56 protein-coding genes, 1 tRNA gene and 2 pseudogenes (1 of these 59 cut by a window edge) are annotated in these 55,634 nt (G+C 57.1%); 35 read left to right on the top strand and 24 right to left on the bottom strand.

The window, feature by feature from the left end; genetic code table 11:
- Positions 1–142: 142 nt before the first annotated feature.
- On the bottom strand, positions 143–1,687 hold the full coding sequence (gene norR, locus BFQ00_RS25085) for a nitric oxide reductase transcriptional regulator NorR (RefSeq protein WP_065935060.1): 1,545 nt from the start codon (positions 1,685–1,687) through the stop codon (positions 143–145).
- A 147-nt stretch (positions 1,688–1,834) separates the two neighbouring features.
- Here norR and hmpA point away from each other — a divergent pair, with 147 nt between their 5' ends.
- The 8 genes from hmpA (at position 1,835) to queC (ending at position 10,229) form a co-directional block, all read left to right on the top strand.
- Positions 1,835–3,016, top strand: a complete 1,182-nt coding sequence (gene hmpA / locus BFQ00_RS25090) for an NO-inducible flavohemoprotein (protein ID WP_065935061.1) — start codon at positions 1,835–1,837, stop codon at positions 3,014–3,016.
- A gap of 221 nt (positions 3,017–3,237) precedes the next feature.
- A complete protein-coding gene (locus tag BFQ00_RS25095) occupies positions 3,238–3,744 on the top strand; it encodes a disulfide bond formation protein B (protein WP_065935062.1) in 507 nt (168 codons plus the stop codon).
- 792 nt (positions 3,745–4,536) lie between these two features.
- Positions 4,537–5,478 carry a ubiquinol oxidase subunit II gene (gene cyoA, locus BFQ00_RS25100; RefSeq protein ID WP_065885078.1) on the top strand — a complete coding sequence of 314 codons (942 nt, stop codon included), beginning with the start codon at positions 4,537–4,539 and terminating at the stop codon, positions 5,476–5,478.
- A gap of 3 nt (positions 5,479–5,481) precedes the next feature.
- Entirely contained in the window at positions 5,482–7,500 is a 2,019-nt protein-coding gene (cyoB, locus tag BFQ00_RS25105) for a cytochrome o ubiquinol oxidase subunit I (RefSeq protein WP_065885079.1), read from the top strand.
- A 3-nt stretch (positions 7,501–7,503) separates the two neighbouring features.
- Positions 7,504–8,130: a cytochrome o ubiquinol oxidase subunit III gene (locus BFQ00_RS25110; RefSeq protein WP_065935063.1), complete on the top strand. Its 627-nt coding sequence runs from the start codon at positions 7,504–7,506 to the stop codon at positions 8,128–8,130.
- Positions 8,130–8,465 carry a cytochrome o ubiquinol oxidase subunit IV gene (gene cyoD, locus BFQ00_RS25115; RefSeq protein ID WP_003194051.1) on the top strand — a complete coding sequence of 112 codons (336 nt, stop codon included), beginning with the start codon at positions 8,130–8,132 and terminating at the stop codon, positions 8,463–8,465. The genes BFQ00_RS25110 and cyoD overlap by 1 nt, the downstream gene beginning before the upstream one ends.
- Before the next feature lie 11 nt (positions 8,466–8,476).
- Positions 8,477–9,364, top strand: a complete 888-nt coding sequence (cyoE, locus tag BFQ00_RS25120; protein WP_003176002.1) for a heme o synthase — start codon at positions 8,477–8,479, stop codon at positions 9,362–9,364.
- Positions 9,365–9,530: 166 nt separating this feature from the next.
- Positions 9,531–10,229 (top strand): 7-cyano-7-deazaguanine synthase QueC, encoded by a 699-nt coding sequence (gene queC / locus BFQ00_RS25125; RefSeq protein WP_065935064.1) that lies wholly within the window; start codon positions 9,531–9,533, stop codon positions 10,227–10,229.
- A gap of 143 nt (positions 10,230–10,372) precedes the next feature.
- On the opposite strand, the gene BFQ00_RS25130 is transcribed toward queC, so the two are convergent.
- Together BFQ00_RS25130 and BFQ00_RS25135 are read right to left on the bottom strand one after the other, a co-directional pair.
- On the bottom strand, positions 10,373–11,245 hold the full coding sequence (locus tag BFQ00_RS25130; protein WP_065935065.1) for a queuosine precursor transporter: 873 nt from the start codon (positions 11,243–11,245) through the stop codon (positions 10,373–10,375).
- Positions 11,232–11,834 (bottom strand): helix-turn-helix transcriptional regulator, encoded by a 603-nt coding sequence (locus BFQ00_RS25135; protein ID WP_065935066.1) that lies wholly within the window; start codon positions 11,832–11,834, stop codon positions 11,232–11,234. The genes BFQ00_RS25130 and BFQ00_RS25135 overlap by 14 nt, the downstream gene beginning before the upstream one ends.
- A gap of 213 nt (positions 11,835–12,047) precedes the next feature.
- Between BFQ00_RS25135 and BFQ00_RS25140 the strand changes: the two genes are divergently transcribed.
- Positions 12,048–13,142 carry a pyoverdine biosynthesis transaminase PtaA gene (locus BFQ00_RS25140; RefSeq protein WP_065935067.1) on the top strand — a complete coding sequence of 365 codons (1,095 nt, stop codon included), beginning with the start codon at positions 12,048–12,050 and terminating at the stop codon, positions 13,140–13,142.
- 69 nt (positions 13,143–13,211) lie between these two features.
- On the opposite strand, the gene BFQ00_RS25145 is transcribed toward BFQ00_RS25140, so the two are convergent.
- The 6 genes from BFQ00_RS25145 to BFQ00_RS25170 form a co-directional block, all read right to left on the bottom strand.
- Complete coding sequence (locus BFQ00_RS25145; protein ID WP_065898248.1) at positions 13,212–13,928, bottom strand: hypothetical protein; 717 nt, start codon at positions 13,926–13,928, stop codon at positions 13,212–13,214.
- 116 nt (positions 13,929–14,044) lie between these two features.
- Positions 14,045–15,058 carry a diguanylate cyclase domain-containing protein gene (locus BFQ00_RS25150; RefSeq protein ID WP_065935068.1) on the bottom strand — a complete coding sequence of 338 codons (1,014 nt, stop codon included), beginning with the start codon at positions 15,056–15,058 and terminating at the stop codon, positions 14,045–14,047.
- Positions 15,059–15,176: 118 nt separating this feature from the next.
- Positions 15,177–17,078 (bottom strand): alkaline phosphatase D family protein, encoded by a 1,902-nt coding sequence (locus BFQ00_RS25155; protein WP_065935069.1) that lies wholly within the window; start codon positions 17,076–17,078, stop codon positions 15,177–15,179.
- A 425-nt stretch (positions 17,079–17,503) separates the two neighbouring features.
- Positions 17,504–19,732 carry an ATP-binding protein gene (locus BFQ00_RS25160; protein ID WP_065935070.1) on the bottom strand — a complete coding sequence of 743 codons (2,229 nt, stop codon included), beginning with the start codon at positions 19,730–19,732 and terminating at the stop codon, positions 17,504–17,506.
- Positions 19,729–20,343 carry a biliverdin-producing heme oxygenase gene (locus BFQ00_RS25165; protein ID WP_065935071.1) on the bottom strand — a complete coding sequence of 205 codons (615 nt, stop codon included), beginning with the start codon at positions 20,341–20,343 and terminating at the stop codon, positions 19,729–19,731. Before BFQ00_RS25165 ends, BFQ00_RS25160 begins: the two co-directional genes overlap by 4 nt.
- A 196-nt stretch (positions 20,344–20,539) precedes the next feature.
- On the bottom strand, positions 20,540–20,920 hold the full coding sequence (locus BFQ00_RS25170; RefSeq protein WP_065885090.1) for a response regulator: 381 nt from the start codon (positions 20,918–20,920) through the stop codon (positions 20,540–20,542).
- A 174-nt stretch (positions 20,921–21,094) separates the two neighbouring features.
- Here BFQ00_RS25170 and BFQ00_RS25175 point away from each other — a divergent pair, with 174 nt between their 5' ends.
- Positions 21,095–21,469, top strand: coding sequence for a c-type cytochrome (locus BFQ00_RS25175; RefSeq protein WP_065935072.1), 375 nt, complete (start codon positions 21,095–21,097; stop codon positions 21,467–21,469).
- A gap of 26 nt (positions 21,470–21,495) precedes the next feature.
- Here the strand turns inward: BFQ00_RS25175 and BFQ00_RS25180 are convergent, their stop codons facing one another.
- The 3 genes and pseudogenes from BFQ00_RS25180 to BFQ00_RS25190 all read right to left on the bottom strand — a co-directional run.
- Entirely contained in the window at positions 21,496–21,855 is a 360-nt protein-coding gene (locus tag BFQ00_RS25180; RefSeq protein WP_347400886.1) for a hypothetical protein, read from the bottom strand.
- Between the two features lie 145 nt (positions 21,856–22,000).
- The gene (locus tag BFQ00_RS25185; protein ID WP_065885092.1) at positions 22,001–22,288 is read right to left on the bottom strand and encodes a colicin E3-like toxin immunity protein; all 288 of its coding nucleotides are present in this window, start codon (positions 22,286–22,288) and stop codon (positions 22,001–22,003) included.
- Positions 22,289–22,371: 83 nt separating this feature from the next.
- Positions 22,372–23,229, bottom strand: a pseudogene (locus BFQ00_RS25190) (S-type pyocin domain-containing protein); the annotation flags it as partial.
- 186 nt (positions 23,230–23,415) lie between these two features.
- On the opposite strand from BFQ00_RS25190, the gene BFQ00_RS25195 reads away from it, so the two are divergent.
- On the top strand, positions 23,416–23,886 hold the full coding sequence (locus tag BFQ00_RS25195; RefSeq protein ID WP_065892392.1) for a helix-turn-helix domain-containing protein: 471 nt from the start codon (positions 23,416–23,418) through the stop codon (positions 23,884–23,886).
- Positions 23,883–24,458, top strand: coding sequence for a PIN domain-containing protein (locus BFQ00_RS25200; protein WP_065935074.1), 576 nt, complete (start codon positions 23,883–23,885; stop codon positions 24,456–24,458). The genes BFQ00_RS25195 and BFQ00_RS25200 overlap by 4 nt, the downstream gene beginning before the upstream one ends.
- A 123-nt stretch (positions 24,459–24,581) precedes the next feature.
- On the opposite strand, the gene BFQ00_RS25205 is transcribed toward BFQ00_RS25200, so the two are convergent.
- Entirely contained in the window at positions 24,582–24,953 is a 372-nt protein-coding gene (locus tag BFQ00_RS25205; RefSeq protein ID WP_065892390.1) for a PH domain-containing protein, read from the bottom strand.
- Positions 24,954–25,078: 125 nt separating this feature from the next.
- On the opposite strand from BFQ00_RS25205, the gene BFQ00_RS25210 reads away from it, so the two are divergent.
- Positions 25,079–25,714, top strand: a complete 636-nt coding sequence (locus BFQ00_RS25210) for a LysE family translocator (RefSeq protein ID WP_065935075.1) — start codon at positions 25,079–25,081, stop codon at positions 25,712–25,714.
- A 7-nt stretch (positions 25,715–25,721) separates the two neighbouring features.
- Here BFQ00_RS25210 and BFQ00_RS25215 read toward each other — a convergent pair whose 3' ends face one another.
- Positions 25,722–26,051: a hypothetical protein gene (locus BFQ00_RS25215; protein ID WP_065935076.1), complete on the bottom strand. Its 330-nt coding sequence runs from the start codon at positions 26,049–26,051 to the stop codon at positions 25,722–25,724.
- A 218-nt stretch (positions 26,052–26,269) separates the two neighbouring features.
- Between BFQ00_RS25215 and BFQ00_RS25220 the strand changes: the two genes are divergently transcribed.
- Complete coding sequence (locus tag BFQ00_RS25220) at positions 26,270–27,166, top strand: hypothetical protein (protein ID WP_065935077.1); 897 nt, start codon at positions 26,270–26,272, stop codon at positions 27,164–27,166.
- A gap of 30 nt (positions 27,167–27,196) precedes the next feature.
- A complete protein-coding gene (locus BFQ00_RS25225; protein WP_065885099.1) occupies positions 27,197–27,481 on the top strand; it encodes a hypothetical protein in 285 nt (94 codons plus the stop codon).
- A gap of 143 nt (positions 27,482–27,624) precedes the next feature.
- Here BFQ00_RS25225 and BFQ00_RS25230 read toward each other — a convergent pair whose 3' ends face one another.
- The 3 genes from BFQ00_RS25230 to BFQ00_RS25240 form a co-directional block, all read right to left on the bottom strand.
- Positions 27,625–27,999, bottom strand: coding sequence for a cupin domain-containing protein (locus tag BFQ00_RS25230; protein ID WP_065935078.1), 375 nt, complete (start codon positions 27,997–27,999; stop codon positions 27,625–27,627).
- A gap of 97 nt (positions 28,000–28,096) precedes the next feature.
- Positions 28,097–28,420, bottom strand: coding sequence for a hypothetical protein (locus BFQ00_RS25235; RefSeq protein WP_065885101.1), 324 nt, complete (start codon positions 28,418–28,420; stop codon positions 28,097–28,099).
- Positions 28,421–28,512: 92 nt separating this feature from the next.
- Positions 28,513–29,547 carry a LysR substrate-binding domain-containing protein gene (locus BFQ00_RS25240; RefSeq protein WP_256537727.1) on the bottom strand — a complete coding sequence of 345 codons (1,035 nt, stop codon included), beginning with the start codon at positions 29,545–29,547 and terminating at the stop codon, positions 28,513–28,515.
- Between the two features lie 36 nt (positions 29,548–29,583).
- On the opposite strand from BFQ00_RS25240, the gene BFQ00_RS25245 reads away from it, so the two are divergent.
- Both BFQ00_RS25245 and BFQ00_RS25250 read left to right on the top strand, forming a co-directional pair.
- On the top strand, positions 29,584–30,510 hold the full coding sequence (locus BFQ00_RS25245) for a DMT family transporter (RefSeq protein WP_218188833.1): 927 nt from the start codon (positions 29,584–29,586) through the stop codon (positions 30,508–30,510).
- Entirely contained in the window at positions 30,507–31,310 is an 804-nt protein-coding gene (locus BFQ00_RS25250) for an NAD(P)H-dependent oxidoreductase (RefSeq protein ID WP_065935080.1), read from the top strand. The genes BFQ00_RS25245 and BFQ00_RS25250 overlap by 4 nt, the downstream gene beginning before the upstream one ends.
- 100 nt (positions 31,311–31,410) lie before the next feature.
- Here the strand turns inward: BFQ00_RS25250 and BFQ00_RS25255 are convergent.
- Positions 31,411–33,767: pseudogene (locus BFQ00_RS25255) on the bottom strand (FdhF/YdeP family oxidoreductase).
- Positions 33,768–34,235: 468 nt separating this feature from the next.
- Here BFQ00_RS25255 and BFQ00_RS28725 point away from each other — a divergent pair.
- Positions 34,236–35,069: a DUF4393 domain-containing protein gene (locus tag BFQ00_RS28725; RefSeq protein WP_083227431.1), complete on the top strand. Its 834-nt coding sequence runs from the start codon at positions 34,236–34,238 to the stop codon at positions 35,067–35,069.
- Between the two features lie 314 nt (positions 35,070–35,383).
- On the opposite strand, the gene BFQ00_RS29460 is transcribed toward BFQ00_RS28725, so the two are convergent.
- From BFQ00_RS29460 to BFQ00_RS25265, 3 genes are all read right to left on the bottom strand, one after another.
- Positions 35,384–36,373 carry a hypothetical protein gene (locus BFQ00_RS29460; protein WP_139115007.1) on the bottom strand — a complete coding sequence of 330 codons (990 nt, stop codon included), beginning with the start codon at positions 36,371–36,373 and terminating at the stop codon, positions 35,384–35,386.
- A gap of 5 nt (positions 36,374–36,378) precedes the next feature.
- Complete coding sequence (locus BFQ00_RS25260; protein ID WP_083227432.1) at positions 36,379–37,410, bottom strand: DGQHR domain-containing protein; 1,032 nt, start codon at positions 37,408–37,410, stop codon at positions 36,379–36,381.
- A 246-nt stretch (positions 37,411–37,656) separates the two neighbouring features.
- Entirely contained in the window at positions 37,657–38,628 is a 972-nt protein-coding gene (locus tag BFQ00_RS25265; RefSeq protein WP_065935082.1) for a DUF4238 domain-containing protein, read from the bottom strand.
- Positions 38,629–39,071: 443 nt separating this feature from the next.
- Between BFQ00_RS25265 and BFQ00_RS25270 the strand changes: the two genes are divergently transcribed.
- Both BFQ00_RS25270 and BFQ00_RS25275 read left to right on the top strand, forming a co-directional pair.
- On the top strand, positions 39,072–39,344 hold the full coding sequence (locus tag BFQ00_RS25270; protein WP_065935083.1) for a DUF3077 domain-containing protein: 273 nt from the start codon (positions 39,072–39,074) through the stop codon (positions 39,342–39,344).
- Between the two features lie 314 nt (positions 39,345–39,658).
- A complete protein-coding gene (locus tag BFQ00_RS25275) occupies positions 39,659–40,528 on the top strand; it encodes a TIR domain-containing protein (protein ID WP_065935084.1) in 870 nt (289 codons plus the stop codon).
- 1,029 nt (positions 40,529–41,557) lie between these two features.
- Here BFQ00_RS25275 and BFQ00_RS25280 read toward each other — a convergent pair.
- Positions 41,558–41,851, bottom strand: a complete 294-nt coding sequence (locus BFQ00_RS25280) for a hypothetical protein (RefSeq protein ID WP_065935085.1) — start codon at positions 41,849–41,851, stop codon at positions 41,558–41,560.
- A gap of 498 nt (positions 41,852–42,349) precedes the next feature.
- Between BFQ00_RS25280 and BFQ00_RS25285 the strand changes: the two genes are divergently transcribed.
- A complete protein-coding gene (locus BFQ00_RS25285; RefSeq protein ID WP_065935086.1) occupies positions 42,350–42,658 on the top strand; it encodes a DUF3077 domain-containing protein in 309 nt (102 codons plus the stop codon).
- Between the two features lie 165 nt (positions 42,659–42,823).
- Here BFQ00_RS25285 and BFQ00_RS25290 read toward each other — a convergent pair.
- Positions 42,824–42,908, bottom strand: a tRNA-Leu gene (locus BFQ00_RS25290).
- Positions 42,909–43,016: 108 nt separating this feature from the next.
- On the opposite strand from BFQ00_RS25290, the gene queA reads away from it, so the two are divergent.
- From queA to BFQ00_RS25320, 6 genes are all read left to right on the top strand, one after another.
- Complete coding sequence (queA, locus tag BFQ00_RS25295; RefSeq protein ID WP_065935087.1) at positions 43,017–44,066, top strand: tRNA preQ1(34) S-adenosylmethionine ribosyltransferase-isomerase QueA; 1,050 nt, start codon at positions 43,017–43,019, stop codon at positions 44,064–44,066.
- Positions 44,067–44,071: 5 nt separating this feature from the next.
- Positions 44,072–45,187 carry a tRNA guanosine(34) transglycosylase Tgt gene (gene tgt, locus BFQ00_RS25300; protein ID WP_170827596.1) on the top strand — a complete coding sequence of 372 codons (1,116 nt, stop codon included), beginning with the start codon at positions 44,072–44,074 and terminating at the stop codon, positions 45,185–45,187.
- 43 nt (positions 45,188–45,230) lie between these two features.
- A complete protein-coding gene (yajC, locus tag BFQ00_RS25305) occupies positions 45,231–45,569 on the top strand; it encodes a preprotein translocase subunit YajC (RefSeq protein ID WP_003175975.1) in 339 nt (112 codons plus the stop codon).
- Positions 45,570–45,631: 62 nt separating this feature from the next.
- Complete coding sequence (gene secD / locus BFQ00_RS25310) at positions 45,632–47,503, top strand: protein translocase subunit SecD (protein WP_065935088.1); 1,872 nt, start codon at positions 45,632–45,634, stop codon at positions 47,501–47,503.
- Between the two features lie 9 nt (positions 47,504–47,512).
- Positions 47,513–48,427, top strand: a complete 915-nt coding sequence (gene secF / locus BFQ00_RS25315; protein WP_065892375.1) for a protein translocase subunit SecF — start codon at positions 47,513–47,515, stop codon at positions 48,425–48,427.
- A 123-nt stretch (positions 48,428–48,550) separates the two neighbouring features.
- Positions 48,551–49,093 (top strand): glycine zipper 2TM domain-containing protein, encoded by a 543-nt coding sequence (locus tag BFQ00_RS25320; RefSeq protein ID WP_005791197.1) that lies wholly within the window; start codon positions 48,551–48,553, stop codon positions 49,091–49,093.
- A gap of 220 nt (positions 49,094–49,313) precedes the next feature.
- Here the strand turns inward: BFQ00_RS25320 and suhB are convergent, their stop codons facing one another.
- Positions 49,314–50,129, bottom strand: coding sequence for a type III secretion system regulator SuhB (suhB, locus tag BFQ00_RS25325; protein WP_003175971.1), 816 nt, complete (start codon positions 50,127–50,129; stop codon positions 49,314–49,316).
- Between the two features lie 145 nt (positions 50,130–50,274).
- On the opposite strand from suhB, the gene trmJ reads away from it, so the two are divergent.
- The 8 genes from trmJ to hscA all read left to right on the top strand — a co-directional run.
- A complete protein-coding gene (gene trmJ, locus BFQ00_RS25330) occupies positions 50,275–51,045 on the top strand; it encodes a tRNA (cytosine(32)/uridine(32)-2'-O)-methyltransferase TrmJ (protein WP_065887476.1) in 771 nt (256 codons plus the stop codon).
- Positions 51,046–51,047: 2 nt separating this feature from the next.
- Complete coding sequence (gene cysE / locus BFQ00_RS25335) at positions 51,048–51,830, top strand: serine O-acetyltransferase (protein WP_065935089.1); 783 nt, start codon at positions 51,048–51,050, stop codon at positions 51,828–51,830.
- 300 nt (positions 51,831–52,130) lie between these two features.
- The gene (gene iscR, locus BFQ00_RS25340; protein ID WP_003194020.1) at positions 52,131–52,622 is read left to right on the top strand and encodes a Fe-S cluster assembly transcriptional regulator IscR; all 492 of its coding nucleotides are present in this window, start codon (positions 52,131–52,133) and stop codon (positions 52,620–52,622) included.
- 50 nt (positions 52,623–52,672) lie between these two features.
- The gene (locus BFQ00_RS25345) at positions 52,673–53,887 is read left to right on the top strand and encodes an IscS subfamily cysteine desulfurase (RefSeq protein WP_057723964.1); all 1,215 of its coding nucleotides are present in this window, start codon (positions 52,673–52,675) and stop codon (positions 53,885–53,887) included.
- Positions 53,888–53,986: 99 nt separating this feature from the next.
- Positions 53,987–54,373, top strand: a complete 387-nt coding sequence (iscU, locus tag BFQ00_RS25350; protein ID WP_003175965.1) for a Fe-S cluster assembly scaffold IscU — start codon at positions 53,987–53,989, stop codon at positions 54,371–54,373.
- Between the two features lie 28 nt (positions 54,374–54,401).
- On the top strand, positions 54,402–54,725 hold the full coding sequence (iscA, locus tag BFQ00_RS25355; protein WP_003175963.1) for an iron-sulfur cluster assembly protein IscA: 324 nt from the start codon (positions 54,402–54,404) through the stop codon (positions 54,723–54,725).
- Between the two features lie 8 nt (positions 54,726–54,733).
- On the top strand, positions 54,734–55,255 hold the full coding sequence (hscB, locus tag BFQ00_RS25360) for a co-chaperone HscB (protein WP_065935090.1): 522 nt from the start codon (positions 54,734–54,736) through the stop codon (positions 55,253–55,255).
- Between the two features lie 53 nt (positions 55,256–55,308).
- Positions 55,309–55,634, top strand: the 5' portion of a protein-coding gene (hscA, locus tag BFQ00_RS25365) for a Fe-S protein assembly chaperone HscA (protein ID WP_065935091.1). It continues 1,537 nt past the right edge of the window; the window shows 326 of its 1,863 coding nt (coding positions 1–326); the start codon lies at positions 55,309–55,311; the stop codon falls past the right edge of the window.

Here is a 55,634-nt window from a genome sequence, read left to right on the forward strand (position 1 = left end):
CCACGGATTCAAGCCTGCGTTCGGCCAGCGTGGTTTAACGGGGCGCCTGAGATCAAAAGCAGATCAAGAGCGACTCGCTTCGCATCGTGGTTACGGTTGGGCGCTACAGAGTTGTGTAGCAAGCCCTCTCCCACATTTCGGGTTATTTCAGGCCCAGTCGCCTGGCCATGCGGCCGAGGTTGGCGCGGTCCAGGCCCAGTTCGCGGGCGGCGGCGGCCCAGTTGTGTTGATGGCGTTCCAGGCAGGCACTGATGACCTGGCGCTGGAAGTGTTCGGTGGCCTGGCGCAGGTCGCCAGTGACGTCGGGGGCGCTGGCGAGCGGTGCGTCGAGGGTCGCTGCGCTGACATCCGGCAGGTCCAGGTCTGAAGCGCTCAGGCTGAGAATCTTCGGCCGCTCGCGGCAGTGGCCCAGGGCTTTGAGCGCGCTGCGTCCGATCAAGTGCTCCAGCTCGCGCACATTGCCCGGCCAGTCGTAGGCCAGCAGCGCCGCCTGGGCATCGCTGGTCAGGCGCAGGCTGCCCAGGCCCATGCGTGAGCGGTTCTGCTCCAGAAAGAACCCGGCCAGCAACAGTACGTCGCGCCCGCGTTCACGCAGCGCAGGCACTTTCAGTGGGTAGACGCTCAGGCGGTGGTAGAAGTCGGCGCGGTAGCGGCCATTGCGGACTTCCTCCGCCAGGTCACGATTGGTGGCGGCAATCAGGCGCACATTCACCTGATGCTCCCTGTCCGAACCCAGGCGCTGCAACTGGCCGCTTTGCAGCACCCGCAGCAGCTTGGCCTGCACCGTCAGCGACAGCTCGCCCACTTCATCCAGGAACAGCGTGCCGCCATTGGCCAGTTCGAATTTGCCCCGGCGTTCATTCAGCGCGCCGGTGAAGGCGCCGCGCACATGGCCGAACAGCTCGCTCTCCACCAGGGTCTCGGGCAGCGCAGCGCAGTTGAGGCTGATCAGGGGTTTGTCCGCACGCGCCGACGCGGCGTGGATCGCCTGGGCCACCAGCTCCTTGCCGACCCCGGTCTCACCGGTGATCAGCACGGTCAGGTCACTGCCGCCCACCAGTTTGATTTCTTCCACCAGGTGCTTGTGCGCCTTGCTCTGGCCGATCATTTCCTTGTGCTGCTGGCCGCTGGCCTGACGGTAGATCTCGGCACGCTGGTGCTCGTCTTCGGCGCGCAACGCCAGGCGTTCAATGCGCTCGGCGACGTTGACGGTGGCGGCGGCAAGGCTGGCAAAGGCTTGCAGGGCGTCGAGTTCGACCCGTTCAAAGCGCTCGGTGTCGAGGGCATCCAGGGTCAGCAGGCCCCAGGGCCGGTCGTCGATAAACAGCGGGCAGCCCATGCAGTCGTGGACTTCCAGATGCCCGTGCAGGCCGTCCACCAGACCGTCGTAAGGGTCGGGCAACGGGCTGTCGCTGTCGAAGCGGGTAGGGCCGGGGCTGCTCAGCAACACCTCGAAACGCGGGTGCTCGCTGACTTTGAAACGTCGGCCCAGGGTATCGGCGCTCAAGCCATCCACGGCCAGCGGCACCAGCCACTCGCCATCCAGGCGCAGCAACGCGGCGGCATCGCATGGCAGCAGGGCGCGCATGGCTTGCAGCAGGCGTCGATAACGCTCGCCTTCGGGCAGTTCCCGTGTCAGGTCGGCAACCAGCGGCAGCAGGGCGGTGAGCAGCGGTTTTGCAGTCATAATGACTCCTTGTAGTCCTTATGACTATAAGTTGTAGGAGGTCATACTGACTACACAATCTTTAACGCTATGAAAAATAACGGTTTATTAATTGGCATGATTACTGATTACCCAAGGGTAATGACTGAAAAGACCCAGGAGTCTCCCATGCTGAGTGCCCAAGACCGTGCCATCGTCAAATCCACCGTGCCCCTGCTGGAAAGTGGCGGCGAAGCGCTGATCACCCATTTCTACCGCATGATGCTGTCCGAATACCCTGAAGTTCGCCCACTGTTCAACCAGGCCCACCAGGCCAGCGGCGACCAGCCCCGCGCCCTGGCCAATGGCGTGTTGATGTACGCGCGGCATATCGACCAGTTGGATCAACTGGGCGACCTGGTGGCCAGGATCATCAACAAGCACGTGGCCTTGCAGATCCTGCCGGAGCACTACCCGATCGTCGGTGCGTGCCTGCTGCGGGCTATTTCCGAGGTGCTGGGCAGCGAGATAGCCACCCCTGAAGTAATGAGCGCGTGGGGCGCGGCGTATGGCCAGTTGGCGGACATCCTGATCGGCGCCGAAGCGGCTATCTACGACGAGAAAGCCCAGGCGCCCGGTGGCTGGCGCGGTGCGCGGCCGTTCGTGCTGGTCAAGCGTGTGGAGGAGAGCGCCGAGATCATCTCGTTCTACTTCGCCCCGGTGGACAACGGCCCGATCCTCAACGCTGCCCCCGGCCAATACATCGGCATGAAGCTGGTGCTCGATGGCGAGGAAGTGCGTCGCAACTATTCCCTGTCGGCCTTGAGCGATGCCGGGGTGTACCGCATCAGCGTCAAGCGCGAAGCCGGCGGGCGGGTGTCCAATTACCTGCATGATCAACTGCATGTTGGCGCAACTGTTGACCTGTTCCCCCCTGCAGGCGAGTTCACCCTGGCCGCCAGCGACAAGCCGCTGGTGCTGATCAGCGGCGGGGTGGGCATTACGCCAACCCTGCCGATGCTCGAAGCGGCCCTGGCCACCCAGCGCCCGGTGCACTTTATCCACTGCGCGCGTAACGGCGGCGTGCATGCGTTCCGTGACTGGGTGGATACGCTGGCGGCGAGGCACCCGCAGCTCAAGCGTTTCTATTGCTATGCCGAGGACGACGGCGTGAGCCCGCCGGCGGACAAGGTCGGCCTGCTGAGCCAGGAGCAACTGGCGGCGTGGCTGCCCGAGCAGCGCGATATTGATGCGTACTTCCTGGGGCCCAAGGGTTTCATGGCGGCGATCAAGCGCCACCTCAAGGCGCTGGGTGTACCGCACAAGCAGGTGCGCTATGAGTTCTTCGGCCCCGCTGCGGCGCTGGAATAAGTTCTTCGCAGCAACGGTGAGCAAATGTGGGAGGGGGCTTGCCCCCGATAGCGGTGGATCAGTCAGCTTGTCTTTCGCTGATACATCGCATCGGGGGCAAGCCCCCTCCCACATTAGCTCTGCATTTTTCTCGATTAATCCGGCGTTAACCCTTCTCTGTTTTAACCACTGCCTGTGTGTAAACTTGTTGCCATTGAGCAAACAAACAAAGGAAACCGGAGATGAGTGACGAAATGCGTTTGGGCAGGGAGCGGCGCTTTCTGGTGTTGCTGGGCATCATCTGCCTGGCGCTGATCGGCGGCGCGCTGTACATGCAAGTGGTATTGGGCGAAGCGCCGTGCCCGCTGTGCATCCTGCAACGCTATGCCTTGCTGCTGATCGCGCTCTTTGCGTTCATCGGGGCCGCGATGCGCACCAAAGGCGCCGTCACGCTCTTTGAAGGGCTGGTGGTACTCAGCGCCGTGGGCGGTGTGGCGGCTGCCGGTCACCATGTGTACACCCAGTTCTTCCCTCAGGTCAGTTGCGGCATCGATGTGCTGCAGCCGATCGTCGATGACCTGCCCCTGGCCAAAGTGTTTCCCCTGGGCTTTCAGGTCGACGGCTTCTGCAGCACGCCCTATCCGCCGATCCTTGGCCTGTCCCTGGCGCAATGGGCATTGGTGGCATTCGTGCTGACCGTGATCCTGGTGCCCCTGTGCATCTACCGTAATCGTCACCCCAACGCCTGAGCCCGCGCCACCAAACGCCCCGATCTGCTTGAGTGCAGGCCGGGGCGTTTTTGTTCGCGGGGATTTGTGAAAGTGCTGTGACGAGCGGCAACAAAAGCGGCGCGCAGCATGCGACATGTTGTCACACGGAGGCCGTCGCAGGAGCTGCGCAACAGGCAGAATCGAGCTTTGGATTTGCATCCGGTGCGCAAACTGTGCTGTCAGTTCGTGGTTTGAAAGGCAGCGCGAAACGCTCACGGGTTCAGCATGGGCAGGGTGAGTAAATGCCTTGTTTTATGGGGACTTTACTCCCTTTGCCATGCCCTTACAGGTTGTAAGGGGAGTGGCAATCTGCCCAATAGCCCGGCAGTTTTTGTGGTTTTTGTTGAGAATTGAACGCGATAACATCGCGAACCGTTGCAGGAATGGTGAAGGATTATTGCTGTAATCGATAAAAATTATTTCTGTATCAGACATGGTTTATACATCGCTAGCTAACTACAATCGCCCGCACTGAATGTCCGGTGCTGTTCAATATTTGAGCATTGGAGCGGTCGAGGAGCAGATGGAAGGCTCTGTGCGATCCCAGGTTCCGGCAGCCTTTCAACTATTCCGCACCAAATGGAATTGGTCTGTAACAAGGCCTTTAGCCACGAAATCGAATAAGAACTCACCGCAGGTCCGTGAAACGTACACCTATGACGTAGCGGGCTGGCTCTTATTCAATCGAAGAGAAATGCCAACCCTTGGCAGGGTGAAGTGTTGGCGATCAAAACCCAACTGCATTGCGCAAGCTGCTTTAGAGGTCGTGAGATGAGTAAAAACAGGTACCCCCGATTACTAGGCTTTTTGCCGCTGCTTGGCATGATGTTAATGCTGGGAGGCTGCAAGTGGACCTTGCTCGACCCAAAAGGACAGGTCGGTCTGGATGAACGAAACCTGATCATCACCGCCACCCTGCTGATGCTGCTGGTCGTGGTCCCTGTGATTATCATGACCTTCGCCTTCGCCTGGAAATACCGCGCGTCCAACACCAGCGCCACCTACGCGCCGAAGTGGTCGCACTCCACCAAGATCGAAATCGCGGTGTGGCTGGTCCCGATCCTCATCATCATTGCCCTGGGTTATGTGACCTACAAGTCCACCCACGCACTGGACCCGTACCGTCCGCTGGAATCTGACGTCAAGCCGATCAACATCGAAGTGGTCGCGCTGGACTGGAAGTGGCTGTTCATCTACCCGGACCTGGGTATCGCCACTGTGAACCAGATCCGGTTCCCGGAACACACTCCGCTGAACTTCAAGATCACCTCCGACGCCGTGATGAACTCGTTCTTCATCCCAGCCCTGGGCGGCCAGATCTACGCGATGGCAGGCATGCAGACCAAGCTGCACCTGATCGCCAACCAGAAAGCTGAAATGGAAGGCATCTCCGCCAACTACAGCGGCGCTGGCTTCACCGGCATGAAATTCAAAGCGATCTCGACGAGCCAGGAAGAATTTGACGCCTGGGTAGCCGAAGTCAAGGCCGCACCTAAACAGCTTGATCAAGCTGAATACGACGCCCTGACCAAACCAAGCCAGAACAACCCTGTCGCGCTGTACTCCGCGTTTGAACCGAACCTGTTTCAGAAAATCGTCGACAAGTACGAAGGTATGAAGCCAGGCAAGCCGGTCAAGCATGAGAAGAAAGAAGTGGCCGTGGTTGAAGGTTCTGACACAGGCGCGCATTCAACTGCTGGGGCAGAGGAGTAAACGATGTTTGGTAAATTAAGTTGGGACGCGGTCCCATTCCACGAGCCGATCGTAATGGTGACCATCGCCATGATCGCGCTGGGTGGTCTGGCACTGTTTGCGGGTATCACTTACTTCAAGAAGTGGACCTACCTGTGGACCGAGTGGCTGACCTCGGTCGACCACAAGAAAATCGGTGTCATGTACGTCATCGTGGCCATGGTCATGCTGCTGCGTGGTTTTGCCGACGCCATCATGATGCGTACCCAGTTGGCCATGGCCACCGAGGGTTCGCCTGGCTACCTGCCACCTGAACACTATGACCAGATCTTCACCGCCCACGGTGTGATCATGATCATCTTCATGGCGATGCCTTTCTTCACCGGCCTGATGAACCTTGCCTTGCCGCTGCAGATCGGTGCGCGTGACGTTGCCTACCCGTTCCTGAACTCCCTGAGCTTCTGGCTGCTGGTCTCCGGCGTGGTGCTGATCAACGTGTCCCTGGGCGTCGGCGAATTCGCCAAGACCGGTTGGGTTGCGTATCCGCCATTGTCGGGGCTGCAATACAGCCCGGGCGTGGGTGTGGACTACTACATCTGGGCACTACAGTTATCAGGACTCGGGACGACATTGACGGGGGTCAACTTCCTGGCCACCGTCCTGAAGATGCGCGCCCCCGGCATGAAACTGATGGACATGCCGATCTTCACCTGGACCTGCACCTGGGCAAACGTGCTGATCGTGGCTTCGTTCCCGATCCTGGCCGCTACCATGGCGCTGCTGTCGCTTGACCGTTACCTGGATTTCCACATTTTCACCAATGAACTTGGTGGCAATCCAATGATGTACGTGAACCTGTTCTGGGCATGGGGTCACCCTGAGGTGTACATCCTGATCCTGCCGGCGTTCGGTATCTTCTCCGAAGTGATCTCGACCTTTACCGGCAAGCGCCTGTTCGGTCACCACTCGATGGTCTACGCATCGGGCGCCATTTCGGTACTGGGCTTCATGGTGTGGCTGCACCACTTCTTCACCATGGGTTCGGGGGCCAGCGTCAACGCCTTCTTCGGCCTGGCGACGATGCTGATTTCCATCCCGACGGGGGTGAAGCTGTTCAACTGGCTGTTCACCATCTACCACGGTCGTCTGCGCATGACCAGCCAGGTCCTGTGGACCCTGGGCTTCATGGTGACCTTCGCCATCGGCGGCATGACCGGCGTACTGCTGGCCATCCCGGGTGCTGACTTCGTCCTGCACAACAGCCTGTTCGTGATCGCTCACTTCCACAACGTGATCATCGGCGGCGCGGTATTCGGCTACATCGCAGGTTTCAGCTTCTACTTCCCGAAAGCGTTCGGCTTCAAGCTGCACGAAGGCTGGGGCAAGGCTGCATTCTGGTTCTGGATCTCGGGCTTCTTCGTCGCGTTCATGCCGCTCTATGCACTGGGCTTCATGGGCATGACCCGTCGTCTGAACGCCACTACCAACCCTGAGTGGGTGCCGTACCTGTACGTTGCCATGTTCGGTGCGGTGATGATCGCTGTGGGTATTGCCTGCCAGTTGATCCAGCTGTACGTGAGTGTCCGTGACCGCAAGCAGAACATGTGCGAGTCCGGCGACCCATGGAATGGCCACACCCTGGAATGGTCGACATCGTCGCCACCGCCGTTCTACAACTTCGCCGTGATCCCTACTGCGAACACCATTGATGCGTTCACCGAAGCCAAGGAAGACGGTACTGCGTACCAGAAGCCCAAGCACTACGAGCCGATCCACATGCCAAACAACACCGCCACTGGCGTGGTGATGGGTGCGCTGTTGACCGTGTTCGGTTTCGCGATGATCTGGCACATCTGGTGGCTGGCAATCGTGGGCCTGGTAGGCACCATCGGTTACTTCATCATTCACGCTGCCCGTGATGATCAAGGCTACATGGTGCCGGTCGAAACGATCGAACGCATCGAAGCCGAGCAGCACGCTCGCCTGGTAGCCGAGAAGAAAATCCCGGCCAACCGTGTAGAAACCTCGTTGGAACAGGCTTAAACCATGTCGAACTTAGTGACCAATGCTGGACACGCCCATGTCGATGACCATGGGCACGATGATCATCACCACGACTCGGGGCCAATAACCGTCTACGGTTTCTGGCTCTACCTGATGACCGACTGCATCTTGTTTGCGTCGATCTTCGCGGTGTACGCGGTACTGGTAAACAACGTAGCGGGTGGCCCGTCGGGCCACGACATCTTCGAACTGCCGTACGTGCTCGGCGAAACCGCCTTGCTGTTGTTCAGTTCGATCACCTACGGCTTCGCCATGTTGGCCTTCTACAAGGGCAACAAGAAAGGCGTACTGAGCTGGTTGGCACTGACCTTCCTGTTCGGCCTGGGCTTCATCGGCATGGAGATCAACGAGTTCCACCTGCTGATCTCCGAAGGCTACGGCCCGCACCGTTCCGGTTTCCTGTCGGCGTTCTTCACGCTGGTCGGCACCCACGGTCTGCACGTATCCGCCGGCCTGCTGTGGATGGCGGTGATGATGTATCAGGTCAATAAACATGGCCTGACCAACACCAACAAGACCCGCCTGAGCTGCCTGAGCCTGTTCTGGCACTTCCTGGACGTGGTCTGGATCTGCGTATTCACCGTCGTTTACTTGATGGGGACTCTGTAATGGCTAATGCACACTCCCATGACAGCCACGATTCAAGCCACGGCAGCGTAAAGTCTTACGCCATCGGCTTCATCCTGTCGGTCATCCTGACCCTGATCCCGTTCGGCCTGGTGATGTACCCAACCCTGCCGAAGTCGATCACCTTGATGATCGTCCTGGCGTTCGCGGTAATTCAGGTCCTGGTTCACCTGGTGTACTTCCTGCACCTGGATCGTTCCAAAGAGCAGCGCGAGAACGTGATTGCGTTCGTGTTTGCAGGCCTGGTGATCGTTCTGCTGGTTGGTCTGTCGCTGTGGATCATGTTCAGCATCCACACCTACATGATGGCGAAGTGAGGTAAGACCCGATGTCGCTTAAGCACTTTATCCAAATCACCAAACCGGGGATCATTTTCGGTAACGTGCTTTCTGTGGCAGGCGGTTTCTTCCTGGCCTCCAAGGGACATGTCGATCTGGCCATCTTCCTGGCGGCGATGATCGGCACCTCCCTGGTGGTAGCTTCCGGATGCGTGTTCAACAACTGCATCGACCGTGACATCGACATCAAGATGGAGCGCACCAAGAATCGCGTGCTGGTCCAGGGCCTTATCTCCCTGAAACTGGCACTGATCTTTGCGACCGTCCTGGGTGTTGCGGGCGTGGTGTTGTTGTACAAGGTGGCCAACCCGCTGGCGGCGTTGTTCGCCGTGATCGGCTTTGTCATCTACGTCGGCCTCTACAGCCTCTACCTCAAGCGCAAGTCGGTACACGGCACGCTGGTGGGGAGTCTGTCGGGGGCGATGCCGCCGGTGATTGGTTATGTGGCTGTAACCAATAGCTTCGACATGGCCGCGCTGGTGCTGCTGGTGATGTTCAGCCTGTGGCAGATGCCGCATTCCTACGCCATCGCGATTTTCCGCTTCAATGACTACCTGGCTGCGTCGATTCCGGTTCTGCCGGTCAAGCGTGGCATCCAGGTGGCCAAGAAACACATCCTGCTCTACATCCTGGCCTTCCTCGTGGCGACCTTGATGTTGACCTTCAGTGGCTATGCCGGCATGAGCTACCTCGCCGTCGCCGCGGCCATGGGCATGTACTGGTTGTACATGGCCTGGACCGGCTACAAGGCGGTGGATGACACCGTCTGGGCGCGCAAGCTGTTCGTGTTCTCGATCTTCACCATCACCGCGCTCAGCGTGATGATGTCCCTGGATTTCCAGGTACCGAAAGAGCTGTTGCTGACCTACGCACACTGAGTGGTCTGAGCAGTAAAGGCCCCGCCTTCGCAAGAAGCGCGGGGTTTTTTATTGAGCGCTGCGCCAAACCGGATACGCTGCGTTATCGTTGACGTTTTTCGCGAGCAAGGGCTAGCCGCCCGCCTCGCTCCTACACCCAAATTCTTCGAATGCAGGAAGCAAAGCAATGAGTAAAAAAGCCGTTATGGTCTTCAGTGGCGGGCAGGACTCGACCACCTGCCTGATCCAGGCATTGAAGCAGTATGACGAAGTGCACTGCATCACCTTCGATTATGGCCAGCGCCATGTGGCGGAGATCGAAGTGGCCCGCACGTTGGCCAAGCAGTTGGGCGCCACCGTGCACAAGGTGATGGATGTGTCCCTGCTCAATGAGCTGGCCATCAGCAGCCTCACCCGTGACAACATCCCCGTGCCCACCGTGAACAGCTCAGGCGAAAGCCTGCCGAGCACCTTCGTGCCGGGGCGTAACATCCTGTTCCTGACCCTGGCCGCGATCTACGCCTATCAAGTCAAGGCCGAGACCGTGATCACCGGCGTGTGCGAAACCGATTTCTCGGGTTACCCGGATTGCCGCGACGAGTTCGTCAAGGCGCTGAACCAGGCCCTGAAGCTTGGCATGGAATACGACGTGCGCCTCGATACCCCGCTGATGTGGCTGAACAAGGCCGAGACCTGGGCTCTGGCCGATTACTACGAGCAGTTGGAGCTGGTACGCGAGCAGACGCTGACCTGCTACAACGGCGTCATAGGGACAGGCTGCGGCAACTGCGATGCGTGCAACCTGCGCGCCCGGGGCTTGAATGAGTATCTGCAGAATAAAGCGGATGTGATGCAGAGCCTCAAGCACAAGTTGCAGCTGAAATAAGTCAATCAAGAGCCGGGTGAGGTCAAAATGTGGGAAGGGGCTTGCCCCCGATGGCGGTGTGTCAGTTAAAAATGCACTGACTGACACTGCCTGATCGGGGGCAAGCCCCCCTCCCACAAGGGATAGCGGTGAACCAGTGAGTTTCATGCACTGGTCAGATAGCGCTTGAACAACGACCGCGCCCCATAGGCCGGCAGGATATTGAAGAACGCAAAGCCGACTTTGATCGCGATCTGCACATAGATCATGCTCAGGATGTCGCTGGTCTGCATCACGCCATAGAAGGCGATAAAGCAGAACAGGAAGCTGTCGATAATGACCGCAAAGAACGTACTGAGGAAAATCCGCAGGTACAGGTACCTGGAGTTGGTCAGTTCCTTGATTTTGCACAGCAGATAAGAGTTGATGTTCTCCGACACCAGGAATGACACCGACGAGGCGATCAGCACCGACGAGACTTGCAGGATCACGTCGGTGTACGGTCCATCGAGTTTCCAGCCCGGCAGCCCCGGCAGGAAGGTCGAGCCGTAGAGCAGGATGATGATCATCGCGTTACTGGCAAACGCAAACAGGATCGCTCGGCGTGCCAGGCGCAGCCCGAAGTTTTCGTTCAGCAGGTCCACGATCAGAAAGGTCAGGGGATACAGGAACGTGCCCGGCGTCACGATGATGCCCATTGACTCCAGGTAGATCGGTTTGGTCGCGGCGATACTGGTAAAGATATAAAACGTGAACAGCAGCAGATTCAGGATGATGTAGATCATCCATGAGTTTTCATTGCGGTCGTTCATGTCGTAGGCCGTGAGCGCACCGCCTTGTGAATAGAACTTCTTGTAGAGGTTCTTGATTTCCAACCTGTTGAAGTTGTCCATCATTTCGCTGTTGAGCACTTCACTGAGCTTGATCCTGATGACCTTGCCCGTGGCGATCACCATGATCACCGCCAGGCGCTTGTCATTTTCAAAGCCCAGCAGCTTGTATTTGCTGTTTTCAACCGGTGCTTCAAGCCTGTTCATTGAAGCGCTCCTCGAAGATATCGCCGATGACACACAGGCGATCCGAGTTCGCACAAGGGTCAAGGGTAATGAAGAGCTTTTGGGTGGCGCGGTCGTACACCAGCTTTTCCTTGTCGTCGCTGCACGCGCCTTTTTGCACGATCAGCAAGTCCCCTGGCTCGTTGAGACCGGTAATGGCGTGCTCGAGCAGTACGCCGATCAAGTTGCAGGACAGGCCGAAGTAGTAAGTCAGCGGGAACAGTGTGGACAGCTCACCGATACGCTTGCCCAGGTGCTGCATGACCTGGCTTTCCTTGAGCACAGGCACCGCCGCCGGGTTCATGTTGCCCAGGGGTGAAGCATGGCTCTCGATGATTTCCTTGGCTTCAAAATTGATGGTTTCGATTTCTTCGTAGGAGACGCCGAAGAAGTCGGAGATTTTGCGCAGGGTCGACTGTTGTACGTTGGCGACCTTGCCTTCGAGGATGTTGTAGATGGTGGTCCTGGTCAGGCCGGCGGCGCTGCTTAACGAAAGCTGGGTTTCGCCGCGACTTTTGATCAAGTACCTGATGTTGCTCTTCAGGTGCTCGGTTTTTTCCCGTCTGTGCATCACGTGCTCACCAGTTCCCTTTAGTCATGATCGTCCATTTTTGTTCGCGAAACCGTGGATCTAGAGCCTGCCACGGGGCTTTTCAACGTCGCGATCGCGAGTGTTACATGTGTGTTGCTCAACAATAAAGCGCTAAATCAGGCTGCGTTTTCCTCGTCATACTTCTCTGTACGACCCGTAGGAATCATCGTTCGTCTACAAGGAGTAGTTGCCATGGTCAGCGTCAGCCGTCGATCTCTTCTCGCCCTGGGCGCGGCCTTGCCGGTGCTGGGGCGCCTGGATTGGGCCGTCGCCAACCCCGCGCCGGCGACCTCTGACACCGTATTGCTCAACTACAACGAAAGCCCCTACGGGCCCTCAACGGCGGCGCTTGAGGCGATGGGGCGGGGCAGTGCGGCAGCGGGACGTTATCCTTACCCGCACCTGTACGCATTGGCTGCGCTGTTCGCCCGGCAGCAAGGTATTACCGAAGAGCGCGTGGCCGTGTTCGCCGGCTCCATGGCCGCCCTGCGCTATGCCGTGTTGGCATTCACCAGTCCAACCCGTGGCCTGGTGATGGCCACGCCGTCCTACGAAGTGCCGCGCCAGGCGGCCGCGTCGAACCAGGCACCGGTGCGCGAAGTGAACCTCGATGCCGCGCATGCCCATGATGTACCGGCCATGCTCGCGGCTGATCCCCAGGCCGGCATGCTGTACCTGTGCAACCCCAACAACCCGACCGGCACCCTGACGCCAACCGGGGCCATCCGCCAGGCGCTGGCCAACAAACCCAAAGGCAGCGTGCTGGTGGTGGACGAGGCCTATATCGATTTCTGCGATGCCCCCAGTTGCGTGAGCTGGACCAGCGACCACGACGACCTGCTGGTACTGCGCACGTTCTCGAAAATCTACGGCATGGCCGGTGCGCGCCTGGGCCTGGCAATCGGCCACCCGGCATTGCTGGAGCAACTGGCGGTGTTCGGCGGCGACAATGTGCCGGCGGGTGCCAGCCTGCTGGGTGCCCATGCCAGCCTGGAGGACGTCAAGCTGCTGGGCCAGCGCAAGGCGCTCAATGCCACCGTGCGTGATGAGACTATCGCGTGGCTCAAGGACCGAGGGTTCAGGTGCACGGCCTCGCAGAGCAACTGCTTCATGATCGACGTCAAGCAACCCGCCGAACAGGTGATCGAGCGGCTGGCTGCACAGAACGTGCTGGTGGGGCGGGTATGGAGCAACTGGCCGCAGTGGGTGCGGGTGACAGTGGGTAACCGGCAGGAGATGGAGCGGTTTCGTCAGGTGTTCGCCACGCAGATCGTGGGTGTCGGCTGAAAAAGCCTGCAAAAGTGGGCAGGGGCAAACCGGCCCACCTTTGAGTCCTGCCGCGCGACTGGCAATGGATTACTGCTGGACGATGCTGTAGCCATCAAAGGCTGTCTGCTGTTGCAGTGCTGCAATCACGTTCTTGCGGCTCAGCGGCTGTTCAGTGCCGGCGTTATCGACAAAGCTTTCCACTTCCGGCTCGGCTTCATCGCCCTCACCGACAAAGTTGAACCCCAGGAATTCGAATGCTTCACGGTCGACGTTGAGTTTGGAGCGCGGCGTGCGCAGTGGCAGGGTGACACTGGTACCGTCCTTGCTGATCACAAACACCTCGGCTTCTTTCTTGGCACGCGCGGCCTTGCCCTTGCCGGCGCTCGGGTTGCTGATGGCCTGGTGCGACTGGTTCAGCACCTTGAGGGCCAGGCCGTAGACCAGTTCCTGGAACTCGGGGTCGTCCTTGAAGCTGGACAGGATGCGGCTGATCGAGAACTTGCTGCTCAAGTCTTCCAGGGCGGCGTTATCGGCCGCTTCGGCGTCCTTCAACTGCTTGAGCCGGCCCATCAGCTCGTACGCCTTGTCATCGTCAAAGGCGTCATGGGCCTGACGGATGGCCAGGCGCAACTCGCGGATCTGGTCGCTTTCCTTGGAGGTGTGAAACGCGTCCAGCACCATTTCGCTGATGATCTTGGCCGCTGGCACATGCTGTGAAAGATTGATGGCGTTCTCGTACTCGGCTTTGGCGTGCAAGGCGGTTACGGAGGCTTCGGCGGATTCAGCGGTGTACGAATCGGACATTGAAATTTCACTACTTCAGTAAACGGGGAGAGACAAAAAAGCGTCGCGCATTTTCAGGGGGCAGGGGAGTCAGGTCAAGGCAACTCCCGAAGGTGAGCCCGCTCAGGTCGCCGGTTTTATTCCGACACGCCATTCTTACCCGCCGCCTTGGACCGATACAGCGCCTGATCGGCGCGGGTCATCAGCGCTGCCGGTGACTCACCGGGCTGGCGTTCCACCACGCCCAGGCTCAGGGTTATCCTGGCGCCACCCACGGCGGGCATTTCCTGGATTTTATGACGCACCCGTTCGGCCAGTTCCCTGGCCGTCTCCAGCGAACTGTTGGGCAAGACCAGCATGAATTCATCACCGCCCCAGCGCGCCAGCACGTCATCTGCACGCACGCACGCTTCCAGTCCTTCAACCACCCGTATCAGCGTCTGATCGCCTACGGCATGGCCATGTCGGTCATTGATCGGCTTGAAGTCATCGATATCCATGGCCACCAGCGCCAGTGGCAGGCGAAAGCGTTCGGCGCGGCTGCACTGTTCGAGCAATACCTTTTCCAGGCGATAACGGTTGGCGATGCGGGTCAAGGCGTCCCGTTCGGCCAGGGAGCGGTTTTCGTCCAATTGCAGTTGCAGCTGCTGATTGACGCGCGACAATTCAAGGGTGCGTTCCACCACCAGCGCTTCAAGCGACTGGTTACGCTGTTGAAGGCGTTCCATGGAGCATTTGCGTGTATGAATATCGCGGTGCGCACCCACCATGCGCGCGACCGAGTTATCGGGATTGCGCGCGATGACGTAGCCACGGTCTTCGATCCAGAGGTAGCTGCCGTCGCGCTTGCGGCAGCGGTATTCGGCCCGGTATTGGGGCGCGCGTTGGCAGATATAGTCATCAAATCCGCTCATCACCCGGGGGTAATCCTCAGGATGGATCAGGTTCTCCCAGGTGAATACGCTGTTTTCCAGGGAGTGGCGCGAGTAACCCAGCATTTCGTACCAACCGGGATTGCGGTAGACGAAGCCGGTATTGGCATTCCAGTCCCAGATACCGTCGCTGACCAATTCCATGATGGCATGCAACAGGTCGGCGCTGAGGTCGGAAAAGTCATTACGCGGTATTTCACTGCCGGTTGTATCGTCCATTTACGCGCTTCCTGCGTGAACTGGCTCCCGAGGCCAGCTGTGGTTGACGCCGATACTCCGTGGCTGGCGCTACTGTACAACGCGGCCGGTGTGCTTTGAATAGGGCAGATGTGTTGTTTCAGGGGCGTGGCGCGGTCATTTTCGTACGCGGCTTGCCATCCGCGTTGTGCTGATAAATCGCCTCGGGTTGGCCCTTCCCGTTGAAAAATACCTGGCCGATTCCCGCAGCATTCCACAAGCGCTCGCCGGCCTCGGCATGTTCCGGAATATGCGGCACCACCTGCATGGTACGGCGCCGGGTAAACCAGTTGAGCGGTGAGCGCGGGGAGTAGAGCCAGCGGTTGAGCCGGTCGAACCATTCCAAAAGACGCGGCGGGAACTCGTTCTTGATGCCGCTGCTGGTGATCTGCCAGATCCTGGGACCCGCATTGCGGTGGCGAATCAGCACTTCGTAGACAAACGAATAATGCACGTCCCCCGACAGAATCACGTAATTACCGGGTGTGCGGGAGTGGCGGAAGATATTGAGAATCACCTGGGCGCTGCCGCGATGGGCCATCCAGTTTTCGGCGTCCACCAATAAGGGGTGGCCGCACCAGCTGAAGATTTTTTGCACGGTCTCTATCAGCTTCACGCCAAAGATTGGCGCGGGCGAGACGATGATGGCCGAGGGGTGATCGAGCAGTTCCTGCTGCAGTTCGCTCAAGGCTTCCCAATCCAGCAGGCCGGAGGGTTGCTTGAGGGTGAACTCGCTGCGCCAGCGCCGGGTGCGGGTGTCGAGCACCACCAGTGCGGGGTTGGTGGGGAGTACGTAGTGCCAGTGCTGGAACTTCAACAGCGCTTGCACCAGGTCATCCTGCGCGCCGGCGTCGAGGTGATTGTGATGTGCCGTGGCCGTCAGGGCCTGGGTTTGTTTCACCAGTTCGCCAAACGCCTGCGGTTGGTTGCCCCAGCCCTGGCACAGCATATAGGCAAGCAAGGCATTGCCGATGATGCGTTTGGAGAAGGGGTGGCCGTAGGCGGTTTCCTCCCATTGGGCGCTGAGGTTCCAGTCATCGGTGATGTCGTGATCGTCAAAGATCATCAGGGTCGAAAGGTGGGCAAACACCCGTGCAACGCCCGGCAATCCGTCACGAAACCGATCAATCAGCCCCTGTTCACGAGCGTAACGCTGCTGTTCTTCAAGGCTCAATTGCGGCGGCAGCGGCGTGATCAGGGTCCAGGGCGTGGGAGACCAGGCCAGCAGGTACATCGCCAGGACTTCGGCGAAGCTCACGAGGTGATTGTCTGCGGTGCTGCTGGTGAAAATCGGCTTCTTCACACCGCCGAAAAACCGTTCGCGCAGGGTCTCGTTGCTGTCCAGCGCCGGCAGCAGGTCGGCCCTGTGGTAATAGCTGGCAGGATGCCCGTAGAGGTTGGCGCTGTCGTCTACCACTGCGCCCTCCAGGTACTCGTCGAACAACTCCAGGCGTGCAATCAAGGCATGAATGGCCCGCAACATCGGCCCGGCGACGTCATCGGCGTAGATCTGGTCGCCGCTCATCATCAGCAAGGCCGGACGGTCGGTGGGGAGTGGTGCAGCCGCCAGCAGACGGTCTACGCACAGCAGGCCTTCGTCGGCACGGTGGTGAGGTTTGCGACACGAACCATGCACCAACTGATGCAGGCGGCTGTGCAGCACGAAGTTCGCAGTACCGGCTCCAGGGTATAGAAGATGCCCGGCCCACTGCGCAATGCCCTGGGTGTCGATCAGCAGGTCGTAGCCGATAACCACGTCCTGGGGCAGTGCGTGGTCCAGTGCGATATCAATCAGGTGGATAAAAGCGTGACGCCCGGCGGCAACGACTTGGCACTGGCGTTCGTCCAGGCCGATCTCCAGCGTTTCGCCTTGAGGTACATACAGCTTCAACGTCAAGGCCAGGGTGCGGCTTCCCACCAGCCACATGACCAGTCGCCGGGGTTCCAGTCGGCGAAGAAGGGGGCCCGCGATAACGGCGGGCAGGGTGTCGGGTCGAAGCATCAACAATGCCGCTCATGCAGAGTAGAACGGGAAAGCATAACCCCGAGGATGTCAGTGTTTTGTTAACAGCGTGCAACACAGGGCGCAGCACGCCGTGCAAGGGATCAGCGTCGGTTCACACCAGGAAGCCCTGTCCGAGAGGGTCCAGGTTCGATTCTTTTCTTGCTTGTTTCCGGTCTTGTCCCTGTGGGACGGCGTCAACTGGGGGTGTCGGCTGCGCGGGACTGACCGGGGACTGGGGGTTTTGTACAGCTTGATGAAGGTTATAGCTGTGAAACGATTGACCGATGATCATGGACATACCTCTTGCTCGGTTGAAGGAGGGTGGCTCGCACCAGGGCGCTCTCTGAGTACGCCATGATCAGTGGCGCTGGCCGGGCAGACGTTCCCGGCCATCGGTATCGCAAGATGTAGCAGCGTTTATTTCAGATCGGCTTTGGCACCGTAAACCGGAACTCACTCCCTCGGCCCACCTCACTCTCGGCAACGATCCTGCCGCCATGGGCCTGGACGATGCCCTGGGTGATGTACAGCCCCAGGCCGCTGCCGGTGGGGTTGTTTTCGGTCTGGGTCCAGTAGCGGTCAAACACATGGGGCAATTGTTCCGGCGCAATGCCTTCGCCCGAATCCCGCACCGAGAATACGATTTCTTCGCCATTGCTCATGGCACTGATGCCGATATTGCCCTGGCGTGGGGTGAACTTGATGGCATTGCCGATCAGGTTCGACAGGACCTGGAACAGGCGCTCCGGGTCGGCGTTGATCAGCAGGCCGGGCTCGGCGTTGAACGACAGGTCAATGCCTTTCTCCGACGCCAGCGGTGCGAGCAAGGAGTAAGCCTCTTCGAACATCTGGCTGACATCCAGCGCCACCGGCTTGACCACATACCGTCCCGCATCGATTTTCGACGTGTCGAGCAAGTCTTCCAATAGCACATTCATGCGCCCGGCCGCCTGTTGCATGGTATCGATGGCCGAGGAAATCCGCCGTGACGTATGGGGGCCGTCGGAGCTGAACGCCTTTTGCAGCATGCCGCAGAGCATGGAGATCACGGTCATGGGGTTGCGCAGGTCATGGGACACCACCGCCACCAGCTCTTCACGCGCCCGCACGGCTTGTTGTTCGCGCAGCACCTGGCGGGCCAGGTCGTTTTCCAGGGCCGAGCGGCGCAGGTCATTGGCGGCGAACAGGTCGCCATGGCTCCACTTGGTGGAGATGCCGGCCATTTCGACCTTCCAGATTTCAAATGACGTGCGGGGACGAAGGCGCAGGCCGGCGTCGGAGTTTTCCAGGTCCAGCGGCTTTTGCGGATCGCCGCTCCAGCTGATGTTCTCTTTGACTTCCGGGCGGAACCACAGCACACCGTTGTCCACAGGCTTGGGCAGTTGCATGGCCAGGACGCCGCTGGCCAGTGCCTGGAACTCGGAGGCCGGTGGGTATGACGAAACCAGATTGTGGCTGGCGAACACCGGTTCGTCGCGTTCCTGCAGCCATTTGTGCAGCGCACGGATCTGCGCCGGTTCCGGGCAGTTACCGTAGCGGTGCAATTGTTTGTTATCAATGATCGCCACGCCGCCTGCCCGCGTCAGGTCCATCAGCAACTGGCCCTGTTGGGCCAGGCCATCGAACACATTGTCCTCCGAGGCCTTCATCGCTTGATCAAGCAGCGCCAGCGCCTGAAGTTTTTCCTCGCGCTGACGGCTCAGTTCCAGGGCTTCCATGGCGCTGATCTGCAACGACAGCACCTGGCCGATGGTCTGGCAGGCGGTGCGCAACTCGTTCGGCACCAGCAGGGGTTCCCGATTGCCGCAACTGATCAGGCCCCAGAGCCTGTCGCCGTCCATCAGCGAGATGCTCATGGATGACAGCACGCCCATGTTCTGCATGTACTGGCAGTGGATCGGCGACACACTGCGCAGGGTGGCAAAGCTCAGATCCAGCGGTTCGTTGGTATCCGGCCGCAGCCTGGGCACCAACGGGACTGGCTCGTAGGCCGCATTGGGAATAATCCGTAGCCAGTTGGTGCGATACAGCTCGCGAGCCTGCTCCGGGATGTCGGACGCTGGGAAGAACAGCCCGTTGAAAAGCTCCATGGACGGCGCCGATGCTTCGGCGATCACCTGGCCATGGCCTTCGTCTTCGAAACGGTAGATCAGCACGCGGTCGTAACCGGTCATGGCCTGGATTTCATTTACGCTGATTTCGTACAGCGCCTGCAGGGTTTTCGCCGCCTGCAAACGTTGCAGCATCTTGCCCAGGTTACTGGTGCGGCCGTTTAACGCGCGCGGGCGAAAGTCCTTGAGCCGCGGCTCGAACTCCAGCACCAGCACGTCCTGATGGCGGTGCAGCAAGCCTTCGAAATCCGCACCGTTGAGGGTGACGTGCAACGGTGGCATGTCGAAGAAGGTATTGGTCCGGGCCATGACCTGCACGGCCTGGGCGTGTTCGGTGCCGATCACGCTGTGCAGCGGCTGACCGAGCAGCGTTTCGGGCGCATGGCCGAACAAGGTGCCGACGTTGGCGCTGACCTGGATGATATTCAGGCCGGGCTCCGACAGGGTCAGCAGCGCACCGTGGGGCTGGATCGCCCCGGGAAAGCGGATGGGCTCGTTGGCACAGTTGGCAAGCAGCTCTTCAAAATCTTCGGTTTTCATAGCAGTACCTCCTGGCTGTCGAGCCATTGCTCAAAGCAGCTGAATGTCGAGCGGGCGGCGTCCACGGCGCATTGTTTTGCGGGCGCGTCCAGCGGCTGGTCGCCCAGGTAAACAAGAAAGTCTTTCCAGCGCCGCCCGGTCTCTACCCCGTAGATGTCGAGAAAGGCGCCGCCGTTGTCGGCATTGACGCCCAGGCGCTGCGCCATTTCACGACGAAGCACTTGGCCACCCAGCGTCGCGCCCTCCAGTACATACAAGGCACCGAGACAGGCGGCGGGGGTATCAAGCGTTGGCAATTGCGTGCAATGGGGCAGGGTGTCGATGGCCTGATCAGCCAGGCCCAGCGCGTGGAGATCACTGACCAGTGTCGGTGTTTTCACACGCATTGCGGTATCAAGCCCTTCGGGAATCAAGCCGCTGCCGTACAGTGCAGCCTCCATAGGCTGATAAAACCCGAAGTACGCCTGCAGCAGATGCCGGTACCCCTGCGCATCAAGGCGATCGGAGAAAAACGGCAGGCGTTTTTCCAGCGCGGTATGCAGCAAGGCCGTGCCTGTGCGCAACGCTTCCAGCAGTGGGGGCGCATCGACGTCATGGGCCTGAGAATGCATTCAGTAAGCTCGAACTGTGGGCCTCTCGGCCATGAGTGACGCGCGGAAATGGGCGACGATTCTACACAACTCGCAGTCTGTAACTAAACGCGCAAGGCGAAAAGGCTGACTAACGGATCAGAAATGTCGCTCCTTGCGTCATCAATGGACCGATGGTTTCACCGGGAAGTTCGCTCAAGGTGATATTGCGACGCTATCAATGCATAGCCAAACCCTGCTGATTCAGCGCTGTTTGCACGCAGTCAATCAGATGCTGGGTGCTCCAGGGCTTGGGCAGGAATCGCACCGAGCCGCCCAATTGTGCCGCCAGATGGGCGTTGCCGGACGTCAGCACCACCTGCACCGTCGGCCAGCGGTGCGCCACCACCTTGCTCAGGTCAAAGCCATTGAGCAAACCCGGCATTTGAATATCGCTGACAATCAGGTCCACGGGGTCATCGCCCCGTTCCAGATAAATCATCCCGTCGTCCGCTGAAGGGAACGACGTCACCGACGCGCCGAAGTCCTCCAGCACATCCACCATTAACGCCCGAATGATTTCGTCGTCTTCCAATACTAAAATCGATGGCCGAGCCATGATCCTTACTCCACCATCAGGGTTCAGTAGGGTTGAGTGGAGGCTGCAGGCATAGGTTCGATTGGATGTTTTTTAAACGATGGGTGGTCGTTTGGCGGTGTGCAGGAACGTGGCTGAGGGCATTGCTGTGTAAACAGGCATAATTGGCATCAACACTCGACGCGGAGCTGTCCGATGAAGTATGCCTGGTTGACCCTCGCCCTGATGCTGACCACCGGCCAGGCTACCGCCGCCGGCGATGCGGAAGCGGGCGGCAAGCTCTTCGCCAAGACCTGCGGCGGTTGCCACAGCATTGGCGAAGGCGCCCGTGGCGGTTTTGGGCCGCAACTGAACGGCATCATTGATCGACCTGCCGGCACCACGGCGGACTATCAGTATTCGGAGGCGATGAAGACCTCGGGAGTGGTCTGGACCCGGGACAAACTGGCGGCCTACATTGAAGATCCGAAATCGGTTGTGAAAGGGACGCGGATGATTTTCTGGGGCATCAGTGATCCGGAGAAGATTGAAAATATATTGGCGTATCTTGAGACGTTTCAGCACGAGTGATGACGTAGAGGGTTGCCGACGTATGGCTAGCCTTCAGGCGTTACGTTCTCAACCCTGTGTAAAGCCTGTGCGAATACCACACCGTTGAAGGTATGGGTGCAGCAGTCGTAAAAGGGTTCCATAAGCTCGGGCGTCAATTGCGGGTTGACCTTCTGTAACAGGCCGGCCTCGTCCACCCACAAGCCGCTGTAATAGCTGTTTTCATCCGTTCTCACATACTCCTCCTTGTCGCTTTCATGCAGCGCAACCATCCAGAACACCGGCTCCGGACGATCCAGGCGGGCGTTGGCTTCGCTGAAAACCTTGCTCCATGGGTGGCCGACTTTGGACAGGAGAAACCGAAATAGCGGTGAGTAATCAAAGCCGTGTCGTAGGTGACTGTGCATGGAACCTCGATTTGCCAAGGTGTTTCTTTCACTTTTTGTGTTCCGTTCATACCGATAAGCGCGACAGCTGCCGTGACGCACACCGTGGGTTCTAGAGTTGAAGGAGCGGTAGAGGAGAGGCTTTTGCAGGGTAGGTCTCATTGCATCACGATTCCTTGTTCGACTGCTTCGGGGGCGGTGGCCAGGCGCCTTGATAGTGAAAAGAAATCTGGAAGTCGAAAATATCTGGCTCTATCACCCGCCGGAAATGTGGCTGAAGAATCGCTATCCAGCTTGGGAGAACATCAAACCCTCCAGAATAAATTTGCGGTTCCTCGTGTAAATCGAGTTTGTTAAGAATGCTGTCGTCTTCCTCAAAGTCTGCTGAGTATTCAGCTGCCTCCAAATTTTCTGTTTGTTTGTTGAACCATTGCAGCCGTAGTTTCATTGCCATAGAGAACGCTCCACTTACTTTTCTATACGTCTTTCATCTTTCGCCGGCCCCCGCCGCTCGCCGGTATAGGGATCAAATGACCCTAGATGCAGCGGCTGAACGCCCGATTCCACCGGGAACACCAGAATAAAATCCCGATACTGCGGCGGATAAATCGGGTTCACCAGAATCTGCGCGGCCTTCTCCGTCGGCGGGTAAATCCAGATCACCGGCGCTTGCGGCGCAGCCTCCAAGGCTGGAATTCCCAGCGTGTCACTGGGATCAACCGCAGGCGTCCAGATCAACTCGACTCCCTCACCCAAATCCGCCGCAAACTGCTCGCCGCGGGCTTGGAACTGCACCACATCGATCATCTGCCAGCTCGGATTATTGCCGGTGTAAAACCCATACCCCTTGAGCGTACCGTCCTCGCGTTGTTCGACATGCAAACGCATCTGCGACCGCGCCCGCGCCATCGAGCGCAACTGCTCCTCACCGTAGAGCGCGCTATCACCCATCTCAGACGGCCAGGCCAGCGCCACCAAACCGGCCAACAGGCCACCGGCGACAGACCCGAAGGCAGTCGCCGCCGATTCCCACACTGCAGAGCGCAACGCCAACTGCCCCAAGCCAGCGGGCAACGCGCTGCCGCCGATCTTGCGCAAGGCCACCGCGCCTCGTCCGTCCACCTCGCGCCCGCCCAAGAGGCTTAAATGGGCGTACTCCTTGACTAACTCCAGCGGGACATAACCGGTGGGGTCTGCGTAGCGGGTGAAGCCGTCCGGCAATTGGCAGGGCTTGATAAAGACGCAGCCGACAGGTTTTGCCGGCGTGGGGGCTGGGGCAGGGAAGGGTTCGTATAGATCAATCGCCGGCGAATAGGGTGCCCGCGACGGTTGCGGTGTCAGGATTCGCTGTCTGCGTAGCGCTTCTTCAGTAGGTGGATAAGAACGTTCTGACATGACCGGCTCACTTCCTTGTGCGAGGGAGTGAGCCTACGGGGGGATATCACGGGGCTGGAATTGGCAGTGTTCGACGGTGGGTGTGGGAAAAGTAGACAGTCACTTGAGCGGGTTTCGAATATTGCGATTTTCGTTTGTTTCGTTTAGCTTGAACCCAATTGAACTACGTGACGACGGAGCAGCATCATGATCACCCCGCACCTCCCTAAAACAATTCCTCCGCTGGAAAAGGAAGTCGAAGCCGCCGTTCAGGGCCAGCGCGAATTGGCCTCATTGCTGTCGACCAAATTCGACACTCAGCGCATCGATATCTTCGACAAAGAAGACAAACCCCACTCCCTTGTACTCCCCACATCCGCGCTACGTCTGCTGGTTGATATTTTGGGTGAGCTGGCGCTGGGCAATGCCGTCAAGGTTGTACCCGTCCATGCTGAGTTGACCTCCCAGGAAGCTGCCGACCTGCTCAACGTTTCACGCCCGCACCTGGTGAAGATGCTGGAAGAAGGCGCCATTCCTTTTACGAAGACGGGTCGCCATCGGCGTATCCGGTTTTCAGATTTGATGGCGTTTAAACAGCAGCGCGATGCAGAAAGCCAAGAGGCGATGGAGGCGTTGGTACGGCAGGCTCAGGAGCTAGGCATGGGGTATGACCTATGAGGTGTTCGCCGTTCACTGCGGTATACGATGCTTGTGTTCTTTACCCGGCAGCACTCCGGGATCTGTTGATGTGGCTGGGATTGTCTGGTCTGTATCGAGCGCGATGGACCAGCCAGATCCATGAAGAGTGGAAGCGCAATGTGCTAAAAAATCGCCCCGACCTTACTTCGGAGCAAGTGGATAACACTTCAACGATGATGGACAAGGCTATACCCGACGGGCTGGTGACAGGGTATGAGGAGTTATGTTCGAGCCTGGATTTGCCCGATCCTGATGATCGTCACGTACTGGCGGCGGCGATTCGTAGTAAGGCGGAGGTCATCGTTACGTTCAACTTGAAAGACTTCCCATCGCATATCCTGGCTGCTTATGACATTGAGCCAATGCACCCGGATGACTTTATCTCGGATCTTTGGGATTTGGATCAGGCAGCAGTACTGGCCGCGGCACAGAAGCAGAGGCGAGCGTTGAAGCGGCCGCCAATGGATACGCAGAGTTATCTGGAGATGTTGATGCGTCAAGGGCTGGTGCAGACGAGTAAGGTGCTGGGGCGTTATGAGGTGATGCTGTAGTTTTAGACTTCATGGGGCACCGTTCACGAGCAAACCCCACATTTTTTTGATCGGGATGCAGTAGCCGAACCGTATAGGTAGTAAAAAAGACCTTGGCACACCGAGGTCTCTTTTGTCCGCTGATCAAGTCAGCAGATGCTTTGAAATCAACCGTGAAATCTCGACAATCGACGTCTTCCCGGTAAATTCAAACTTCACCTTGCCCAACGACGAAAAGTAAATCTCCAGCTCCGAATCCAGATCAAACGTCCCCGACGTTTCTACCGAATACGCCACGATGTTTTTGTACGGCAGCGACGTAAAATCCTTCTTGCTGCCGGTAATTCCCTGCACATTCACCGCGATAATGCGCTGGGTGGTGAACACCACGCCGTCGCGCATGGCCTTGTACGCATCCACCACTTCCTCGCCATCGAGCAGCAATGCCGCCACGCGTTCGGCGTATTCGTTGTTCTGTTTGAGCTTGAAGAAGCCTTTGTTGTTGAAATCAATCATGTGCCTGCCCTCGGGTGAATGGTGCGCTCGGTGTATGACGTTTTGCGCGCGGATCTGTATCTGACGCGCGCAGTTTGAACGCCCTACCATGGCGTCCAACCCTACAGCGTTGCAGGAGCCAAATCATGCCCGAACTGTCCAAGTGGCTTGCCTATGCGCTGATATCCCTGGGCATGGTGCTGACGCCCGGCCCGAACATGATTTACCTCATCTCACGGTCGATCTGCCAGGGGCGCGTCGCCGGGTTTATCTCCCTGGGCGGCGTGGCGTTGGGGTTTCTGGTTTACATGCTGTGCGCGGCCTTGGGGATTACCGCGTTGGTGATGGCGGTGCCCTTTGCCTATGACGCGCTGCGATTTGGCGGGGCGCTGTACCTGGCTTATCTGGCCTGGCAGGCGGTCAAGCCGGGTGGCCGTTCGCCGTTCCAGGTGCAAAGCCTGCCCCAGGACAGCCCGCGCAAACTGTTCACCATGGGCCTGGTGACCAACCTGCTGAACCCCAAGGTGGCGGTGATGTATTTGTCGTTGCTGCCTCAGTTCATCGACCCGAACGGCCATGGCAGTGTGCTGATGCAATCCCTGGTGCTGGGCTTCACGCAGATATTCATCAGCGTCAGCGTCAATGCGGTGATTGCCACGCTGGCGGGGTCCATCGCGGTGTTTTTCGTCACCCGACCGGGTTGGCAGGTGGTGCAGCGCTGGCTGATGGGCTCGGTGCTGATGGGGCTGGCGGTGCGGATGGCGGTGGAAGGGCGGCGGTAGTCGCAGGTTACAGGATGGCGTTCAGGTAATCCTTGAGTGCATTGAGGGGAGCATTGAAGGCCTCCAGCGTCGGCGCTTGGCGCATATCCAGCGCAAGCCGTTGCAGCTCTCGCCCCATCACGGTAGTGGCGCCGCCCAGTGATTCGAGCGCTGAGGTGAGGCACTCATCAAGCTTCACCTGAATCCCCGCCAAATCCCCCTGGCGCACCAACAACCCAAACACCTCGCGGTCGTACGCCTCCATCATCGGATCATCGCGCAAAACCGGGCTGCCGCCGTCCGTCTCGTGCACCAGCTTCAGTGCATAAAGCGCAACCGCTTCCAGCGTCAATTCCATGGTTTTGGTTCCTGCGGTTTTGGGGGAGGGCGATGATCACTGTTCTGCACGGGAAAAAAAAGACCCCATAGTGTGAACCGGTTGGCTTGCGCAGCCGTACTGTTCTCTGGTCAAGGAACGATATTAATTAGCCATGTTCCAACTCGCCGTGCCAACTGCACCCGGTCACCAGAAGGATAGGGTGCAAGACCTAACCCACTACAAGGACGCAAACACCCATGCAGTCATCCTCCGCCCAAACGCCATCCGCCACCGGCGAATTGATCGCCAGTTTCCGCCACGGCAAGGGTTTCCTGATCTTCAGTTTGATATTTGGCGTCGTGTTGCTGGGGCTCGCAGTGTTTGTGCTGTACCTGGGCACCATCCTGCCGGCGGGCAGTAACGGCCCCGTCGTCGGCCAGACTTCGCGCGGCCTGTCATTCAGTTTCAGCAGCCCCCAAACCGTAATCTACTTCACCAGCGCCTTGCTCGCCGTTCTCGCGTTGGGCGTGTTTGCCGGCTACGCCTGGCACAGAAAACTGCGCGCGCCGCGTTACAACGTGTATGAGCACGGCATCGAGCGCTTCATCAACGACCAGCACGACTACACTGCCTTTACCGACATCGAAGACCTGTACCTGTTTGGCTCCGGGCAAACCGTGATGACCGGCATGATCACCAACCTGGCCTATCGCCGTAACGCGTCGGAGCCTTTTCACCGAGTGATTGAAACCCTCAAGGGCTTTTACCAATTCCAGCAGTTGGTGCGCGAGCTGCATGTACGCGCGCGCATGCCGGCGGTGATCGCGACGCTGGAAACGGGTGGGGCGGTGACATTCAATTGCATCAGCTCGGGGCAGGTCTGGGGCAAGCGCATGAGCGGCAACTTCCTGAAAATCACCACCACGCCGATTGTGGTCAGCCGCGCGTTCCTGCAATACCAGGGCCGCACAGTGCCGATGTCTTCGCTGCGCACCGTGGACCTCAACGCCTGGACCGAAAAAGTGGTGATCAAGGACGAGAGCGGCACAGCTGTCTTGTCGACCATCGCCACCGGCATCCTGAGCCACGACCTGTTCCTCAACACCCTTGATGCGGTATTGGCGGTCGAAGAACAAACCCGCGAGCTGGCGTGAGCCGGCAGCATTAAGGATGAGGACTGAACGATGATTTATCGCGGTGCAGGCTGGCTCACCTTATTTACACCCGTGGCGATGGTGCTGCTGTTGATGTGGCTGTGGCCGGATCCGAGCGTCAAGCCCGGCAATACCTCGCTCATGCAAGTGTTGATGGGGTTCGGGATGGGCTCGGCGATCAACGTTGTGCTGGGCTTTGTATTGAATCGAAAGGTTCACGCCGACGGCGTGCGCCATCACTTCTTTTTCATGCCCATGCAATGGCCGGCGCTAGCGATCACGCTGGTGTGCGCGCTGATCGCCCTGTTGAAATAAGCTTACCGACCGCTCGGCAAGGGCGGTCGGGTTTCAACTTGTTCGAGGCTTATGCGATACGTGGTGCAAGTGTCGCCATCCCTCAGGTAAAGGTCGCTGTGATAACGGCTGACGGCGCCTTTGAGCTTGATGAAAGCCAGTCGTCAAATCCACTGATCATTCAAGGCGGTTCGGTCCCCACCTTCATGACCGGTGTTCAAAATGCCCCGTGGCTCGATCATCATCAGCTTGGCTTCGCCTTCGGCGGCCGTGCGGTGCTCTACGCCGCGAGGCACCACATACAGTTCGCCTGGCGCCACATAGATCGGGCCGTCGGCAAGGTCGATACGCAGCGTGCCTTCCAGTACCAGGAATGCCTCGTCGGTTTCGGGGTGGGAATGCCAGATAAATTCGCCTTCGATGCGCACTACCTTGAACTGGTAGTCGTTCATTTCGGCGACGACCCGTGGGCTCCATTGTTGTTCGATGAGGGAGGCTTTTTGGGCGAGGTTTATGGGGGAGGCGGGAGGCTGAGCCATGACGGATACTCGAGTCGGTGAGGACAGTCAGGTTAGCCAGAAGAATGGCGCAGGGCTTGAACGATCATGCAATAGGCGTCATCGCGCTGTTCTGAGTTCAAGCCTGCCGTACTTTGCCGGCTAGCCAGGAAAGCGCTATGGCCGGAATTGAGAGAATAGCCGCATACAGGATGCCAACACCCAGCAACGGGGAAGCACCAGAGGTAACCAACATCACCGGGATCTGAGCAAGCATTACGACGGCGCCTGCGGACCACTGGGCGCTTTTCAGCACGGCTCCAAGCAGCGCTGACAGAGCAAGCGCGGCGGGATAGATGAGGGTCCAATAACTGGCCAGGTCCCAAGGTTCCTTGGTTCCTGTGAGTGCTGAAACAACAACCCAAAAAAACAGGGACGCAACGCAGGTAGCAATGAATGCCATGATTTTCCTATTTCGACTTCGTCGAAAGATCCGTTGGACGCAATCGAAACCCCGGAAAGAGGACGGATTTATTCTTCCTGGACTTCAAATTATCAATTTTTTTGAACGCGCTGCGCTACGTCGCAAAGCCACCGGCGCAACAGCTGTGCTGCCTCACCCAGCACCACATCTTTGGCCTGAACCAAATAATAGCCTTTGCCAGTCTTCAGTACAGCGTCAAAGACAGGTACGAGAAGGCCTCTTTCTACATCTTCCTCAACCAGCCAAGGGCTGGTGAGCACTAAACCTTGATCGCGGCGCGCCGCGTCGATTGCCAACTCAGACTGATCGAACTTGAGGCTGCTGGAAAAGCTATCGGGGGACATACTGACGAATGATAGCCATTGAGACCAGTGAGCATGAGACGTCGTATAGATCAAGGTGGCTCCCGGCAAACAATCAAGGCTATGCAACTGGAGCCGTTCGCGGTACGCCGGGCTGGAATAGACCCTGACCTCGTCTGGCAAGAGCAGTTTTGCGCTCACGTCACTGCTATGTCCATCGAAATGCCGCACCGCCAGGTCGCAGGTAGCGTCATTGAAATCCACGTTATCGGTGGATGCGCTCAAGTGCAGTTGCACCTCTGGATGCCGCTCCATGAACAACGGCATCCGCTTCGCGAACCAAGAGTTAGCGAACGCCGGCGGCAAGCTTAACCGTACCTGCCTGTCTCTAAGACCCCGCACGGCCAGGTTGGCTGTCTCCAGCTGGCGAAGCGCCGGCTTGACCTGCTCCCAGTAGCTCAGCGCCTGCGCCGTGGGTTGCAGCCTGCGCACATTGCGTATGAACAATGGCGTTCCCAGCCAACCTTCCAGCTTGCGAATCTGTTGCCCTACCGCTCCCGGCGTTACGAACAACTGGCTTGCAGCAAGGCTGACGCTGCCGGTGCGCATGACCGCGTCAAAGCATGCGATGCCCCTGAGGGGCGTATCAGCTCTCATGGCGTAGTTTTTCTCTTCTATAGATCGAAAACATATGATTTGTAGCGGCTTGCGTACTTTCCCACAATCGAATTTCGCCATCGGCTGTTTGGCCAGCCGAGTGAGGAATAAGTTGTTGTCCAAATCAATGATAAAAGGTGCCGACAAGTGAGGAAGTCAGTCGATGGGGCTGCCACGGCGGTAATGGTGTTGCTGTGCCTCATCTGGGGTGCCCAGCAGGTGGCAATCAAGGCGGTTGCCGGTGACATAGCACCGCTCATGCAGGTTGCCGTTCGCTCCGGAGTCGCTGCAGCCTTGGTCTGGCTGATCGGCAAATCGATCATGCGGGAGGTGTGGTTACCCGGCGTCTGGTGCCGCTCCGGGTTAGTCGTGGCCGTTCTGTTCGCGGGTGAATTTCTGTTCATCGCGCAAGGGTTACGCTGGACAAGTGCTTCGCATATGGCGGTTTTCCTTTATACGGCGCCCTTATTCGCCGCCATTGGTCTGCACCTACGCCTGCCGGAGGAGCGTCTTAGCGCGATTCAGTGGTTGGGTATGTCGCTGGCGTTCGCAGGCATTGCCATCACCTTCCTGATGCCACGCGATGGGACAGCCATTCAAACCACCAACGCAAACAGTCTGCTGGGTGACCTGCTGGGCTTGTGCGCGGGCGCTGCCTGGGGATTTACGACGGTAGCCGTGCGTATCAGTCGCCTGAGTGAAGCACCCGCAACCCAGACCCTGTTTTACCAACTGGCAGGGGCCTTTCTCCTTCTGCTGCCTTTGAGCTTGCTAGCGGGCCAAAGCGCAATGAGCTTTTCAACCGGCGCAGTGGCCAGCCTGGTTTTCCAGACATTGATCGTGTCAGTGGCAAGCTATTTGATCTGGTTCTGGATGCTTCGTCGCTACCTCGCGGCTCGCCTGGGAGTGCTGGCCTTCATGAGTCCGCTATTTGGCGTACTGATGGGTTATCTGTGGCTCAAAGAGCAGACAAGCATCGGGTTTCTGCTGGGCGCAAGCCTGACTATTGTCGGCCTGCTCGTGGTGAGTCTCAGCAAAGCGGTCGGACAGAATCGGGGCGATAGACCTTACCCAACACCGAAAAATCGCAAGGAGAAGATGCAGCTATGAAGACGTTAATCGTATTGGCGCACCCGGAACCACGCTCTTTCAACGGCGCCTTGAAGGACGTAGCTGTTGAAACGCTGCGCGAACTCGGTCACCCGGTTCAGGTGAGCGATCTTTATGCGATGAATTGGAAGGCTGAGCTGGGCACGGGCGACTTCCCCGATAATCGCGCCGATCCTGACTATCTCGATCTTCCCCGCGAGCAAGAACATGCGTTTGCAAACAACGCTCACGCCGACGACGTCAAAACTGAGCAAGCGAAAGTCATGTGGGCTGACCTGGTGATTTTTCAGTTTCCTGTGTGGTGGTTTTCGATGCCGGCCATTCTGAAAGGCTGGGTAGACCGGGTGTTAAGTCGCGGGTTCGCGTACTCATCGGGGCACAAGTATGGATCAGGCCTACTCAAGGGAAAGAGGGCCATGCTTTGCCTGACCACAGGCACCGCAAGCAGTCTTTATACACCTGCTGGCATTGATGGCGACTTGCATCACGTACTCTGGCCTATTCATAACGGCATTTTGGCTTATACCGGTTTCACCGTTCTTCCGCCGTTTGCTGCATGGATGCCGGCGCAGCTCAGCGATGGCGAACGTCAGCAATATCTGAACTCATATGCTGACTACTTGCGAAGCTTGGAAGCGGTGCAGCCGCTGTTTTTTCATCCCCGTGAAGACTATGACGACAACCAGCAGCTGAAACCCGGGATTGAAGCCCGCTCGGGTGTGCAGTGGAATCCACGTGCAGGACAGAGTTTTGAACAGGCTGCATCCCGTTTCTCAGGGCAGCCTAAGTCCAAAATCTAGCGCTCATGCTGGCCGGCACCGGAAAAATATCCAATGCGATAGCTGAGGGTTTGTGATCGTTCCCACGCGTGGGAACGATCACAACGCTGTACCACGAGCCCTAACTAGCCGCCGCAATCAACCCGCGTCGCTGCAAAGCCACTTGCGTCTCCTCTGGATTCATCCGCACCAGGTTCACCGGGATGGATTTTGCCGCCGGTGTGTTACTGCGGCTATCCCGACTCGCCAGTGGCAGCAAGCCGTTGGTTTCCGGGTAGTACGCGGCGCAACAGCCTTGCGGGACGTCGAAGGGGATGACTTTGAAGCCGGGCGCACGACGCGGCGTTGTCACGTCCAGCGCCGTCTGGAACTCGACATAATCCCCGGCCTTGAGCCCCAGACGCTCGATGTCCTGCGGGTTGAGCATCACCACCATGCGGTCGCCGTAGATACCGCGGTAACGGTCATCGTTGGAATACACCGTGGTATTGAACTGGTCATGGCTGCGGATCGTCATCAACTGCAGATGATCCGCACCCGGTGGCGTGTCGTCCTCGTCAAAAACCCCTGCAGGAAACAGGAAGTTGGCCTTGCCTGACGCGGTGTTCCACTTGCGCTCGCTGGCGCCGTTGGGCAGGCGGAACCCTCCCGGCTCCTTGATGCGCTGATTGAAGTCATAAAACTGCTCGGGCAGCACGGCTTCGATCTTGTCGCGAATGCGCGCGTAATCGTTCACGTAGCTGTCCCAATTCACCTTAGGGTTGGGCGCAAGCGTCGCCTTGGCGATACCGGCGATGATCGCCACTTCGGAGATCAGGTGTTTCGACGCAGGTTCCAGCATGCCGGTGGAGCCGTGCACCATCGACATCGAGTCTTCGACCGTCACGGTTTGCGCCATACCGTTCTGCATGTCCAGCTCCGAGCGGGCGATGCACGGCAGCAGAAACGCTTTCTGGCCATGGACCGTTGCACTGCGGTTGAGTTTGGTATTGACCAGCACGGTCATTTTCAAGCGCTTGACGGTCGGGCAGACCACATCGATATCCGGGATGGCCCGGAAGAAATTGCCGCCCATGGAAATAAACGCTTCGACCTCGCCGCGCAGCAGCGTTTCACAGGCTTCGGCCACATCATGCCCGCCTTTGCGGGACGCCTCGAAACCAAACACCTTGCTCATGCTGGTCAGGAACGGCTCGCCGGCTTTTTCGTAGATGCCCATGGTGCGGTCACCCTGCACATTGGAGTGGCCGCGAATCGGGCAAGCCCCCGCGCCCAGCTTGCCGATGTTGCCGCGCAACAGCAGCAGATTAATGATCTGCCGCATCGCGTCGCCACCGCGCTTGTGTTGAGTAATGCCCATGCCCCAGCAACAGATCACCCGCTCCGACCGCATATACACCGCCGCCACATCCTCCAGCGCCTGACGCGTCAGGCCCGAATGACGCTCGATGATTGCCCACGGCAACTTTCGGCAGTAATCGGCGAACGGCTCAAGGCCGTGGGTGTGCTCGTCGATGAAGGCGACGTCCAGCACACGGGGCAGTCCCTCACGCTGAGCCGCATCGTCCGCTTCAATCACCGCTTTGCAGATGCCCTGCACGGCAATCATCTCGCCGCCGATTCGGACCTGATGGTACTGGGAGCTGATCTTCACGCCGCTGCGACTGAGCATGTCGCGCGGGTCCTGCGGTGATGCAAACCGCACCAGCGCCTTTTCGCGCAACGGGTTGAACGAGATGATGCTCGCGCCACGGCGTGCGGCGGCATGCAGCTCCGACATCATGCGCGGGCTGTTAGTCCCGGGGTTCTGACCGAAGATGAAAATGGCGTCGGCGTTCTCGAAGTCTTCCAGCGTCGTGGTGCCTTTGCCTACGCCGATCGACTCGGGAAGCGCCACGCTGGTGGTCTCGTGGCACATGTTTGAGCAGTCAGGAAAGTTAGCCATGCCATACAGGCGACCAAACAACTGATACAAAAACGCCGCCTCGTTCGAGGTACGCCCCGAGGTGTACAACTCCAGCTTCCACGGGGCGCTCAACTGGCGCAGCTCCTGCCCGATCTCGGCGAAGCCTCATCCCAACTGACGGGCAGGTATTTGTCGCTGCCAGCGTCATAGCGCATCGGCTCGGTGATACGGCCCTGATCTTCCAGGTCGTGATCGCTTCAGGTTGCCAACTCACTGACCTTATGTTCAGCGAAGAACTCCGGCGTGACGCGTTTTTTGGTCGACTCCCACGCCAGTGCCTTGGCACCGTTCTCACAGTATTCAAAGGTGTGCGGCTTTTTTGGGTCTGGCCAGGCACAGCTGGGGCAGTCGAAACCGTCCGGCTTGTTCATGGACAGCAGGGTACGGTTGCCTTTGAGCAGGACGTGCTGGTGGAGCAGGTGTTTGTTGACGGCGTTTAGGGCAGGCCAGCCGCCGGCGGCGGAGCCGTCGGACTGGGAGCCTTGGAGCTGGGGATTTTTGGGTTCAGACATTGGGTGGGTTCTCCCTGTTGAAGGCCGTGGAGGCGTGGTGCGTATGGTTGTGATGCATACGCGCAGGGGGTATTCGGCTTGATCGACGAGCGTTGCTGACCAGGTGGATGGGTGGGAGGTTCAGTCAAGGGGCGAGCTGTTCAGACGAAACTCAATTTCACTTGAAACAGTTTCCCAGAAATAAACCCGTCTCCTTTTTTCCTGCGAGCGTTGCAGTTACGCGACCCCATATCTCGTTATGAATCAACTGGTTATCGCATGTATCGCAGCGCGGGACGCCGAAATGGGAGAAAACTGCGCAGCTATAAAGCTGCTTCCCTTAGTCAAGGGCAGCTTTCGGCCAAAAGCGGACGCTCACTCAAGACAACTGCTCGCAAGTTGTATAACTGAAAGGGAAAAGGATGTAGCGGTGCGTATTCCGCGCACGCATGGCACAATCGTTACTCATATGAACACTGGGAGAAATATATGTCCGATTCAGGGAATGTCAAAAGCACGATTGATGCAGTCACAGGCCTAGTCAAAGAAGTTCCAATTTATCAAGACTTGCTGCAGCCCTCGGTTCGAGAGATCGGGAAAGGATTACACACTGTAGCTAAGACGGTGAATATCGCATTATCACCTCTTAGCACTCTAGTTTGGGGTTATGATCAACTCAGTAAATTTGTAACGACAAAAGTAGCGGAAAAGCTTAAGGATACACCGGTTGAAAATATAATACCGCCTAAGCTTAATGTAGCAGGGCCCGCATTGGATGCCCTTCGATACATTGGTAATGAAGATGCACTTAGTGATTTGTATGCCAATCTTTTGGCCGCAGCCATGGATAAAGCAACAGCAGAATCTTCTCATCCTGCATTCGTTGAGATAATTCGCCAGATGACGGCTGATGAAGCAAAAATAATGAAATTGTTTTTAGGCCGAAATGCTTTCCCAATAATAACTATTCGAGCAGAAGTCAAAGAAAGCAACGCAGGATACGACCATACAATATTAATAAATTTCCTTGGTGATGATGCGCAGTGCGAACTACCTAACATGAGCCCTTACTACATAGACAATTTGCGGCGTCTGGGGCTTGTAGAAATTCTGCCTGTATATGGCTTACACGATTCTAATGGGTATAGTAGATTGGAAAGTGGCGAAGAAACCCAAAAAATACTCCTCGGTATTTCAGAAAAAACCGAATATGAAGCTAGAGTAATTCGCGGCGGCGTTAAAATCTCTCCGTTGGGGAGCTTGTTTCTAGATGCCTGTATTAAACTAAAAGCCTCGCCGACCGACACCCCAGGATTTGTGTAGACAACTCGAGTTGCCGATTACTACCGATTCGCAATCGGCAGCTTTCAGCCAAAAGGAGCCAGTCGAAAACGTCTAAGAATGGGTGGAAATTCAGCCGACTGCTGAATAATTTTGATGGCTGTCTCGGAGAACTGCAAGTATGCAGGCGATAGCGAGATGAAAAACGTCGAGAAATTCATCTGCTATCGTGGAGGGTGTTTAGAAATTGGCTTTGACGACAACTTGCTTTTCACAACATCAAAAAAATGGTTCAAGTCCGGGATATATATGTAGACTATCCGCCTCCTAGCTTTTTAAAATCAAATCTAGCCCGATTAAAAGCTTATTGAATGCTGTCTGAGAAACTTGAATGCCCCTCTATCCACAAAACAAGCTCTAGAATCAGGTGCTCTTGCGGAGATATCTTTTAATATGGAAATGAGTAGATGACTTAAGAAGGCGCATATATCAGCAAGTCCATCTACCTCGTTACCAGTATGCTGTAAATCAAAGCCTCTCGGATCACTTGGTTTCCATCTTCGAAGCCTGCTAGACGCTTGCAGGTAGTATGGTGATTTTTTTGTATATGGGTACCACAAACCATATTCCTGGCGATAATTTATCGCATTTCTAACTGTTGAGGTCCATCCGCCATCATTGTGACCTTGTCGACATAACGCTCTTCTAATGCCTTCAGATACTGATATTGCATGCATTGCTGAAGGTATGGGGCCTAATGATTTCAAGATTGAATCTTCAATTTCAATCATAAGTTGTAAAAACACTCTCCACATGTCTTGGTGTGATCCTCCGCCAGAAGACATTTGTTGAAGAAGAATCAAATTTTGATCCGAATCATCTCGTTTTAATCTGTAGAGACCGCTGGCCATCTGTGGTGAAACACCCAGATACTGACCGCCAATTTTATTCATAGTGCTGGCAGTAGTTGTGGAAACGTATGTCAATGAGGATCCGGTAATTCTTAATAAGGCATGAGCAATATAGAACGTCGCGTAATAGTGACGAATACATTGCCAGCCAAGTGATTTTGATGAGGTCTCCGACGGCTCGGCATCTAGAAGGGACTCATAAGCGGCACAGCTAAAACGAGATGTCTCGCTCGCCAAAGCTTCTGTAAAACCTGTTTGCTTATTTGAGTGACCTAAAGTTATAAACTTGGGGGCGCTAGCCTGCCACGTATAGTTACCCCTTAACAGCCAGTCTTCAACACTTGTAAATTCTGGCTTACATACATTATTAATGGATGTCGCCCAATTTAGCCTTACGCCATCTGCAAATGCACTTGCTATGAAATCCTTTCGCATAACTGTCAACCGATGATGAAGCCAGATTTCAAGGCTTTTGACAAATCCATAGCGAGTTCTTTGTGAGATCTCGGCGGCTTAATTAGCACTGCTGGCTTAATGCGCGAAAACATATTAATCATTATATCTTTGAAAGCTTCTTCCTTGAAGTTTGCTCCGTGACGATCCATAACACGCTGGGCTATTTCCGGAAATACTTCAAATATCGCTCTGAATACTACAGGGTTGACTATTGAACTTCTCGCGCCAATTGAGGAGAGACCACTATAAAATACTTTTATATAGCTTTTCAGTGCGGGATATATTATTGATGCTGAATTGGTCGCAAATGCAGTTAAAACAGGCTTTACTGCGGCGTAAAAAGTTACCCTGCTTAACTTGCCGCTAGATCTTTGTGATGGGCTCAAAAGTCCTAGAAGAGGACTGTCTTGCTCGGAATTGAAAGTATCGAACAGATCTCCTAAAATTATTTCCTTATCGTCTTCAAAGTTGGCGAGTTTTTTGATGTCTAGCAATAGCTCATTAGGCACCGGGCGCTGCTTTGTATTGATATCTATAAACAGCCTTGACTCTTCCTGCTTTGAAAGGCCGTTATAGATAACAACTGGAACTCTGAGCTTGGTATTCGCTTTGGCAAAGCCAAAAACGCGATGCTGGCCATCGATAATTAGGAATGAATGTTTTGAAAAGGTGAACTCCAGAGTTTTACCTCTACCAACGTCTTCTAATAGGGCATCTGGTTGTGCGGACAAAATAATTGAGCTCGGAATGGTACCAAACCCCATGTCCATGTAGTCAGCAATTTCTTGTGCCCGCTTATCATCTAGGACACGCTGAAATCCTTCAACGGGGTCTTCCTCTCTATTTGTGGCAAAACAGCAGTTGGCTAGTACATCGGAAGGCATGGTCAGCGTGTAGAAGCGATGCCTCCCTTGAGTAACAAAGCTCATCGAGTATCTAACTCGCTCACCTAGGTTAGGTAACTCGTCCGGAGTGTTTATTGTCGGAGTTTGTTTTGTCCTTGTTTGCACTGCCATGATGCTACCTTGCCCCTAACGTAGAATTCGTCCAATCATGGCATTTTGGTCTGCTCTGCGAAAGCTATTTTGAATCACACGTCATTTTTGTAGACGCGTCCCACTGGCTACTTTTGGCCGATTTCTGCCTGTCGCCGTCGGCTGAAACCAACCCGTAGCGGACATTCATAACGTCTGACAAAACAGGCGTCCATCATGCCTAGCGCATCGGACGACTTTTGAATAAAAAGGTTATGAATCAGCATGTTAAGCCACTGTTGAACGTGGGCCTTGTCTAAGATTCGGATATTCCGCGAGCATTGTTTGCGCTAGGTTGAAGTCGTTGGACGTGGAAAAGATATAGCGCTCGCTCCATGCAATCTGCAGGGAGTTGAAATTCTCAACATTAGCAACTGAGTACTGCACTGGCTCGCCACTCAAAAGGGAATCGCTCATGGCAACGATTCCCTCGGGATCAGCTCTATCTTCCGCTCTTCGCGTGGCAACCAGTGACCGTGCGCCAAGGTGAACAAGATCGGCCAGAGTAGGGCACCACATTGCCAGAGCACGAGTAGGCGAAAGTGGAAGGTAGATCTCAATACCTGGAGTCGTCAGTCCAAGGTTCCCTCGGAGAGCCCGATCAATCATGTTCTGACGCGTTAACGGATTATCGCTTAGAAGGAATGGATGTTGTCTTGATGTCGCAGCGAGAACCCAGTCCTTGGCTAGAAAGTGATCTGCGTAAATTGAGGGGGCGCTGAAGACAATCCTTGCGGTCTGTTCCTTCGAATCGCTCTCCGGAATATCGCGAAGAAGCTCTTCTGCCTGTGACCCAGGCGCAATTTGATCGCCATTCTGCTCGAAGTGATCCCTCACCATTCTGGGGAACGCATTCCACTCCTCGCGAAAGGTCTTGGTTCTGGTGAGTTGTACCGCAAGGAATGAGGCCAAGATGTGCTTTTGCTCATCCGTAAGGCTAGAGAGCGAGTCAGCATCGAGGATCGTGCTGATCACTAATTTGGCATGCCCTTCTAATTCAGAGAGCCACGGCTCGATAGATAGAGACTGGCCTTGATACTCAAAGTCGTAGAACCGATTTTCACTGGCAAGATTCTTTGTGTTTGAAGGAAAGCTTCGATTCGAGGACTTGTCATAGACCCAGACCTGATCTTTCTTTCCGTTACCGAAGTTCCGCATGAGAAATTGCGGCACGTAGTGCTGAACTTTTGCGATCGTCATCTCAGCTGTGCTCTCGTGGTGTACTTAGAGGTGGCGCAGAGAATGAGACGTGGCCCAGACGCCCTGTGGCCTTCTACATTCGAAAGCAGTATCGATGACGCTACCCATTTGCCGTCATTGTGTCCACCGTCTGCTTATGGCTGAAAGCGGCCGCCGGAGTATCCCCTTACCCGGTAGGCTGATAGGAGGGGCTGAGCACGATGTTGTTTCCGCCAACGCTCGCCCAACCCCGATTTTGCCTGCCTGACACCTTTCGCCACAGATCCGGCCTCCCAGCCCCAACCGCTCCTGCGCTACCTTCCACCGTCGCTTCCAATCCAGCGACCGGACCTGATAATCCGAAAACAATAGGCTCACTTATTTAGGAGCTTATCAATGAGCGTTTCTGATCAGTCGTACTCTCGCAATCCCACAACCCACCCCTCAACAAAACCCTCGGCGTCATCACCTTTTCCACTTGCGGCAAACAGCCCAACCTTCATCGCCTATTCCGTGTCAATTCCGGCGTACCCATCCGTGATGCCCTGGAACATGCCTCCGAGCTTCTGCACTGTTCCAAAATGCTGGTATTGGATGCAGCGATGGATAACAGCGCGGATCGCTATGCCTGGGCGGCGCATTATCTGGGCGAGATGGCGAAGGCAGCGTTGGATGATTTGGCGAATGGGATGTTGCCGAATGGGGTGGCGGAGGAGGGTGAACGGGGCACTGTGTAAGGCAATGGTTTGAGGGTGTTGGGGCTGGCGTCTTCGCAGTTCAAGCCCCACAGGGGACCGTGTTTCAGGTTGAAAGTGGTGGTGAGCTATAGACAGTCGGCCACCCACTTTTCTACAGACGGAAAAAAAGACCTTGAATTTTAAGGTCTTTTTTTAAAATGGTGCCCGAGGGAGACTAGAGCATTTCATATAATTCGTGGTCTGTAGTGAGTTTTTTTTGGTTAGGGATACAAATAGGGATACACGCTTGTAGGTGCTGGCAAATTGCCCGGTATGTGATACTGGCCTTCATCTCACAAAGGAGTGCTTCTTCGATGGCCCGAGTTCAACCCCCAGCAGCACCTACCGCGCCCAAACTCAATATCTCTCAGCAGAAAATCACTCGAGGGATCGATAGGCTAAATGATCGTATCTCCGAACTTGAAGCATTCGATCTGAATTCTGTGCGTAATGGCCCTACTGCAGAGCTAAAAGGGCTGGAAGTGGCGATCAAAGACACGCTCGTAAGGTGCTTTGGCGAAGACACATCTACCTACAAGGATCTTCAATCCGCAGCCGTTCTAGCTATCTACCCGCGCTTTCGGACTACCGGTACGCCAATAGACTATTCAGGGCGTATCGGCAAAAACATTGGAAGGTGTATTGAGCTCCTTCGACAGGGGCAGCGAGTACTAAAGGAAGACCTTGCTGATTATGAGCATGAACACCAGACCACGCTGAAGGGTGGTCCACATGCAGAAGAGTTATCGCGTCGAGTTTTTGTGGTTCATGGCCATGACGATGGCTCCCGAGAGATGGTGGCTCGCTTTCTTGAGAAGGTAGGTTTCGAAGCGGTCATCTTGCACGAACAAGCTAATCAAGGCCGAACAGTTATTGAGAAGGTCGAAGCCCACGGAGACGTGGGCTTTGCAGTCGTACTACTTACCCCGGATGATGAGGGCTGTCTGAAAGGTGGTACGCCTGAGCCACGAGCCCGCCAAAACGTTATCTTGGAGCTGGGTTATTTCATCGGTCGTCTTGGGCGAGGAAAGGTTTGCGCGCTCAAACGAGGCGTTTTAGAAATACCGAGCGATTACGCAGGCGTCGTGTATGAGTCGCTGGAAGGTAATTGGAAGCAAGCTCTGGGCCGCGAGCTTCAAGAAGCCGGCCATGAAATAGACTGGAATAAAGTTATGCGGTCATAAGCGTCTGCGAATTGCCACCCGCAGGTGAGGATTGATGCTAATGCATTTGTCCGCAGCGCTGAAACCGCCGGGGTCCCTGCGCAGTAAAAGGGGACGGATTCATTTGAGCGAAAAGGGGACGGATTTATTTCCTGGAAATAAATCCGTCCCCTTTGCTCTCATTTAATTGATACGGGGTAGGTGTGTTTCTTTGTATTCTCGCCAAAGAGAGGTTCTAACGGAGCGTGATATCCTGACGGAGGAGCGAGTGCCTACGGTGGTTATGATGTAAACTCTGAAGAAAAATATTCGTAGCCAAGCGATGTATCGATTTTCGGGAAATAAAAAGGCTTGAGGGTTTTCAAGTTTTGAAAAAAAGTTGTCTGGATAAAATGCATACCCTTCCTTCCCATCCGTTAAATCCATAGGAAGCTTGGAGCATAGCCTTCCAGTTTCAATATCTAAGTAAGGATGGAGAAATACAAATCCTTTAGTGAAAGGGAGTTTCCAGCAGTGGCTTGTAATCGTGACAGGCCTAATTCCTATATTGGTAAAGGATAGTGCAAATACGGGCCTATTAAGTATATTTGCGTTAGCTGATGGTACTAAGCCAAGGGTTAGAGATGATTTTAAACTGATGCGCCTGTCTCGAACAGATAACCAAAGCGCAAAGCCTGTGATGAGTATAGTGCCGCATGCGGAAAGCCAGTTCGCAAAGCTGTTAATGCATTCCCATGTTGTACATGATCCAATAGACATTCCTACACCTCTGTCGTTATTCAGGCAGGCCCAAGAGTAGTGACGTTTGTGGTAGTAGCTTGCCGTTTTTTCTGGTTAGGTTAATTACGTCCTCGTAGAGGGATTTTTCATTTGTGCTGGGAGTTGAGTGCAGAGCTTTTAATTCTGATATTTTCTTTGAGTATTCTGAGTCGGTGACTAATAAGCCTTCATGGGTAAAAGAGAACCAAGTGTTGAGCATGTAAGACTTAGATGTCCAGCTTTTATTTATGAGTTTGTGCATGTTGCTAGCGTCGATTAAGGAGAAGTGATTTAAAACTTCATCGAAATTATGAGTGTCGTTGCGATCCCTATCTGCGTGCTTGAAAAAAAATTCCGTGACTTGAAAAGTAGTTGATGCCATTCACGCATCCTTTCATTTCGGATGAAATCCGTATCTCTTAAAATGCTTTTTGCGCCAAGGCTTGAACCGATATCGTAAGGAATCTGAGATGCAGCTTTCGAAAGAGTATGAATGGAAATGGGGGCTTCTTCTCTAAAAAATAAGCGGATCGCAAGAAAAAGCTGTCGTTCGGCGACATCGAATTTAGTTAGCTTAATTGGCATGGTGCGCTCTATGGTTTCTATATTAGCTTCGCATGCATTGTAAGGGACGTACGACACGGCAACTTAATGAGTTCTCCTTCGCATCAGGTTATACAATAAAATGGTAGTGGAGCTCAATTTTTAGCTGAAATTTCTAGCTACAAACCAAGGGTTTTGATCTTTGCATTACCGCGCTACCTTCCTAATTCGTCGCGGTGAATACCGCGACCGGGCCTGGAAACCCGTGGAACAATAGCGCACAGGTGCCACTATTTATCACGATTGCTGGTGTTTTTGTGCCAGCATATCCGAGTTATGGCGGCTGTGCGCGGGAGGCCTTCGGGTCTGCCAGGTTCCTATTGTCCCGGTTTTCCAGCCTGCGCATAGCTGCCACCCATTCGTCTGGAAACGAACGTGGCGGCTCTTCTCTACAGTAGGAGTTAAGTCAATGAGCGTTTCTGATAGGTCGTACCCACGCAGCAGCATCGTCGCCACCACCGCTCAGATCGGAGGTGCCCAATGATCAACCCACCCCTCAACAAAACCCTCGGCGTCATCACCTTTTCCACCTGCGGCAAACAGCCCAACCTCCACCGTCTATTCCGCGTCAATTCCGGCGTACCTATTCGCGACGCCCTGGAGCATGCCTCCGAACTTCTGCACTGTTCCAAATTGTTGGCATTGGATGCAGCGATGGATACGGGCGCGGATCGTTTTGCCTGGGCAGCACATTATTTGGGCGAGATGGCGAAGGCAGTGGTGGATGATTTGGCCAATGGAATGTTGCCGAATGGGGTGACGGAGGAGGGGGATTCGGTTGGTGTGTAGGCAGGTGGTTTGAGGGTGTAGGGGCTGGCGCAATCGCAGGCAAGCCAGCTCCCACATTTGGATCGTGTTTCAGGTCGGTAATGGGTGGCAAGCAATGAATCAGCTGTCGCCCACTTTCCTACAGACGAAAAAAAAGACCTTGAATTTCAAGGTCTTTTTTTAAGATGGTGCCCCGAGGGAGAATCGAACTCCCACTTCTTTCGAAAACGGATTTTGAATCCGCCGCGTCTACCAATTCCGCCATCAGGGCTCAATGGCGGCGAAGTATAGAGAGGTGATTACCGTTGGTCAATCACGTTTCATGGTCAATTTTGACTATTTCCGCTAGACTTCCCGGCCCTGCTAGACGAACCCCATCATGCGCGTTGCTGACTTTACTTTTGAGCTCCCTGATTCGCTGATTGCTCGCCACCCGTTGGCCGAGCGTCGCGCCAGTCGACTGCTGACCCTGGACGGGCCGAGCGGTGCCCTCGCACACCGTCAATTCACTGATTTGCTTGAGCATTTGCGCCCGGGCGATTTGATGGTGTTTAACAATACCCGGGTGATTCCGGCGCGGCTGTTTGGCCAAAAAGCTTCCGGCGGCAAGCTGGAAATTCTGGTGGAAAGGGTGCTGGACAGCCATCGTGTGCTGGCCCATGTGCGCTCCAGCAAGTCGCCGAAACCGGGGTCGAGCATCCTGATCGATGGCGGTGGTGAGGCCGAGATGGTCGCGCGGCATGATGCGTTGTTCGAGCTCAGGTTTGCCGAAGAGGTGTTGCCGCTGTTGGAGCGTGTCGGCCATATGCCGTTGCCTCCTTATATAGACCGCCCCGACGAAGACGCGGACCGCGAGCGTTATCAGACGGTGTACTCCCAGCGCCTCGGTGCTGTGGCGGCGCCGACGGCCGGGTTGCATTTCGACCAGCCGCTGCTGGATGCAATCGCCGCCAAGGGCGTCGAAAGCGCCTATGTGACCCTGCACGTGGGGGCCGGGACGTTTCAGCCGGTGCGTGTGGAAAACATTGAAGACCATCATATGCACAGCGAGTGGCTGGAAGTCAGCCAAGACGTGGTGGATGCGGTTAACGCGTGCAAGGCGCGCGGCGGGCGGGTGGTGGCGGTGGGTACGACCAGCGTGCGTTCGCTGGAGAGCGCGGCGCGCGATGGCGTGCTCAAGCCGTTCAGTGGCGACACCGATATCTTTATTTTCCCGGGCCGGCCGTTCCATGTGGTCGATTGCCTGGTCACCAATTTTCATTTGCCGGAATCCACGCTGTTGATGCTGGTGTCGGCCTTTGCCGGTTACCCGGAAACCATGGCGGCTTATCAAGCGGCCATCGCCAACGAGTACCGCTTTTTCAGCTACGGTGATGCGATGTTTATCACCCGCAACCCGGCGCCGCGCGGCCCAGAGGAACAACTATGAGTCGTATGTCGTTTGAATTATTGGCCACCGACGGTAAAGCCCGTCGTGGGCGCGTGACCTTCCCGCGCGGCACCGTGGAGACCCCGGCGTTCATGCCGGTCGGCACCTACGGCACCGTCAAGGGCATGCTGCCCCGTGACATCGTCGCCACCGGCGCTGAGATCATCCTCGGCAACACCTTCCACCTGTGGCTGCGCCCGGGCACGGAAGTGATCAAGAAGCATGGCGACCTGCATGACTTCATGAAGTGGCAGGGCCCGATCCTCACCGACTCCGGTGGTTTCCAGGTGTTCAGCCTGGGCGCCATGCGCAAGATCAAGGAGGAGGGCGTGACCTTCGCCTCGCCGGTGGACGGTTCCAAGGTGTTCATGGGCCCTGAAGAGTCGATGCAGGTGCAGCGCGACCTGGGCTCCGACATCGTGATGATTTTTGACGAGTGCACGCCGTACCCGGCTGACGAAGACGTGGCGCGCATCTCCATGGAGCTGTCGTTGCGTTGGGCCCAGCGCTCGAAGAATGCCCACGGCGACAACACGGCGGCGCTGTTCGGCATTGTGCAGGGCGGCATGCATGAAAGCCTGCGCAAGCGCTCGCTGGAAGGCCTCGACAAGATCGGCTTCGACGGCCTGGCCATCGGCGGTCTGTCGGTGGGCGAGCCCAAGCACGAGATGATCAAGGTGCTGGATTACCTGCCGGGCCTGATGCCCGCAGAAAAACCTCGTTACCTTATGGGCGTTGGCAAACCGGAAGATCTCGTAGAGGGTGTGCGCCGCGGTGTGGACATGTTCGATTGCGTGATGCCAACCCGTAATGCCCGCAATGGGCATCTGTTCATCGATACAGGCGTGCTGAAGATCCGTAACGCGTTCCATCGCCATGATGATTCGCCGCTCGATCCGACCTGCGATTGCTACACCTGCCAGAACTTCTCCCGTGCTTATCTGCACCATCTGGACAAGTGCGGGGAAATGCTGGGTAGCATGTTGAATACCATCCACAATTTGCGTCACTACCAAGTCCTGATGGCTGGTTTGCGCGAGGCTATTCAACAGGGTACATTGGCCGCCTTCGTCGATGCCTTCTATGCCAAGCGCGGGCTCCCTGTGCCGCCCTTGGACTGAGTTTCCCGACCCTAAGATTCACTATTTGCAACTGGAGTGCTAAATGAGCTTTTTTATCTCTAACGCCATGGCTGACGCCGCCGCGCCTGCTGCTGCCGGCCCGATGGGCGGTGGTTTTGAGTGGATTTTCCTGGTCGGCTTCCTGGTCATCTTCTACCTGATGATCTGGCGTCCACAGGCCAAGCGCGCCAAAGAGCAGAAAAACCTGCTGGGCAGCCTGCAGAAAGGTGACGAAGTCGTGACCACCGGCGGCATCGCCGGCAAAATCACCAAGGTTTCCGATGCTTTCGTGGTTCTGGAAGTCTCCGACACTGTGGAAATGAAGTTCCAGAAGGGCGCCATCGCCGCCACGCTGCCAAAAGGCACGCTCAAAGCGATCTGAGTAACAACCTTTACCAATCGACGGGGCGCGCAAGGCGCCCCGCGTTATAAGCGGGCGGCGTGATGCTGAACAAATACCCTCTGTGGAAATACGTACTGATCCTGGCGGTGCTGGCGATCGGTTTTATTTATTCCGCTCCCAATCTCTATCCTGATGACCCGGCGATCCAGATCTCTGGCGCCAGCACTTCGCTGCAGGTCAATCAGGCTGATCTGGAACGCGCGAGCAAAGCGCTGACTGACGCGGGCATCCAGGTTAAAGCGGCAACCTTGGCAGCTGGTTCCAAAGGCGGCTTGTTGCGCCTGACCAAGCAAGAAGACCAATTGCCGGCCAAGGATGTCGTACGCAAGGTCATGGGTGACGACTATGTTGTCGCGCTGAACCTGGCACAGACCACGCCACAATGGCTGCGCAGCATTGGCGCGCACCCGATGAAGCTGGGTCTGGACTTGTCCGGTGGTGTGCACTTCCTGCTGGAAGTCGACATGGACAAGGCCCTCGACGCACGCCTGAAAGTGTATGAAGGCGATGTGAAGAGCCTGCTGCGCAAAGAAAAACTGCGTTATCGCAGCCTGCCGCAGCTCAACGGCGCGATCCAGCTGGGCTTCTCTGATGAAGCGTCCCGCGAACAGGCCCGTGCGCTGATCCGCAAGAACTTCAACGACTTTGACATCGTACCGGCTGACCTCAATGGCCAGGCTGTACTGCGTCTGGCGATGAGCCCGGCCAAGATCGCGGAAATCCGCGAGTACTCCATCAAGCAGAACTTGACCACGGTACGTAACCGCGTCAACGAGCTGGGTGTGGCCGAGCCGATCGTGCAACGTCAGGGCGCCAACCGCATCGTGGTTGAACTGCCGGGCGTGCAGGACACCGCTGAAGCCAAGCGTATCCTCGGTAAAACCGCCAACCTGGAATTCCGCCTCGCGGCTGAGCCGGGTGCTACCCGTGCGACTTCCGAAGAGTTTGAGTTCCGTGAAGGCAACCGTCCTCCAGCGTTGATCGAGCGTGGCTTGATCATCACCGGCGACCAGGTGACCGATGCCAAGGCCGGTTTCGACTCGCAGCACGGCTCACCTGAAGTGAACATCCGCCTGGATGGCCACGGCGGCGAGCTGATGAGCCGCGCCACGCGCAGCAACGTCGGTCGCAGCATGGCGGTGATCTTCATCGAGCAGCGCCCGGTTACCACCTACACCAAGCAGATGGTCAACGGCGTCGAGAAAGACGTGCCGGTACAGACCTTCAAGGAAGAGAAGAAGATCATCAGCCTGGCGACCATCCAGTCGCCGCTGGGTGCGCAATTCCGCATCACTGGCCTGAACGGCCAGGGCGAATCCTCGGAACTGGCCCTGCTGCTGCGTGCCGGTGGCCTGGCTGCGCCGATGTACTTCGCTGAAGAACGTACCATCGGCCCGAGCCTGGGTGCCGACAACATCACCAAGGGTGTCGATGCGGCGCTGTGGGGCATGTTGTTCGTGTCGCTGTTCATCATTGCCATCTACCGCTTCTTCGGCATCATCGCCACCGTGGCCCTGGCGGGCAACATGGTGATGCTGCTGGCGTTGATGTCGCTGCTGGGTGCCACGCTGACCCTGCCGGGTATCGCCGGTATCGTCCTCACCATGGGTATGGCGGTGGACGCCAACGTGCTGATCTTCTCGCGGATCCGTGAAGAGATCGCGGCGGGCATGACCGTACAACGTGCAATCAACGAAGGCTTCGGCCGGGCATTTACCGCGATTCTCGACTCCAACCTGACCACTCTGCTGGTCGGCGGGATTCTCTTTGCCATGGGCACAGGCCCCGTCAAAGGTTTTGCGGTGACCATGTCCCTGGGTATCTTTACCTCGATGTTCACGGCCATCATGGTGACCCGCGCAATGGTCAACCTGATCTTTGGCGGGCGTGACTTCAAGAAGTTGTGGATTTAAGGGGCTGCCATGTTACGTACAATCAACTTCATGGGCGTTCGCAACGTTGCGTTCGGCGTCACCGTGCTCCTTACCGTTCTGGCGTTGTTCAGCTGGTTCCATAAGGGCCTGAACTACGGTCTGGACTTTACCGGCGGTACGCTCATCGAGCTGACCTACGAGAAGCCGGCCGACGTCACCCTGGTACGCGATGAGCTGGTCAAGGCCGGCTATCACGAGGCGGTGGTGCAGAGCTTCGGCGCCACTACCGACCTGCTGGTGCGCATGCCTGGCGAAGACCCGCAACTGGGTCACCAGGTTGCCGAGGCCTTGCAGAAGGTCGGCGGCGACAACCCGGCCTCGGTCAAGCGCGTCGAGTTCGTCGGCCCGCAGGTGGGTGAAGAGCTGCGCGACCAGGGCGGCCTCGGCATGCTGATGGCGCTGGTCGGCATCATGATCTACCTGGCCTTCCGCTTTCAGTGGAAGTTCGGGGTCGGCGCCATCGTGTCGCTGATCCACGACGTGATCGTCACCGTGGGTATCCTGGCGTACTTCCAGATCACCTTCGACCTGACCGTATTGGCGGCTGTGCTGGCGATCATTGGTTACTCGCTCAACGACACCATCGTGGTATTCGATCGGGTTCGTGAGAACTTCCGTGTACTGCGCAAGGCCACGTTGATCGAGAACATCAATATCTCCACCACCCAGACCCTGCTGCGGACCATGGCGACGTCGATCTCCACGTTGCTGGCGATCGCGGCACTGATGATTTTCGGTGGCGACAACCTGTGGGGCTTCTCCCTGGCGCTGTTCATCGGTGTTCTGGCCGGTACCTATTCGTCGATCTACATCGCCAACGTGGTACTGATCTGGCTGAACCTCAACAGCGAAGACCTGATCCCTCCGGCCAGCACTGGCAAGGAGGTCGACGACCGTCCTTGATGGGCGTTTGTTGATCGGCGGTACGAAGAAAGGCACGAGATTGAACTCGTGCCTTTTTTTTTGCTCCAAGGCTGGGTATAGCGCGGATCTTTCGGTCCGCTTGTGATGGTCAGGAGGTTCAACGTGAACAAGTCGTTGCTGGTTGGTGCGGTATTGGGTGCTGTCGGTGTGACTGCCGGGGGCGCTGTTGCCACCTACAGCCTGGTAAAAAGCGGCCCTGAGTATGCGCAAGTGCTGGCGGTACAGCCGGTAAAAACCCAGATTAAAACCCCGCGTGAGGTCTGCAAGGATGTCACCGTGACCCGGCAGCGTCCGGTGCAGGATCAGCATCAAATCGCCGGTACCGTCGTAGGTGCGCTGGCAGGCGGCCTGCTCGGCAACCAGATTGGTGGTGGTAACGGCAAGAAGCTGGCAACGGTCGCCGGGGCGGTCGGTGGCGGTTATGCGGGTAACAAGGTTCAGGAAGGTATGCAGAACCGCGATACCTACACCACTACCCAGACTCGCTGTAACACCGTGAATGACATCAGCGACAAGGTTGTGGGCTACGACGTACGTTACAACCTGGATGGCAAGGAAGGTACCGTGCGTATGGAGCGTGATCCAGGCGGCCAGATTCCGGTGGACAAGGAAGGGCGTCTGATCCTGGGCCAGAACCAGCAGTAATCCAGGGCCAGGTACAGATTCAAAAAGCTGTGCAATTCAACATGTGGGAGGGGGCTTGCCCCCGATAGCGGTGGATCAGTTGATGCTTGGTTGACTGACACTCTGCAATCGGGGGCAAGCCCCCTCCCACATTTGATCTGTATTGCTGCTGATGGATGGGCCTGGCTCAAATCCCAGGCATAAAAAAGCACCCCTCGGGGTGCTTTTTGTGCCCGCTCGCTTAACGCTTCAGCGAAGCCGGCAGGTGCGGCTGGATCGCCGTCAGCACTGCCTTGAAGCATTTGGTGTTGCCGGCAACCACGTGGCCTTTTTCCAGGAAGTCGTGACCGCCGGTGAAGTCGCTCACCAGGCCGCCCGCTTCCTGAATCAGCAGGGCGCCCGCAGCCATGTCCCACTCGGACAGGCCCGACTCCCAGAACGCATCGAAACGACCGGCGGCAACGTAGGCCAGATCCAGGCTCGCTGCGCCAGCACGACGGATGCCCGCAGTCTGGCCGACCAGGGCGCGGAACATGCCCAGGTAGTTTTCCAGGTTGTCCATCTGGTCGTCACGGAACGGGAAGCCGGTGCCCAGCAGGGCGCCGTCCAGGCTGGTGCGGCCGCTGACACGCAGGCGGCGACCATTGAGCTGGGCGCCACGGCCACGGCTGGCGGTGAATTCTTCCTGGCGAACCGGGTCCAGCACCACGGCGTGTTCCAGGCGGCCGCGGTATTTGCACGCAATGCTCACGGCAAAGTGCGGGATGCCGCGCAGGAAGTTGGTGGTGCCATCCAGTGGGTCGATGATCCACAGGTAGTCTTCGCCTTCGCCGCTGCCTTTGTGCAGGCCGGTTTCTTCGCCGAGGATGCCGTGGGTAGGGTAGGCCTTGCGCAGGGCGTCGATGATTTTCTGTTCAGCGGCGCGATCCACCTCGGACACATAATCCTTGGCGTCTTTTTCGTCGACCTTGATGGTATCCAGGCGCTCGATGGAGCGGAAGATCAATTCACTGGCGCTGCGGGCGGCGCGCAGCGCGATATTCAGCATGGGCTGCATGGATAGGTCACCTAAGGTTGTTAAAGAAAGCCGGGCAGTTTAGCAGAAACTTTCTTCAGGTGAAGGGCGACGTTAGCTTTCGTGGCATAACCCTAAGCGCTTCTGTAAGATTTGCTCCCCTTTCCCGTGTCCGAGAGCGCCTCCCTTGCTGCAAAACATCCGTGTCGTTTTGGTCAATACCAGTCATCCCGGCAACATCGGTGGGGTGGCGCGAGCCATGAAAAACATGGGGCTGACGCGGCTGGTGCTGGTCGAGCCACGTGTGTTTCCGCACCATGAGGCCGATGCCCGCGCATCCGGCGCCAATGACATCCTGGAAAACGCCCAGGTTGTCGCCACCCTGGAAGACGCCTTGGTCGGCTGCAACCTGGTGCTCGGCACCAGCGCCCGCGACCGCCGCATTCCCTGGCCATTGCTGGACCCGCGTGAGTGCGGTACCAAAGTGGTGGAAGAGGCGGCCGGTGGCGCAGAAATCGCCCTGGTGTTTGGCCGTGAAGACTCCGGCCTGACCAATGAAGAACTGCAGCGATGTCATTACCACGTGCACATTCCATCAGACCCTGAGTTCAGTTCGCTGAACCTGGGTGCGGCGGTGCAGGTGCTGACGTACGAAGTGCGCATGGCCTGGTTGGCGGCTGAGGGCCAGCCGAGCAAGATGGAGAAGGACGAAGTGGCGTCGACCAAAAGTGGCGAGCTGGCCACGATGGACGAGCTGGAGCGATTCTATGAGCACCTGGAGCAGACCCTGGTGGCCATCGAGTTCCTCGATCCTGAAAAGCCACGGCACTTGATGGCGCGCCTGCGCCGGTTGTACGGACGCAGCTCGGTCAGCCGGGCAGAAATGAATATATTGCGTGGCATCCTCACGGAAACCCAGAAAGCGGCCCGTGGCGAGCTGCTTAAGCGGAAGGATTAAAAATGTTCGAGCGTTTGCGAGAAGATATCCAGAGTGTTTTCCACCGTGACCCGGCGGCGCGCAACGCCTTTGAAGTGCTGACCTGCTACCCCGGCATGCACGCGATCTGGCTTCACCGCCTGTCCGGCGCCCTGTGGGGCATGGGTTGGAAATGGCTGGCGCGGCTGGTGTCGAACTTCGGGCGCTGGCTGACCGGGATCGAAATTCACCCCGGCGCCAAGGTCGGCCGTCGCTTCTTCATCGACCATGGCATGGGCATCGTGATTGGCGAGACCGCCGAGATTGGCGATGACGTGACGCTCTATCAGGGTGTCACCCTGGGCGGGACCACCTGGAATAAAGGCAAGCGCCACCCGACGCTGGGCGACGGTGTTGTGGTGGGCGCGGGCGCCAAGGTGCTTGGCCCGTTCACGGTCGGTGCGGGTGCCAAGGTTGGCTCCAATGCCGTGGTCACCAAGGCTGTGCCGCCCGGTGCGACGGTGGTGGGTATTCCGGGCCGGATCATCGTCAAGCCGGAAGTCGGCGACGAGCAGGAGGCCAAGCGCAAGGCCATGGCCGAGAAGATCGGCTTTGATGCCTATGGCGTCAGCGAAGACATGCCTGACCCGGTGGCGCGTGCCATTGGCCAGTTGCTCGACCACCTGCAAGCGGTGGATGGCAAGCTGGAGGGCATGTGTGGTGCCCTGAAGGACCTGGGCAGCCCGTACTGTGCGAAGGATCTGCCTGAGCTGCGCGAAGAGGATTTCGCCGAGATCAAGGACGATACCGCCACCAAGGCAGGCTGAGATCTCGAAATCACCAGAGATCCCCTGTGGGAGGGGGCTTGCCCCCGATTGCAGTGGATCAGCCGGCCTATTTGGCAACTGACCCACCTCTATCGGGGGCAAGCCCCCTCCCACATTTGACCTTCATTGTGTCTGGCATCGCAGGTTATCCGGTGACGCTGTTCGTCCCCACCCCAGCCTGCTATGATTCGCGCGCCCTTTTTACGGGTAATCCTGACTAAAGTACTAGGTCTTATAGTTGACTTAAATACTCGGGAATCGCATACTTGCTCCCATTCTGAAACACCTTGGTACTTGTCCATGAGACTGACTACAAAAGGCCGATACGCGGTGACTGCCATGCTCGACCTGGCTTTGCACGCGCAAACTGGGCCGGTGTCCCTGGCCGATATCTCCGAGCGCCAAGGCATTTCCCTGTCCTACCTCGAGCAGCTGTTCGCCAAATTGCGCCGCAGCAATCTGGTTTCCAGCGTGAGAGGCCCAGGTGGCGGCTATCAATTGTCCCGCGATATGCAGGGCATCCAGGTAGCCCAGGTGATCGACGCGGTCAACGAATCCGTTGACGCGACCAAATGCCAGGGCCTGGGTGATTGCCATGCCGGTGACACCTGCCTGACGCACCACTTGTGGTGTGACTTGAGCCTGCAGATCCATGAGTTTTTGAGTGGTATCAGCTTGGCTGATCTTGTGACTCGCCGTGAGGTGCAAGAAGTAGCCCAGCGTCAGGACCAGCGCCGTTGCAACACCAAGGCGCCGCGTCTGGACAAGATCGAAGCGTCCGCCGTCGAGTGACAGCCGCAGAGCTAACGGCGCGCCAGCCAGCCTGATTTAGGAGAAAGTCCATGAAATTGCCGATTTACCTTGATTACTCAGCGACCACCCCGGTTGATCCGCGTGTCGCGCAAAAGATGAGCGAATGCCTGCTGGTTGACGGAAACTTCGGCAACCCGGCCTCCCGTTCCCACGTATTCGGCTGGAAAGCCGAGGAGGCGGTCGAGAACGCTCGTCGCCAGGTCGCCGATCTGGTTGGTGCCGACCCGCGCGAAATCGTCTGGACCTCCGGTGCCACCGAGTCCGACAACCTGGCGATCAAGGGCGCGGCGCATTTCTACGCGACCAAGGGCAAGCACCTGATCACCACCAAGATTGAGCACAAGGCTGTCCTCGACACCATGCGCCAACTGGAGCGTGAAGGTTTTGAGGTCACCTACCTCGAACCAACCACCGACGGTATCGTCACCCCGGCCATGATCGAAGCCGCGCTGCGTGAAGACACCATCCTGGTTTCCGTGATCCACGTGAACAACGAAATCGGCACCATCAACGACATCGAAGCGATTGGCGAATTGACCCGCTCCAAGGGCATCCTGCTGCACGTCGACGCCGCTCAGTCCACCGGCAAGGTCGATATCGACCTGTCCAAGCTGAAAGTCGACCTGATGTCGTTCTCCGCCCACAAGACCTACGGTCCTAAAGGCATCGGCGCCCTCTACGTAAGCCGCAAGCCGCGCGTACGTATCGAGGCCACCATGCACGGCGGCGGTCACGAGCGCGGCATGCGTTCGGGCACCCTGGCGACCCACCAGATCGTCGGCATGGGCGAAGCCTTCCGTGTGGCCAAGGAAGACATGGCTGCCGAAAACGTGCGCATCAAGGCCTTGAGTGACCGCTTCTACAAGCAGGTCGAGAACCTTGAAGAGCTGTACATCAACGGCAGCATGACCGCCCGTGTACCGCACAACCTGAATTTGAGCTTCAACTATGTCGAAGGCGAGTCGCTGATCATGGCGCTCAAGGACCTGGCGGTTTCGTCCGGTTCGGCCTGCACCTCGGCGTCCCTTGAGCCTTCGTATGTATTGCGCGCCCTGGGCCGCAACGACGAACTGGCACACAGCTCGATCCGCTTTACCTTCGGCCGCTTCACCACTGAAGAGCAAGTCGACTACGCCGCGCAGAAAGTCTGCGAAGCCGTCAACAAGCTGCGCGTTCTGTCGCCGCTGTGGGACATGTACAAAGACGGTGTCGACATTTCCAAGATCGAGTGGGCGGCACACTAAATATAGAAGCCGCCACCCCAGCTCTGTAGCAACGTGGCGGAAAACGCAGGCGTTTCTACAGGGTTCCAGAGCGGCCCTGATGAGTGAGGATTCAGTACCATGGCTTACAGCGAAAAGGTCATCGACCACTACGAAAACCCGCGCAACGTCGGCAAGATGAACGCGGAAGACCCTGATGTCGGCACTGGCATGGTCGGCGCTCCGGCGTGCGGCGATGTGATGCGCCTGCAGATCAAGGTCAACGACGCCGGCGTTATCGAGGACGCCAAGTTCAAGACCTACGGCTGCGGTTCGGCCATCGCCTCCAGCTCCCTGGCGACCGAATGGATGAAAGGCAAGACCCTGGATGAGGCTGTCACCATCAGCAACACCCAGCTGGCCGAAGAACTGGCCCTGCCGCCGGTGAAAATTCACTGCTCGGTACTCGCCGAGGACGCCATCAAGGCGGCCGTTCGCGACTACAAGCAGAAGAAAGGCTTGATCTAAGTATTTGGCGACGAGTAAGGAGTCAACGATGGCTATCAGCATGACAGAAGCGGCAGCGCAGCACATTCGCCGCTCCCTGAATGGGCGCGGTAAAGGTGAGGGGATTCGTCTGGGTGTTCGCACCACGGGCTGTTCCGGCCTTGCCTACGTGCTGGAGTTTGTCGACGAGGTGGTTGCGGAAGACCAGGTGTTTGAAAGTCACGGCGAGAAAGTGATCATCGACCCGAAAAGCCTGACGTACCTGGACGGCACCGAGCTCGATTTCGTCAAGGAAGGGTTGAACGAAGGCTTCAAGTTCAACAACCCCAACGTGCGCGGTGAATGTGGCTGCGGCGAAAGCTTCAACATCTGAGGCTTCTTGTGGGTACTCCTTGTCATTTCGCTTTATTCGAGCTGCAGCCGAGCTTTCGCCTGGACCTCGACCAGCTTGCCACGCGCTATCGAGAATTGGCGCGTGGCGTGCATCCGGACCGCTTCGCTGACGCTTCCGAGCGTGAGCAACGCCTGGCGCTGGAGCAATCGGCCAGCCTCAACGAAGCCTATCAGACGCTCAAAAGCCCCCCGAAACGCGCGCGTTATTTGCTGGCGATGAAGGGCGGCGAGTTGCCGATGGAAGTCACCGTGCATGACCCGGACTTCCTGATGCAGCAGATGCAATGGCGCGAAGAACTCGAAGACTTGCAGGACGAAGCCGATGTGGCTGGCGTCGCGGTCTTCAAGCGTCGTCTGAAGGCGGCCCAGGATGAGCTCAACGAAAGCTTCGCAGCCTGTTGGGATGATGCTGCGCAACGCGAACAGGCCGAACGCCTGATGCGGCGCATGCAGTTTCTCGACAAGCTCACCTACGAAGTGCGCCAGCTAGAAGAGCGCCTCGACGATTAACCCAGTGTGCTGCCCGTGATGCACGCCTGATAGACAGATAAGACCTGATTACCATGGCTCTACTGCAAATCGCCGAACCCGGTCAAAGCCCTCAACCGCACCAGCGTCGCCTGGCGGTCGGGATTGACCTGGGCACTACCAATTCCCTGGTTGCTGCCGTGCGCAGCGGCCTGTCCGAACCGTTGCCCGATGCCGATGGCCAAGTCATCCTGCCGTCCGCCGTGCGCTATCACGCCGACCGTATCGAAGTCGGCGAGTCGGCCAAGCTGGCAGCGTCCTCCGACCCCCTCAATACCGTGTTGTCGGTCAAGCGCTTGATGGGTCGTGGTCTGTCCGACGTCAAGCAATTGGGCGACCAGCTGCCGTACCGCTTTGTCGG

It is taken from the genome of Pseudomonas sp. 28 E 9, assembly GCF_900004785.1.
Taxonomy (GTDB): Bacteria; Pseudomonadota; Gammaproteobacteria; order Pseudomonadales; family Pseudomonadaceae; genus Aquipseudomonas; species Aquipseudomonas orientalis_A.

Excerpts from the sequence above, each read along its gene's own strand:
- cyoB (WP_065885079.1), top strand. The coding sequence starts at position 5,482 with ATGTTTGGTAAATTAAGTTGGGACGCGGTCCCATTCCACGAGCCGATC.
- BFQ00_RS25265 (WP_065935082.1), bottom strand. The coding sequence starts at position 38,628 with ATGACGATCGCAAAAGTTCAGCACTACGTGCCGCAATTTCTCATGCGG.
- cyoE (WP_003176002.1), top strand. The coding sequence starts at position 8,477 with ATGTCGCTTAAGCACTTTATCCAAATCACCAAACCGGGGATCATTTTC.
- BFQ00_RS25225 (WP_065885099.1), top strand. The coding sequence starts at position 27,197 with ATGATTTATCGCGGTGCAGGCTGGCTCACCTTATTTACACCCGTGGCG.
- BFQ00_RS25345 (WP_057723964.1), top strand. The coding sequence starts at position 52,673 with ATGAAATTGCCGATTTACCTTGATTACTCAGCGACCACCCCGGTTGAT.
- BFQ00_RS25155 (WP_065935069.1), bottom strand. The coding sequence starts at position 17,078 with ATGCTTCGACCCGACACCCTGCCCGCCGTTATCGCGGGCCCCCTTCTT.
- BFQ00_RS29460 (WP_139115007.1), bottom strand. The coding sequence starts at position 36,373 with ATGCGAAAGGATTTCATAGCAAGTGCATTTGCAGATGGCGTAAGGCTA.
- iscU (WP_003175965.1), top strand. The coding sequence starts at position 53,987 with ATGGCTTACAGCGAAAAGGTCATCGACCACTACGAAAACCCGCGCAAC.
- BFQ00_RS25195 (WP_065892392.1), top strand. The coding sequence starts at position 23,416 with ATGATCACCCCGCACCTCCCTAAAACAATTCCTCCGCTGGAAAAGGAA.
- BFQ00_RS25130 (WP_065935065.1), bottom strand. The coding sequence starts at position 11,245 with ATGAACAGGCTTGAAGCACCGGTTGAAAACAGCAAATACAAGCTGCTG.
- queC (WP_065935064.1), top strand. The coding sequence starts at position 9,531 with ATGAGTAAAAAAGCCGTTATGGTCTTCAGTGGCGGGCAGGACTCGACC.
- BFQ00_RS25140 (WP_065935067.1), top strand. The coding sequence starts at position 12,048 with ATGGTCAGCGTCAGCCGTCGATCTCTTCTCGCCCTGGGCGCGGCCTTG.
- queA (WP_065935087.1), top strand. The coding sequence starts at position 43,017 with ATGCGCGTTGCTGACTTTACTTTTGAGCTCCCTGATTCGCTGATTGCT.
- BFQ00_RS25205 (WP_065892390.1), bottom strand. The coding sequence starts at position 24,953 with ATGATTGATTTCAACAACAAAGGCTTCTTCAAGCTCAAACAGAACAAC.
- BFQ00_RS25165 (WP_065935071.1), bottom strand. The coding sequence starts at position 20,343 with ATGCATTCTCAGGCCCATGACGTCGATGCGCCCCCACTGCTGGAAGCG.
- iscR (WP_003194020.1), top strand. The coding sequence starts at position 52,131 with ATGAGACTGACTACAAAAGGCCGATACGCGGTGACTGCCATGCTCGAC.
- BFQ00_RS25175 (WP_065935072.1), top strand. The coding sequence starts at position 21,095 with ATGAAGTATGCCTGGTTGACCCTCGCCCTGATGCTGACCACCGGCCAG.
- BFQ00_RS25145 (WP_065898248.1), bottom strand. The coding sequence starts at position 13,928 with ATGTCCGATTCGTACACCGCTGAATCCGCCGAAGCCTCCGTAACCGCC.
- BFQ00_RS25200 (WP_065935074.1), top strand. The coding sequence starts at position 23,883 with ATGAGGTGTTCGCCGTTCACTGCGGTATACGATGCTTGTGTTCTTTAC.
- suhB (WP_003175971.1), bottom strand. The coding sequence starts at position 50,129 with ATGCAGCCCATGCTGAATATCGCGCTGCGCGCCGCCCGCAGCGCCAGT.
- BFQ00_RS25215 (WP_065935076.1), bottom strand. The coding sequence starts at position 26,051 with ATGGAATTGACGCTGGAAGCGGTTGCGCTTTATGCACTGAAGCTGGTG.
- BFQ00_RS25235 (WP_065885101.1), bottom strand. The coding sequence starts at position 28,420 with ATGGCATTCATTGCTACCTGCGTTGCGTCCCTGTTTTTTTGGGTTGTT.
- BFQ00_RS28725 (WP_083227431.1), top strand. The coding sequence starts at position 34,236 with ATGTCCGATTCAGGGAATGTCAAAAGCACGATTGATGCAGTCACAGGC.
- cyoD (WP_003194051.1), top strand. The coding sequence starts at position 8,130 with ATGGCTAATGCACACTCCCATGACAGCCACGATTCAAGCCACGGCAGC.
- BFQ00_RS25180 (WP_347400886.1), bottom strand. The coding sequence starts at position 21,855 with ATGCACAGTCACCTACGACACGGCTTTGATTACTCACCGCTATTTCGG.
- BFQ00_RS25170 (WP_065885090.1), bottom strand. The coding sequence starts at position 20,920 with ATGGCTCGGCCATCGATTTTAGTATTGGAAGACGACGAAATCATTCGG.
- BFQ00_RS25210 (WP_065935075.1), top strand. The coding sequence starts at position 25,079 with ATGCCCGAACTGTCCAAGTGGCTTGCCTATGCGCTGATATCCCTGGGC.
- norR (WP_065935060.1), bottom strand. The coding sequence starts at position 1,687 with ATGACTGCAAAACCGCTGCTCACCGCCCTGCTGCCGCTGGTTGCCGAC.
- BFQ00_RS25110 (WP_065935063.1), top strand. The coding sequence starts at position 7,504 with ATGTCGAACTTAGTGACCAATGCTGGACACGCCCATGTCGATGACCAT.
- BFQ00_RS25245 (WP_218188833.1), top strand. The coding sequence starts at position 29,584 with ATGGTGTTGCTGTGCCTCATCTGGGGTGCCCAGCAGGTGGCAATCAAG.
- BFQ00_RS25150 (WP_065935068.1), bottom strand. The coding sequence starts at position 15,058 with ATGGACGATACAACCGGCAGTGAAATACCGCGTAATGACTTTTCCGAC.
- BFQ00_RS25095 (WP_065935062.1), top strand. The coding sequence starts at position 3,238 with ATGAGTGACGAAATGCGTTTGGGCAGGGAGCGGCGCTTTCTGGTGTTG.
- BFQ00_RS25220 (WP_065935077.1), top strand. The coding sequence starts at position 26,270 with ATGCAGTCATCCTCCGCCCAAACGCCATCCGCCACCGGCGAATTGATC.
- hmpA (WP_065935061.1), top strand. The coding sequence starts at position 1,835 with ATGCTGAGTGCCCAAGACCGTGCCATCGTCAAATCCACCGTGCCCCTG.
- BFQ00_RS25285 (WP_065935086.1), top strand. The coding sequence starts at position 42,350 with ATGATCAACCCACCCCTCAACAAAACCCTCGGCGTCATCACCTTTTCC.
- yajC (WP_003175975.1), top strand. The coding sequence starts at position 45,231 with ATGAGCTTTTTTATCTCTAACGCCATGGCTGACGCCGCCGCGCCTGCT.
- cysE (WP_065935089.1), top strand. The coding sequence starts at position 51,048 with ATGTTCGAGCGTTTGCGAGAAGATATCCAGAGTGTTTTCCACCGTGAC.
- BFQ00_RS25185 (WP_065885092.1), bottom strand. The coding sequence starts at position 22,288 with ATGGCAATGAAACTACGGCTGCAATGGTTCAACAAACAAACAGAAAAT.
- cyoA (WP_065885078.1), top strand. The coding sequence starts at position 4,537 with ATGAGTAAAAACAGGTACCCCCGATTACTAGGCTTTTTGCCGCTGCTT.
- BFQ00_RS25260 (WP_083227432.1), bottom strand. The coding sequence starts at position 37,410 with ATGGCAGTGCAAACAAGGACAAAACAAACTCCGACAATAAACACTCCG.
- iscA (WP_003175963.1), top strand. The coding sequence starts at position 54,402 with ATGGCTATCAGCATGACAGAAGCGGCAGCGCAGCACATTCGCCGCTCC.
- BFQ00_RS25250 (WP_065935080.1), top strand. The coding sequence starts at position 30,507 with ATGAAGACGTTAATCGTATTGGCGCACCCGGAACCACGCTCTTTCAAC.
- BFQ00_RS25275 (WP_065935084.1), top strand. The coding sequence starts at position 39,659 with ATGGCCCGAGTTCAACCCCCAGCAGCACCTACCGCGCCCAAACTCAAT.
- secD (WP_065935088.1), top strand. The coding sequence starts at position 45,632 with ATGCTGAACAAATACCCTCTGTGGAAATACGTACTGATCCTGGCGGTG.
- BFQ00_RS25280 (WP_065935085.1), bottom strand. The coding sequence starts at position 41,851 with ATGCCAATTAAGCTAACTAAATTCGATGTCGCCGAACGACAGCTTTTT.
- BFQ00_RS25230 (WP_065935078.1), bottom strand. The coding sequence starts at position 27,999 with ATGGCTCAGCCTCCCGCCTCCCCCATAAACCTCGCCCAAAAAGCCTCC.
- secF (WP_065892375.1), top strand. The coding sequence starts at position 47,513 with ATGTTACGTACAATCAACTTCATGGGCGTTCGCAACGTTGCGTTCGGC.
- BFQ00_RS25135 (WP_065935066.1), bottom strand. The coding sequence starts at position 11,834 with ATGCACAGACGGGAAAAAACCGAGCACCTGAAGAGCAACATCAGGTAC.
- tgt (WP_170827596.1), top strand. The coding sequence starts at position 44,072 with ATGTCGTTTGAATTATTGGCCACCGACGGTAAAGCCCGTCGTGGGCGC.
- BFQ00_RS25160 (WP_065935070.1), bottom strand. The coding sequence starts at position 19,732 with ATGAAAACCGAAGATTTTGAAGAGCTGCTTGCCAACTGTGCCAACGAG.